Consider the following 57671-nt stretch of genomic DNA (forward strand, 5'->3'; position numbering starts at 1 on the left):
TGGCAGGAATAGCTACAAGCATCCCGTAAAATAAGGTGAGCCCCATATTGGCCTTAAACTGTACCACTAGAGCAGACGGCGATGGGTGCGGTGGTAAAAAGCCATGGGTAACGGATAGGGCTGCAAGCATAGGCAAGCCAATATACAGTGCTGGTAATTTATATCGGTAAACTACAGAAAAAATCAGTGGTACCATGAGTACAAACCCGATTCCATAGTACAGGGGGATCCCGATTACAAAACCAGTGATCACCATGGCCCATTGGATATGTTTAGTACCAAAAACATCCATCATTACTTTGGCAATTTTTTGCGCAGCACCACTTTCCGCAACCAATTTACCTAGCATTGCACCGGTGGTAATAATGATGACCAACGAACCTAGAACATCACCAATCCCTTTTTCAACAGCTCCGGCTATTTTTGGAAAAGGAATACCAAGCGTCACACCGGTAAGTACCGATATGATCAGAAAAGCCAGAAATGCATTGATCTTAAAAACAGAGATCATTACAATCAATAGCGTAATACAGAGTAAAACAATTAAGATGGTCATTAATTTTTTTGGTATTTCATGATTTGCATGATGCAAAATAGGAATTATTTTGTTTGCAGCTTCTATGTCACAAGCGCTTCTGTTTTGTTCAGATTGTTGAACACAAATCGTGATTTTAGGACAAATTTTAACTATTAGACCAGCAGATTGATGAAGATCCATCTTAATTGCAAAAAACCCCCTGTTGTAACAGTTTTGATAGCATTTTTACATAAAATTAATTTACCCTAATATATTTCCTTAAAAACCAGCACCTTAATACTTGTTTTAAAAGCAAAAAATCAGAAATATTGCAAAAAATTGCCATTATTAAAGATCTTGTACCTGCAATCGGCATCTTTTTTGTTAAAGGGAGCGCATGAAAAGGAAAGATATAATCAGTGCGCTCTTAGGTATATTGATTATGGCCATAACCTATTGGCTGCTATTTTACCAGCTCTCCCCAAATGAGCATCATAAGGTAAAAACATTTTCATCGTTACCCCATTCCAAGAGTTTAGAGTAAAACACCCACTTATTTTTTAAGATTTCAAACGGGCTGAGATTAAAATTTCGGCATGGAAACATCTTGCTATAAAAAAAAAGAATACTAAATCTATAGTCTTTGTAGTTAATATGATAAATATTTTTATATTTGTCAAATAATGTTAATTACATTAAAATAAAACTCATGCACCATTTACAATTTGTTTCCATGCGAATGTGCCTTTATTGTTGTTGCTAACCAAGCAACACCTATCATCCCTATTTTTCTTAAAAATAATTAATGGCCCAGGCCAACTGGAGCAGTATGACCTATAAAACAGAGCATTAAAAATGAAATAAAACCTATAAAAAAACAAAACCGACAGGGAAGCCCTGCCGGATATTATTCGATAACCAGCGTAACGCCAATCACTTCTGGTCATCAAGTTTTACTAACAATTCAAATCATTAAATAAAACTGTATAAATATATGGAAAAATCTATCCATAGAAAAAAAATAGCCTTTAGGCTGGTCGCATTTCTTGCACTTGCCGGCCTCACCAAAAACGTTAGGGCACAAAATGAAAGTACCCCCATTATCAATTCTACATTAATAGGTTCAGTAAAAGACTCATTAAGCAAACAGCCCATCGGCAATGTGGTTTTATCCATAAAAGGAACTACACATGCCGTTACCAGTGCGGCCGATGGCAGCTTTTCCTTTCGTACAGGCCAAAAGTTTCCATATACGCTTATCATCAGCTTTATTGGTTATCAAACCAAACAGATTGTAGTCGACGGTAGCCCGGTTACCATTTTATTATCAGAAAAAACAAGTAGCCTGAATGATGTGGTGGTAATGGGCTATGGCACGCAGAAAAAAAGCGATGTCACCGGATCAGTAGCTTCGGTATCTAAAAACCTGCTGGCGCAGCCCTCAGCAAGTTTCGATAACATGTTGCAGGGTGGTGCATCGGGTATCGGTGTAACACAGAACTCTGGTCAGCCGGGTGGTACCGCTACGGTTCGGATCAGGGGTGGAAATTCGATCTCCTTTGGCAATGCTCCGCTTTATGTGATTGACGGCTTTATCGTGTACAATAACAACGATAATGCAAATGTAGGTTCTATCGGAACAAGTTCAAATGCACTCTCTACCATCAATCCGAGTGATATCGAATCGGTTGAAGTTTTAAAAGATGCTTCTGCTACTGCCATTTATGGATCAAGAGGTGCAAACGGTGTCATTATCATTACCACAAAAAAAGGGAAAAAGGGTGTTAACAATGTGAATTACAATGCTTACTACGGCACACAAAGGGTAGCCAGAAAGCTGAATTTACTCAACGGCAGCCAATGGGCAGCACTGATAAACGACATCAACACGAGCGACGGGCTTGCCAAAACCTATACCGATACACAGGTAGCCTCATTTGGTGACGGCTCAGACTGGCAGGGTTCGGTCTTAAATAATGCCCCAATATTTAACCAGGAGCTCTCTGTTTCCGGTGGAGATGAGAAATCAAGATATTTAATCTCTGGTAATTACTTTAAGCAGGATGGCGTAATCACAAATTCGGGTTATAAAAGATATTCGGCGCGGATTAATTATGAGAAAGACATTTCAGAAAAATTTAAAGTAACCACCAATTTCTTCGGAAGCAGATCTATTGAGAACAAACTGCCGGGAAGTGCGTACAACAGTATAAATTTTAGCAACGCCTATGCTAATTTAATTCTTACAGCGCCTGTTGCCACCATCAAAAATGCAGATGGAAGTTACAACATCAATAATCCGCTAAATGCCACACCAACTAATCCCCTGCAGGATATCGAAACTACAACCAACCAAAATACCTTGAACAGAATATTGGGTAATGCTGCTGCCGAATATAAAATCACAAAAGACTTAACGTTAAAGGTTACCGCTGGGGTTGATATCCTGAACACCAACCAGCAATATTATGCCCCATCCACCACGGCCTCCCCGGCAGGCGGATCGACCGGATATGCAACCAAAGGTTATGCGGCCTTAGGGTCGGGAAACGCATTAAGCTGGCTCAATGAAAATACCTTAACCTATAACCACACTTTTGTAGACAAACACTTCTTCAATGCACTGGTAGGTTACAGTACGCAATACGAAAACGGGAAATCTTTTACTACTTCGGCACAGCAGTTTCCTAACGATTTAACCAGCTTTGATAATTTATCCTATGCCGGTATCGCGAATCTGCCAACATCGGCCGCACACAGCTCAAGCCTTAACTCGGTTCTGGCACGCATTAATTATTCTTATCTGCACAGGTATAATGTTACCCTTTCCGAAAGGGCGGATGGCTCATCTAAACTCGGTAAAGAAAACAAATGGGGATTCTTTTCTTCTGTGGGCGTTTCGTGGAATGTAAACGACGAAGAATTTTTCAAACCGCTTCAAAGTGTAATTAATAGTTTCAAACTCCGTTTAAGCGCCGGGCAAACAGGCAATTCGGAAATACCACCATACAGTTCTCTCGCTTCACTGTCCCCTACCAACTATTACCTTGGCGGCAAACTGGTTACCGGGATATCTCCTGTCCAGATTGCTAATCCAGATCTGAAATGGGAAACGACCACGCAGTATAATGCAGGTATAGATTTAGGTTTTTTAAATAACCGGATTACCCTTTCGTTCGACGCCTATTCTAAAAAAACCACCGACTTATTGCTTAATGTACCATTGCCATTATACACGGGTTATGCAAGTGCTTTAAAAAACATCGGAAGTGTATCCAACCGTGGTATTGAGTTTTCTTTGAATACAGAGAATATAAAATCATCCGATTTTAACTGGAAAAGCACATTGATTTTTAGTGTTAACCGGAACAAAGTACTCAGCCTGGGCAAGAATGTAAAAAGCTTCTTCCCTGTGGCACCAACCGGACAGGTATCACCGGTAATTGTACAGGTGGGCCTACCCGTGGGAACCTTCTGGGGCTACAGCACAAACGGACTTTTAAAAACCGCTGATCTTAGCAATGGCACCCCATTGCTTGCAGGTGTGCCGCAACAAACCGGCGACACCAAATTTGTGGATACCAATCAGGATGGGATCGTAACCACTACAGACAAACACAATCTGGGCAGTGCCCAGCCAAAATTTACAGGTAGTTTTAGCAACACTATTAATTATAAGGGAATTGATCTGTCTATATTCTTTCAGGGTTCTTATGGCAACAAAGTTTTTAATTTGTTGCAACAAAGTTTAGAGCGCCCAACGCTAACCCAGAACGCATCGGCCACACTTTTAGACCGGTGGACGCCTCAAAACCAAAATGCTACAGTGGCACGGGTAACCAACTCGCCTGTGCCGCAGGTAACCGACCGTTTAATTGAGGATGCATCCTACTTAAAACTCAAAAATGTATCGTTGGGCTACACCTTTAAATCAGAATGGATCAATAAAATCAAGCTTAAAAATTTAAGGGTGTATCTATCTGCCCAAAATTTATTTACGGTTACGAAATACACAGGGCTGGATCCTGAAGTAAATTTTTACGACAACGACAACACAAAACAGGGAATCGATTTTGGCACCTATCCAGCTACCAGAACTTTTCTGGTAGGACTTTCCATCACTTTATAGCATGAATATACAGATGAAAATAACAATCAACAAACCTATAATCTGGTTATTAACCATCATCATACTGACTTCAACGGCCTGCGAAAAACTCGAAGAAAATCCGAGTTCGGTTATTGTAAGTTCACAGTTTTTCAAAACACCATCGGATGCAATTTCTTCGGTTAACGCAGTATACAGTTCGTTAAATAGTGATCCTAACGGCGATTTTCCATTATATGGCCGTCAGTTAAACCTACTGGTAGAAAATGCAAGCGACAATCAGATTTTTAGTCCGAGCAATACCAACCCCGATGTAAGGGCTTTAGGCGTTTCAACTTATATTCCTTCGAACAGCAGGATACTAAAGGTATGGCAACAGCTCTATTATGGCATTAATAAGGCAAATATTGCGATTGACAATATACCCGGAGTAGCCGCAGATACTGTTTTAAAAAACAGGTTGGTGCGCGAAGCCAAATTTACAAGAGGCCTGCTTTACTTTAATCTGGTAAGGCTGTATGGCGATGTACCTTTGGTATTACATGAGCCTACAAGTGTCAACATTGAAGATTTACTCGTTAAAAGAAGTCCTGTTGCGGCAGTTTACCAACAGATCATTGCTGATTTACTGGATGCAACCAGTTTGCCAAAAAGCTACGGTGCGGCCGATTTAGGCAGGGCAACATCGGGTGCGGCACACGCACTTCTGGCAAAGGTATATGTTACACAGAAGTTATGGCCAAATGCCCTTACCGAACTTAACACGGTAATAAATGGCGGTTATGGCTATGCATTATTCCCAAATTACAAGGATGTTTTCCAAAAAGCGACAAAGAACGGCATTGAACATATCTTTTCGGTACAGTTTGAGAGTAACCTGGGGGCAAAAAACGTGGTGCAGAACCTTAGTCAAAGTTTCACCTCGTTTAATACCGGAACTTTCCCAATTGATGTGCCCGCCAATAAAAGTGTTTATGAATTGTTTTCCGCCGCGGACACCAGACGCGAAACTACCTTTTACGATTCTGTTTACAACGCTGCAACAGGCAAATATGTGGTCTTTAAAAATGCCTATACCCCATATTTTAACAAGTTTGTGGATTATACCTTAACCCCTTTAAATACCCAGGCGCAGAGTGGAGTCAATTATCCAGTGATCAGGTATGCAGATATACTGTTGCTTTATGCGGAAGTGGTGAACAACATCAGCGGACCAACTGCTGATGCCTACAGTGCCATTAACAAGGTAAGGGCGAGGGCCAAAATTGCAGATTTAACACCTGGGTTAACTGCCGACGCGTTTAGGGATTCCGTTTTTTTAGAGCGCAGGAAAGAATTTATCCAGGAAGGCCATCGATGGTTCGATCTGGTAAGGCAGGGTGGCACCGTTTACGTAGATGCGCTCAAAAAATTTCCGGAGAAATCGGCCGTTTCATCAAAAAACATCCTGTTCCCTATTCCACAGAGCGAAAGAGAACTCAATACCCTGTTAACACAAAACCCGGGTTATAATTAATTATTCACTTACATAAAACTAAAAAAAATGACAGTATCTGATTTTAGCATTCTAGGAAAAAAAATATTGGTCGGCATCATTATCACCCTGGTGCCCTTCATCATCATTTTTGGCGGCCTTTATTTAACCCAGCGTTTACTCGGCAATAAGCCCACAACCCACACTATTCACAAAAACTAAACCTCATAATCATGAAAATCGAAGAACAAACCAGACAAAAAATCATCAGGAACGTGATTTTGAGTCTATTTATCTACCTACTGCCAATCGTATTAATGTTTGCTACATTTTACGTTACCGGCGATAGACCCTGGATAAAACAACAGCAAAAAAGTGAAAAAACTAAATCCGTAAACCCTAAAAATTCATCAAGCAATGGAACCAGTGATTAATTTTATCAAAAACATAATCGAAAACCTAAATGGCTTCGGTTTTCCTTTTTTAGTATTCTTTATCGGGGTATTGGAATTTTCTTTTGGCCTTTATAAAGGCAAGTGGCCAAAAAACGAACGCTTTGTCGATATCGCCTGCTTTACTTTACCCAGGCTGATCATCAGGCCTGTTGTAGCCTATTATGGGCTAAAATTTTTACCAGCGGTATTGCCTGGTTTAAAAAATACATTTGAGTGGGTACCGTTTTTTTGGGGATGCATTATTATTGCCATTGCCGACGACCTTACCCAGTATTGGTACCACAGGCTGCACCACGAAATTCCATGGTTATGGCGTTTTCACCGCACCCACCACTCGGCATCCTATATGGGCATGGCCATGGCAAGCAGGCAGAATGCCATTTATACCTTATTCTTTTCGCAAACCTATCTAACCACAGCTTTGGTGTATTTAGGACTAGGCATTCCTGCAATTATTGTTCGAGGTATTAAAGGCACCATTACTACCCTGGCGCACTCAAGCATTCCATGGGATAAACCTTTTTATCAATACAAAATTCTGCACCCTTTGGCCTGGGTATTAGAAAGAACCATTTCTACCCCTGCAACCCACCATGCGCACCATGCCGCTACTACAGATGATGGCATTGGTTATTATAAAGGTAATTTCGGCAACATGTTTTTCTTATGGGATATCATTTTCGGTACGGCATTAATTACCAGAAAATATCCTAAAGCTTATGGCATTTCACACTACGAGGGCGACCAATGGTACGCACAACTCTTGTGGCCGATATTTAAATCGAAGGTTGCCGGTAGCGAACTGGCCAAAGATGGCCCGGTAGTAAGGATAGATGAACCCACACCTTCCATTACTATACAAAAACCAACTGAAGAAATTTCGGAAGAAGAGGAATTTTACTATCGTCCGAATCCAACTTTGGTTAAAAATTAACTTTAAAAGGCCGGGAAAGCAAATCCTGGCCTTTTACTGACCCTAGCCTACTTCAGGAAAATATATCGCCCATCAGATTTATTTCGACCTTAATAGTAGTACTATTTATTTTTCTAAACCCGATCGAAGCGGGATGCCCGATTTTTCGTCGGGCAGAAGCGGGAGTGCAATAGCCTAAAAGCTTCTGCAACTGCTTTCCTAATAATTTAGAATAACAATGAAAAAAATTTTTAAGGGACAGCCTGTTTTACAATACCATAATATATGGCGATCCTAATCACAACCAAAACTCTTGTAAATTACTTCATACCCTGCAAAAACAGATTCAAATCCTCATCCTTACCCAGGCCTAATTTTTGTTTAATGCGGTAACGGCTCATGCGTACGCTCTTGGGTTCTATACCCAACCGTATCGACACCTCCTTATTGGTTAAACCCATCAGCATATAGGAACAATATTTCAAATCTAGCCGGGTAAGTGTATAATTGGCTTTCTCCTGCAGGTGATCAAAAAAAACAGGGTTGGTATCGAAAAAGTCGGTCTTATATTCTTCAAACTCTTTATCCATCTTTTTCTGTTGGTTTACAATCCGCCTAATCTGTTCATCAACCGAAAGATGGCTGTCATGGCTTACCTTTCCTGATAGAAGCTCCAAAAGCTCATTTTTTTCTTCAATCTGCAAAGTACCGGCCAGTACCTCTTTCTGCAAGCGTTCTTCACGCTCTTTAAGCAAAGCCTGTTCGGTTTGTAGCTGAACAGCCTCTGCCTCCTTTAACTGCGCCTTTAATTCGGCAGCCCCCCTTTGCTGATCGATCAGTTCCTGTTTTCTTACCGACGCCTTCAGTTTATAATTATAAGATATGAGCAAAAGTAGTAATGCAGCTATTCCGGTTAGCCCTGAAATAATGTAAAAAATATTCAGCTTTTTAGTAAATGCGGTCTGTTGATGCAGATTGGCAATCTCCTGTTCCTTCTTTTCTGATTGATACTGTGCTTCTACTTTTAGTACAGTGTTTATTTTTTCTTCATCGAAGGCCTTTTTATAATTAAGAAAGTATTCTTTAAAATAATTCAGCGCAGCCCCCTTGTCGCCCTTTTTCTCTGCAATATTCGAGAGCCCCTGAAAAAGCCTGGCCCGTGTAAGTGGCATCTTTACCACACTGCCCTGTATTTTATTCAGACCTGTTAAGAGTATTTTTTCTGCTTCATCATAATTCCCGTCGCGCAGGGCATACTCACTTTTCAGGCCGTAGCAGTTTAGTAATACTTCCTGCAGATTGGTTTTTGTGGCGATTTCAATCGCGATGTCGACGTATTTTTCGGCACTATCGCAATAAGTTCTGGGAAAATACTGAAAATAGGTATTGGCGGTATTGAGGGCAACCGCAGCGGTGTTGCTGTGTATGATTAAACGGCCTTCCTGTTTTTTGGAGAGCTGTAGTGCCTTTTTGTAAATCAACAAAGTCGAATCAAGAAGATCACGTTTAGTGGTATCGAGCTTAAAACGATCAAAATAGGTTTGCCCGATGGTAAAATAAGCATTGTTCAACAGATCTACCTGCTTGCTTTTAACAGCCGACTGATAACACAATTGTGCATATTTCTGTTGTTTTGAGGGATTGTTTCCATATCCATAAAAGCTGGCCAGATAGTGGTATATCGTACTTTCGTAATCATTAGCCTCCTGCCCTTTAAAATAATCGAGTGCCTTCAAAAACTTACCGACAGCCTTATCGCTTTCATCGTTAATGAGATCGAGCCAGCCGTTACGAAACCACACAAAACCTAAAGCCAAAGGGTCTTTTGTCCTTTTTGAATAATAGAGGGCGCTATCCAGGCTTTCGTAAGCATGTTTTAAGTCTTTCTGCCAAACATATAAATGAACCAGTGTGGCATAAGTGATCGCCTTACTCTTTCCATCCTTTAAACCTTCGCTGGTTTGGAGCGCCGCTTTGGCCTGTTCAAAGGAAAGTGGCAGGTTCTTTTCAAAATTCGCTCTGGCCAGTTTACACAATAGCTGTACACGTAGTTCTTTAGTTATACCTTCCCTAGAAAGCAAACCTGTTAACGAATCGAGATATATCTGCTGTGCGTCAGCACTCTTTAAAAAAATAAGTACAAAAGTTACAGTAATCAATAAGGTTTTCAGTGGTAGCTGCATAATCAAAAATAGAAAAAAGAAACACTTTTGAAAAAGCAGAATTACAACAAATAACTGGAATATAGCCGTTTAAACGTTTTCTGTAGACTCCTTGTAGTCGCTATGATTAAAACAGGTAGTCGCATAGTAGTCCCGCTTTTCTTGGCTGGCCGTACTCAGTCCGGTAATTTTGTGTTATTCAGTTCACAAAAAAAGAAAATCCTATGAAACAGAAAACAATGGCAATCCTGGCCTACATCACCCTAATTGGTTGGATCATTTCTTACCTCGAGTTTAAAAAATCAACAGAAAAGAGCACATTGGTTAATTATCACCTGGGGCAATCGCTGGGGCTGATTATTACTTCCATCATCTTAAGTATTATAAGTGGTATTATCCTGGCCATCATTCCATCACTCGGCATTATTTTTTATCTCATCTTATTTATTCCTTTCGTATTGCTCTTGCTTGGCATTATTGCCGCCAATAATGAGGTAGAAAAACCTGTACCACTGATCGGAAAAATATTCGAAGGGAAATTCAATTTCGCTTCTTAACAATTACCTGCAAAAACTATGAAAACGAAATATTATTGCCAGGCCATACTGTTTTTATTGGTTTTATTTTGCTTTAGTGTGAAAGCCCAGGAGGAGCCACAAGTTCAACTGGAATTAAAGCTCACCGATAAAACCTCTAACACAAGCCATAATTATAAACTTTATGGCATGAATTATTCCTTAAGTAATCCATTTTACCTTCAGGATGAAAGCGAACTGATTAATAACGGCAGTTGCAGCCTCATGATGGAACTGGCTCAGGATGCGGACAGTTTTTTGCTGAAGTGGGTTGGCGGAAGTATTAAGAATGTATCAGGAGAAGTTTCGATTGTACCGATCAATGGTATAAAAAAACCGCGCAAAATTGTTTTTACAGATGGGCAGATCGCAGGATCGGCCGAAAGTTTTTATACTACCCTTAGTGCCAATTCGCCTATACAGTTAAATATTTACATAAAAACACTATCCGTTGATGGCACTACCATATTCACACAGAATAAATCCGCTAACCAATAATAAATCGCATTATGATTATCTTCTATAGCAAAATAGAGCAACCTATTTTTGAAGAAAAGCTTACCAATTTCTCCAATCCCGGCGTTTATTCGTCAGACAGCTTGGTTCTGGTAATTTATCAGATGCAACAATCAACTGCTTTTGCCTATACCGTATTTAACAAGGTAAAAAGTGTGTATTACGATGGGGAAAGCAAACAAATGATCGTGCGCAGGAAATGGACAGATGAAATGAAAATGTGAAACTGTTACAAGAAATAATGTTACTTACGAAGATTCCACAACTTATGTAATGACGAAAATGTAAAATTTTATTTGTATCAATACAATGGATATCGATGATTTGCAGCTAATTAAATAAATGGCAAAATCTTTGAGTTGGCATAACGAAATAACATCCTATAAACAATGATAAACCCGGAAAACTACAGACAACAATTTACAACGGAGGATACCCCTGGTTGGCAGGCCATAGATGATCAGTTAGAGAAAATATATGGAGACAACGAAGCACGCCATTATGGCCCCTTGTGCGGACTTCATTATGTGGCTGGCGGAACCGACCCTATAGATGGAGCCAATATTTACGATAGCAACCATCAATCCTTTCATCGCCACATTATCAGTTATGGCATGAGCGAACTATACTATAATGAGGAAAAAGCAGGCGGCGAATTCAGTAAATGGGGATTTGAATTTACTTTCAGGCTGGCACCTTTTAATGAGGATCAGAACGATCCCATTTGGGCCATACAAGTAATGAACAATTTGGCCCGATATGTATTTTCGAGTGGCAAATGGTTCGAAGAAAATCATTTTATTCCCGCTAACGGGCCAATAAGATTGGATACAGAGACCGAAATAACCGGCTTTGTTTTTGCACTGGATCCAGAACTGGGCAAAATAGATACCCCACATGGCGAAGTAAGTTTTTTACAGCTGGTAGGGATTACCAATACAGAAGTAGAACAGTTGAAAAAAAGCCCTACAATGGGTGCTGTACAGGAACTGATCGAAAAATTGAAAAAAGATAACCCGCTGTTGATTACAGATCTGAACCGGAAATAATTTAGAACTTCAGCATAAACCGCTATGATTCAAAGAAACTTTCTTTTAACCCTGCTGATTTTAATTCTGACCTCTTGCCAGTCTAAAAAAGCTGTTCATTTAAAAACAGTCCTAAAGCAAAAGGAACGGACTATCTTCAATATTATGGTTGGCAAAAACGGCCCCAGCGAGCGTAAACTGAAGTGCCTGATTGACGGCGATTTTAAATGCGCACTATTGGCAATAGATGAAGAGGAACGGGCATTCGATAAAATTATCGGTGAAATAAACGCCTTAGAAACAGGCGGTACTAAATATGGTAATGAGCTGAAAACGGCAACAGTTAGCTATTACAAAGCGGTAAAAGATCTCGAAGTTTTTGACCGCTTAGATATTGCCCAGCAACAGATCAGTCAAAATAAAACCAATACAGAAAAAGTACGCGATGCTGCAATGCACAAACAGCTGCAATTATCTAGAGACAAGTTGGAAGTACACAAAATAATCAATCAAAAAGAACAGAGATTGATTGAAGTGCAAAAACAGTTTAATTCAGCAAACCGCTTGGATTAATCTTGTTTTGACAATCAATCACCAATCAGAAGATCGAAAACCTCAAGCCATGTTTTGCAAGAACAGATTCAAATCTTCCTCTTTACCCAAACCTAATTTTTGTTTAATGCGGTAACGGCTCATGCGTACGCTTTTGGCTTCGATATGCATGATTTGGGCAATTTTTTTAGTGTCCATTTTTAGATGTAAATATGCACAGAGTTTCAGGTCGAGTGCGGTGAGTTTCTGTTGTGCCCTTTGGTTTAATAAGGAAAAAAATTCTGGATGCACCTGCTGGATCTCAAATTTCGCTTCTTCGAAATCATTATCCAGAAGCAATTCTTCATTCCAGATCTTATTGATATTGAGCTGGTGATTGCCGCTAAGCTTTTCTTTGATCTGGAAAAGCATTTCTTTTTTATGTTCCAGTTGCAACTGGTTGGCCATTACTTCTTTCTGCAATTGTTGCTGTTGACTCTCCAATAACAGTCGTTCTGCTTTTAACCTGGCCTGCTCCTCTTTTTCCAGCTTCATTTGCAGTTCCGCATCCTGTTTTTCCAGGTGTAACTGCTTTTCGCGCTGCAGTGAATACCGCAACCTGAAATGGTAAGAACGGAACATAAATATCAGTCCTAAAATTGAGGCGATGGCAATACCAATGTACAGATACTTCTGCTGTTGTGCGTATTGTTCGCGCTGCTTCAACAGCTTCACTTCATTGTTTTTTTTTTCAGCTTCGTATTGTACCTCTAGCTTTTGGGCATTTAGCGTGCGCTTTTCATCAAAATACTTGCTGTTATATTCTGTTGCCTTTTTTTGGAACTCAAGAGCCTTTCCGTAATTGCCGCGCTGCTCATAAAAGTTCGATAGGGCGGTTACCACATTGATCAAAGTATAATAATAAGGTACCTTTTTGCTGATCAATACACTATAGGCTTCCTGTAAATACCCTTCTGCCATGACAAAATTCTTGTCCCGCCTGGCATATTCACTTAAAATACCCAAACTGCTTGCCCTTACTTCTTCGCCATTAATGGCACCTTTCATTACCTCGTTGGCCATGCCCGCGTAACGGATGGCATTGGCCTTTGCAATTTGATCGATATCAGGGAAATACCTTAAATAATAATCGGCACTGTTGATACAGGAAATAGCATACGTTTTTTTAGCTACATAAGTAGGGTATTGTTGATAAAGACTTTGTACCTTATTTAAATAATAAATGATGCTATCGCGCAACACTTCCTTTTTAGTGCTTGTATAGTTATAATCGGCTGCCACCGATAAGGCAATATAACAATTGCTCAACAGGTTATAATCAGTAGTCTTTAGTGCATTTTCGGTAGCCGCCTGCGCGTAGGTATTCACATTTTTTACGTCATCCCTACGCGAACTCAGCATATACAACTGGTAATAGATTTTAGCACTGAGATAGGGATCATCTTTTTTTCCTAAGGATTTAAGCGCCAGCTGACAGTATTTGGTAATCTCCTCCGCATTGTCGATGGCATTATAAAATAAGGCCTGTGCGTAATACGCATAGGCTAATGCGATGGGCTGCCGCGACTGCTGGGCAATAGATAAACTGGTATCACTTGCTTTTTTCGACAATGCAAATTGTTTGGTGGTCGAATAAATACTCGTTATTGCAGCATAGGCCTTTGTGGCCTCAGTAGGGTTATTTAGCCTTAAAGCCAGATCTGCGCCCTTTTGCGCACTTGAAAGGGCTGCTTTATAATCGCCATTAATCCGGCTACGCTCCGCCAATTGTGTAAGTAGGGCTGGTTTATCCTTTTTACTGATTTTATCGAGCGCCGTACTATCCAGTAAGGTTTGCGCATTGGCGGCAAAGAAACATAAGCTTACGCCTATTAAGAATACTATCTTTTTAAAAACCTGATGCTTCATATCGTAAAATTAACATAAAGATTGGAGCTTGAATAAAATTGTAGACGAAAATAAAAACGATAAAAACACACAATTAACTAATTATCAATAACTTACATATAATTGTAGATGTATTGTAGACGCTTGATTAAAATGCTGTAGATGCTCTGTAGGTGGTAAAATCTTTTTAACCGATACGATTAACCCCAACTTTGAATAAATAATTTTTAAACCTAAAAACAAAAATCATGGACAACAAAACCCTTTCAATCATTTCTTACATCACCATTATTGGTTGGTTAGTCGCTTATTTCAGTGGAAAAGATAAAGCAGATGTTTTACTTAAATATCATTTACGACAATCGCTGGGTCTAGCCATAGTCAGTATTGTTTTCAATATCGCATTTACCATCATTGCCGGTATAGTGCCTAGTTTAGCGTTCTTAGGCTTTGTGGGCTATGCATTTATTATTCTTTGGATAATGGGCATCATCAATGCGGCTAATGGCGCATTAAAGCCTGTTCCACTAATTGGTAAAATGTTCGAAGACAAATCTTCATTCGCTGGAAAGTATTAAAAAAGAAGTTTATGCGCCTCAATATCAAAAATGGCATGTTAATGGTGATGGTTTTAACCATCACCGCATGCAACTTTACGGTAAATACACCTGAAGAATATTTCGACCAGGCAGCCTTAAACTCCAATGATATATCCCGTTTTGGCACCTACTATTTCGAAGGTTACCAAAAATATAGTAAAAGTACAGCTGGCCCCGGTAAAGTGACCAATTGTGAGGAATACCTGAAAAATTCCATTGCCAGTGCCGAAAAGAATCTGGAAAAAGTAAAGAAACTGCATCCAACACCAGAAACAAAACCGATGTTAGATGCTTCCATTGCCTTACATGAATATGTTTTAAAGCATTACAAAGCAGAACATCTTCAGGTAGCCCAAATGATCGATCAGCATCAGCAAGAGGAAAATATCAACGAAATTTTAACCAAACTGGATACGAAGCCCTACGATACATTTATTGAGCTATACAATAAGCTTTGGCAGCTTGCAGATGTATATGCCAGGGACAATAAAATTGAAGTGGGAAAGATGCCCTTTTAGCAGTATTCCATTCAATCATTCAAAATCCAATCATTCTATCATTCAGTCACTCTATTATTAAATTTTATGATAAACATAACAGATTTTAAAGAAAATCTAGGCCTAAGCCAAGTTCCCAGCGAACTGGAAAAACTGATTTATTTCCAAAACAATATCTCTTCGTTCGGAAATTATAGTGAAGGATTTGGCGTTTTGATCGACGAGAAATGGGGACTGAAAAGCTGGAGTGAAGATGAAGATTTTTTAAACCGTCTGCTACCTTTTGCCCAGGCCAATGATACCGGCTCATTTTACGCCATCTGGAACGATGGAACAAACAAGCCGCTAAACCAAATGCCGATCGTCGTTTTTGGCGATGAAGGCGGTGTACATCTTATTGCGGAAAATATTTTGCAATTGCTCCATTTACTCACCTACGATACCGAAATATGGGTCGATTTTGATCAGACCTATTTTTATAAGGATAAAAACAACTACGAAGAAAGTGAGGATTTGGGTGATTACTTAAAATGGATGAAAGGCGACTATGGCCTCGACCAGATTGAAGCACCAGATGAATTGATTAAAACTGCCCAGAAAAAACACAAGGAAAATTTCGATCAATGGCTCGGGCAATATTTTAAGGATGAATAAATACCCTATATTACTATGAAACAAGGCCTTTCGATATTCTGGATTATTTACATGCTGTTTTTCGCCATCCCCTTCCCTATGTTGATGTATTACAACACCAAGGAGGATATACCCAATCTGGTTGATAGCAATGCATGGTATCCGCTTACTGTACTTGTAATCTCAATTTTGTTCTGGGCCATATTGCTGATTGGTTATTACCGGAAATGGGTGATCCGTACCTTATTGATTAAACGGAATATAGAAAAATTGAAAACTACCGGCGAAGCGCGTGAAGCTAAAATATTGGCATCAGCGAAAGTTTCGAAAGCGGGCGCAGCTTATGATACTTACGAACTTACCCTGCAGTTTAAAAATCTGGTAGGCAGCACCGTTACGCAGAAAACAATGGTAAACGATACAAAACCATATGAACGCCGTTACGAAGTAGGTAAAACAGCGGGCATCCTGCTGGATAAAGAAGTAAATAAAACCCCATATTTTATTTTTGCCACTACAGAGGTCAGCCTGAATAAAACTATTATTTTCCTTACCAATCTAGCCTGGCTGGCCTTTGCCGCCCTGGTTGTAGGTTATTATATCTATTCCTACAATGTAGAAAGCAGAGGTACGGGCTGGCGTTTTATAGGGCTTGGCCATCCCTTAATCACCTGTTCGTTTATGTTGCTGCTTTACCGTGCATTTGCAACTTTTATCGTGAGCAAGTTTGTTGGCAAACCTGATCAATTGTTTCCGGTTAAATTTAAAGGCACGCAAACTACTGCCCGGTTGATTAAAGCCAGTCAGACCGGAACCTATATCAACGAACAGCCACAGATTAATTTTGAACTCGAATTTACAGATCTGTTTAACCAAAAACACAGGGCAAACATCAAAAAGATTGTAGATCTGCTCGATCTGGATAGCACAAGACAGGAACATGTATCTATTTTTTATCTCAAAGAGGATCCCAGTCAGATTGCTTTTGAGCGTGATCTAAACGAAATTAACGGAGAACTTTGATGAAAAACTTAAGCAACATTCCCCACCTGATCTTATTCTGTTGCTTCCTTTCCATGGCTTGCAAACAGATCACAAAAAGTGTAGATGAAACCTTTCATCCTAACGATTCTTTGGTAAAAAAATGCGAGAAGGAAAACCAGTTTGGTACCCATAGCGAACACACAGGAACAACCAAAATCACCACCACTACACAGTATCAGGATAAAACCATCATCATTAATGGCGACACTGTTAAAACAGACGAAATGCAGGATAAGACCAAAGCACTTTTTCGCGACATTGAATTATTGAAACAGAAGCAAACACCTGCTAATGGTAAGAAAATCCAAAAAAGAGTAAATGAATTTTTAAAGGAGATGAACCACGCTCAAACCGGAACGCAAAACGCCAATCTTGAAAAAACTGAGGTGAAACCAGGAAAAGCGGTCTTAAGTGTTGCCGAACTGGCGAAGGCTGAAGAGCAACTGAGAAAATTACCCCAATACCGCAACAAAGAAATTGTGGTTTACGAATCGGTCCGTTTTTATGGAGACGGATCGATCAAGCTATCATTACAACATCCCGAAAACCCTAAATATGTAAATGCTTACCAATATAAAAATGGTAAATGGTCTGAGCCAGAACCCGTGCTGGCCAGAAATATCGAACGCCGGACATTCCCTTTAAATAAAATGCATTTTGCAGACGCGCATAAAGTAATAAAAATCTACAATGACAAAGCAGCTGAGATCGAAGGGGCGGCGCCAACAACTTCGGCCTATATTTCTATATGGGATGAAGGTATGCGCTGGTTTCCTGGTAGCATGAACGGAACCCGTGAGCGTTACGATATCCAGTTTAATAATGATGGCACGCTAAAGCGTTTTAGGCAGGAATGAGATAGCTGGATATTATTTCTTAGAATCCGCTAAAAACATCATCAGATCAAGCTTTATCAGCTCCCAATGCTTTCCCTTTAAACAAATTGGATCAGGATCCTGGTCAGCAGATTCGAAATTATTCATGTTTCTAGAAATAAGCAAAGGATCGTGATGGTATGGATATCGCTGTTGATGAAATGCCAACATGTCTTGAAATGAGAAGGATTCCATCAACTCATGGAGATCCCAAAAATCTTTCTTCCTACCACCTCTTTGAATTACATCGATTTTCATTGCCAAAATTTCTTCAGCAGGCGCCATTCGAATGCCATCAGCAGTCAGTGGTTTAAATATAAACTCATCTGTATAGTAAAAATCAAGTTTAACAGCACTATACGCATCCTTTCCTACCCTGTAAGATTTACCCATCGCTACAGGCATATCATTTACACCAAAAACATATTGGAAATGATGGATTAAAAAAGTATCAATTGCTCTAAAATCTATTGATCCATAGGGTGCATCTGTAAATAGATCGATGTCGATAGATTCGATTCCCCAATTGCAAACTCAATGCAGTGCCACCAACCAATCTAAACCGCTCAAATAAGCTGTCATTCATTAAGAGCAGCCAGCAATCTTTCAGTTTATCGTTTACAGTATTCCAATAAACCATAACAGTTTAAATTATGCTAACTCCGTCGAGCGTAGTTGGCCAAACATTTAATGGTTTCGAGAGCAGCTTTTCTACCACATCCTTTCCATAAAAATCCAAAATTTCCTGTTTTTCTATTTCATTACCATATTCGAAAACACGATGTACAATAGATTTTTTATGAAGATTCCAGTCAATGTTTTCGAACTTGGTGTCCCAGAATAATGCTGGGCTAAAAATAGAAAGATTAGGTACTAACTTTTGCTTTTCTTTTTCTTTCTTGATATCGTAAAATGCCTGAAGTGTCATCAGAAACCCCTCCTCCAAGCCTAAAGCCCTCTCAATCCTTAATGAAAGACCAGTATTCATATCCCTGTTTCCCTTGGTGATCGCCCCAATAGTTTGCGGGTATTCCGACAGAGAAAGTGCAAAACGCCTCTTAGAAAGCTTTTTTTTCTTAAGCTCGTGCGCTAGAAAAAAGCCAGGATGAAGTCCTTTCAATATGGATAGCTTTTCGAACATAGAAAACAAATGTAAACAATATTGTTTACATTATACATACATTACTTACAACAGTAAATTTTACAAGACTATAACTATATCACTTTCAACCTGATATGCTCCCAAAACCTGTACCCTTCGCGCCTTTCTCTCTGCGGTTAAAAGCGAATGGAGTTTACAACAAATCCTTCAGTACCACCCAAACATTCTCCGCCAGAATTTTATCGCCCTCAGCAGTTGGATGTATCCCATCGGCCTGGTTTAATTTAGGAATACCGCCCACCTTATCCAATAAAAACGGGATCAATGCCATTTGATTTTTTTTGGCCAGATCAGGAAACATATTTTTAAAATCAGACGCATATTTCGCTCCCATATTTGGTGGCACCTGCATACCTGCCAGCACCATTTTGGCATTCGGGTATTTAGCCTTTACCCGATCAATAATGTCCTGCAGGTTTTTGATGGTTTGTAATACGGGCAAGCCACGCAAACCATCGTTTGCTCCGAGTTCGAGCACGAAAACATCTATCTTTTGTTTAAGCAACCAATCGATCCTGCCTTTTCCACCAGCAGAAGTTTCGCCGCTTAAACCACCGTTGATCACTTTGTAAGGCATTTTTAAGGAATCAATTCTATTCTGGATCAAAGCAGGGTAAGCTTCGGTTGGATCAAGACCATAACCTGCCGTTAAACTTGTACCAAAAAAGAGGATGGTTTTCTGTTCTTTGACTGTAGAGGTTGTTTTTTGGTCAGCCGAATCTAAAGTTTTATCGTTATTGCTTTTACTTTGCTGATTTCCACAGCTTAACAGGGCGAGGCTCAAAACAAATAAGCCCATTAATCGTTTTCGTAACATATCTTATCAATCTATATCTAATAATCGTTAACCCTTATCTTAACAGGCAATAAGCCGTTATGTTTGGTAAATATCGATACACAAACCCTAAAAAATCAACTATTGGAAAGCATATTGAACATCCGAAATGTAAGCAAAATTTACCAAAGTGCCGGACGCGAACTTACCGTTCTGGATCATATCAACTTTTCGATTGCCGCTGGTTCAACTGTGGCCATTACCGGTCCTTCGGGAAGCGGAAAAACGACCCTGTTGGGTTTATGTGCCGGTTTGGACAGGGCGAGCAGCGGAACCGTTGAACTGAATGGAATTGCATTAGAAAAGCTAAACGAAGACGAGCGTGCAGCAGTTAGAAACCAGTATGTAGGTTTCATCTTTCAGAATTTCCAGCTGTTGCCTACCTTAACCGCACTCGAAAATGTAATGGTTCCTTTAGAGTTAAGGGGAGCAAAAAATATCCGGGCAAATGCGCTGGAATTGTTGGATAAAGTTGGTCTTGCCGATCGCTCGCACCATTATCCTGTTCAATTATCGGGTGGAGAACAGCAGCGTGTATCATTGGCGAGGGCATTTTCCAATCAGCCAGCTATTCTTTTTGCTGATGAACCCACAGGAAACCTCGATGCGGAAACCAGTGAAAAGGTAATCAAATTGCTTTTCGATTTGAATAAAGATGCCGGAACTACGCTCGTCATCGTCACACACGATTTAGAACTGGCCGCAAAAACAGCAAGGAGCATTAAAATTAAAGGTGGTGTAATCATTTCAGACGAAAACCCAAGTTATGCCTAATACCCTCCCGAAACAAAACATTAAATTTTCGTGGCTGTTTAAAATGGCCTGGCGCGATAGCCGGAAAAACCGTGCACGTTTATTTCTTTTTATATCGTCTATTGTATTGGGTATTGCAGCACTTGTTGCCGTGTATTCGTTTAAAGATAACCTGCAAAGGGATATCGATGCGCAGGCAAAAGAACTTACAGGGGCCGATCTGGTTTTGGATAGCCGTAAAGGCGTGAGCAAAACCATGCAAAAAATGCTCGATACGCTTGGCGATGAACGTTCACAGGAGAAAACATTTGCCTCCATGATTTATTTCCAGAAAGGTGGTGGCAGCCGTTTGGTGCAGATGAAAGCGCTCGAAGGCGATTACCCTTATTATGGCACGATAGAAACCATTCCACTGGCCGCGGCGAAAAATTTTCAAACCGGCAGAAATGCATTGGTAGATCAAACCCTGATGCTGCAGTTTAATGCAAAGGTTGGCGATTCGGTAAAAATAGGCGACCTTAATTTTAAGATTCTGGGCACCTTAACCAAGGCTCCCGGCCAAACAGGGATCGGAGCCAGTATTGCACCAACGGTTTATATCCCCCTACCAACCCTGGATAAAACCAACCTCATCAAAACCGGAAGCCGGATCAACAATAAATTTTATTTTAAGTATAACGATCCATCAGGTATTGATGAATGGGTTAAAAAGCAAGATGCCAAACTGGAAAAAGAAGGTTTTGATGCCGATACGGTCGAATCGAGAAAAGAACAGACCGGAAGATCTTTTAAAGATGTAAACCGTTTTCTGGCCCTTTCGGGATTTATTGCCCTATTGCTGGGTTGCGTGGGCGTAGGCAGTGCCATCCATGTGTATATCCAGGAAAAACTAAGTGCGATAGCTACCTTAAGATGCATGGGTTTAAAATCGCGGCATGCTTTTATCATCTATCTCATTCAGGTCTTTTTTATCGGCTTAATTGCTTCGGTATTAGGGGCCGTTTTGGGTACAGGTATACAGTTCCTGCTCCCACTGGTACTAAAAGATTTTCTGCCGGTAGAAATTACCATGCAGGTTTCGTGGTTTGCTGTTGGCCAGGGCCTCTTACTCGGACTGATCATTTCCATCCTTTTTGCGCTTCCGTCGCTCTTATCCGTAAGACGGATTTCGCCTTTAAATGCCATCAGGTTATCATTCGAAAAAACAGGCGGTAAAAGAGATCCGTTGACCTGGCTGGTATACCTGCTCATGGGGGTATTTATTATGGGTTTTACCCACCTGCAGATGAAAACATGGGTACAAACCTTAGCCTTCACCTCCAGCATCGCTATTGCTTTTGTGCTGTTGATTGTTCTAAGTAAATTATTGATGTTCCTGGTGCGCAAGCTGCTGCCAAATTCATCCAGCTATTTATGGCGACAAGGTTTTGCCAATCTTTACCGTCCGAATAACCAAACCTTGATGTTAACGGTTTCCATTGGTTTATCTACCGCATTTATCTGCACCTTATTTTTTGTTCAGGGGATATTAATGAGCCGTGTTACGCTGTCATCGGGCGCCAATCAGCCCAATATGGTAATGTTTGATATCCAGAATACCCAAAAAGAAGGGCTAGACAGTTTAACCAAAGCTTTTAAATTGCCATTGATGAACCAGGTCCCCGTGATCACCATGCGCATCGAAGAAATTAATGGTAAAAAAGCCAGTGCCGACACCAACAACAGACGTGCCTATCGCAATGAAATCAGGGCGACCTATCAGGATACTTTAACCGCAGCCGAGAAAATTACCTCTGGAAAATGGATCGGAAAAATAAAACCCAACGAAACGGTCTATATTTCATTGGATCAGCGTTACGCCCAATCAATTAATGCGGGGTTAAACGATAAAATACTCTTTAATGTTCAGGGCATGATGATTCCAACGGTTGTTGGAAGCTTGAGAGAAGTGAACTGGAGCAGGATGCAAACCAATTTCAGGGTGGTTTTCCCTGCAGGAGTGCTGGAAGAAGCACCACAGTTCCATGTATTAATGACCAGGGTTCCATCGGGTGAAGTTTCTGCCCGTTTCCAGGGTGAAGTGGTGCAAAAATTCCCGAATGTTTCAGTAATCGATTTAGACCTCGTGCTAAAACTGCTTGATGAACTATTGAGTAAAATTGGCTTTGTAATTCAGTTTATGGCGGGCTTTAGTATGGTTACCGGGTGGATTGTTTTAATCTCATCGGTGCTCACCAGTAAAAATCAGCGGATCAAGGAAAGTATTTTATTACGCACCATGGGCGCCAGCAGAAAACAGATCTTAGCGATTAATGCCATCGAATATTTCTTTTTAGGTGCTTTTGCAGCGGGCGCGGGGCTAATTCTAGCCATTAGCGGAAGCTGGGCATTGGCTAAATTTACTTTTGATGCGGCCTTTATTCCTCCATTAGTACCAACCCTGCTGTTGTTTGGCTCGATTGTAATTTTGGTGGTGATTACAGGTGTACTGAGTACAAGAAGTATCCTCAACCAGCCACCACTGAAGATTTTGAGAACGGAGAGTTAGGCGGTAGGTGGGTTGCGTAAGGCGTTAACCCGTAGTAGAAACAGAGAAGGGTACGCTTAAACTAACTTTCTTTTTTAAAGCCCCGTTTTGTCAGTCCGAGCGTAGTCGAGGACCCATTTTAAATTAAACATCCATTGCTAACCATATCAGAAATATAAGTTCATGTAAGCCTGTATGTAACTTAAATGCCTAATATGGTAAATCTCCTTCGACTCTGCCAGGAATGATCAAGAGTGGTGGTATGCCAAGACTAAGCATACTTTGATGCCATGGTTCGTGTCTCCAAGAACCATCTTATAATATGTCCCCTAATGTCTGATATGACTTTGTTAGGCTGACGATACGCAAATACTTCCACCATCTCAATAATGCATTAAAACAATCATCCAGATTTTGTTAATAATCGATACTTTTACGATTATGATCAGATTAAACAACGATACCCCCAGCGATATTCTTCAGGACGTCAAAATCGGCGATATGGTAACCGATACCTTCAGCAAAACGGGACTGGTAGAAACCATAGAAATCAGTGATGATGGCCTGTACCGGATTTACGAGTTTAATCTCGTTACGGGGAGAACCATTACAATTAAAAAATAGACCAAGCTCCACCCTAACCAAATGAAGAATTAACCACAGTTAAAAGGTAGACAGATTACAATCTGTATTTATCTGTGGCAAAATTATATTGACTAAACCCTAACCAAATGTCATTACTCATCTTACTTTTCGGCATCCTGCTACTTTTCATTATGATTTTGAAAAAGATCAACCCGATGATTGCCTTAATTGCCGTGGCCATTACTACCGGTTTATTGTTGGGCATGCCGGCTACAAAAGTGATGAGTTCCATTAGCAACGGGATCGGCAGCACATTGGGTAGCATGGTCATGGTTCTGGCATTAGGCGCCATGATGGGCAAACTGATTGAAGATAGCGGATCGGCAAAAAAGATTGTTTTCATCCTGATCGGGCCCTTTGGTAAAAAAAACATCCAATGGGCGGTATTGCTAACAGGTTTACTCGTAGGTATTCCATTGTTTTACAATGCAGGTTTTGTGGTGCTCATCCCTTTGGTATTTGCCATTTCGGCGGCAACAGGTCTCTCTAAATTATACATTGGTCTACCCATGGCTACTGCCCTATCGGTAACACATGGTTTTTTACCACCACATCCTGGCCCGGTGGCTTTGGCCGGAATTTTCCATGCCGATATTGGCAAGACATTAATTTATGGTTTAACCTTAAGTGTACCTATTGCAATTATTGCCGGGATTTATTTCCCCAGGCTGATCATTAAACGCGGTCAATCGGCCAATATTCAGGATTTCAAGATCAGCGAAGAAGAAAACCTGCCTTCTGCTACCAGAAGTTTTATCACAGCCTTACTACCTGTATTTTTAATCATTGCCGGAACAATAGGGAGCAATTTTGAGATCGATTATACCGGTAAACCGCTGTTTGTATTTTTAGCCGATCCTACTGCAGCCTTATTAATTTCGGTGATTATTGCTTTGGCGGTTCAAAAAGCAAGCCTGGTAATGGCGATGGAATCTTGTGCGGAAGGCGTAAAAAGCATTGCGATGATTATCCTCATTATTGCCGCAGGCGGTGCCTTTAAACAGATTTTGATTGATAGCGGTATGGGCGAGACGGTAAAACAGCTTACCGGAGGTTTAAATTTATCGCCATTGCTACTCGCCTGGTTAATCACCGCATCACTCCGTGTAACTTTGGGTTCGGCAACGGTAGCGGCATTAACGGCCTCGGGTATGGTATTGCCTTTAATTGGCCCTGGTGTGCCACCCGAATTAATGGTGTTATCGGTTGGCGCGGGGAGTCTGATGTTCTCGCACGTAAACGATACCGGTTTCTGGATGTTTAAAGAATACTTTAACATCAGCCTCAAAGAAACTTTCCGCACCTGGACAGTAATGGAAAGTCTGGTTTCTGTTTTAGGACTGGTTGGAGTGCTCATCCTAAATCAGTTTGTATAGATGAAGTTGTCAACTTTAATAGCGGTATCGCCAATCAAGTTGACAACTCTGATCAAGCATCTGTAAATACTCCCAACATATTGCAAAACAAGCAGATCATGTACCGTTATAGCATCATTTTTTTGGAAAGCAATTGCAGCAGCTCTTAGGTTATAGCAGTCCCGCTCTCCGTTCTTTTCGATGAAGAATCGAACCCACTTCGATCGACCCGCCTGTAACGGACAGCGTTATCCCGTCCTTCACGGGATTAAGCAATGGGCGGGACTAGCGGAACCGAAGCACTGTAGGCCATGCTTTTCTAAAACAGGCAAGCCCATTCTGGAAATTAAATCTCTTTAAAACCGTGGTCATTACGGCAATCACCACCTCGCTAAAAAACTTAGGTACTCTAAGGTGTCTCGGATGGTTAAAACACCATAATCTACTTCTTCAGCATCAAATAACCATAAGCTTGCAAAGTAAAACTGCTTGTTAAATCAACAACATCACCTGTTAAGGCATTTTTCCAGGCTGTATTTTGCAAAGCAGTAGGCAAACCGTAATTCACCGACGTATTTCTTGCATTCACCAGCACCACTACATCGTCTGTACCAGATTTTTTTTCATAAGCCACTACATCCGGGTGGTTAAATACGGTAAGCACCCCTGTTTTTAAGGCAACGCTGCTTTTTCTAAAGGCAATGATCCTTTGATACTCCTCCAGCATATCCGGATTGGTTGTCCAGTCGATTGCGTCCCTGTTAAAAAAATCAATTTTCTTAGGGCAACCTACTTCCTGCCCGTTGTATAAAAGCGGAACTCCATCCATTGTTGCCGCCAGAACAAATGCGGCCAAAGCGCCTTGCTTGCCTTTGTAAATGCTGATGGCACTTCCATCCGATGAAGTGACATCGTGGTTGGTAATGTAACGCAGCTTGTAGGTTCTGCTGATCAGCGTATTGTTTTCATTGGTATTGGTGGTAAACAATGCACTCGGCGCCTGGGTATCGGCGAAAATGCCTTTTAGGGTATTGTAATAATCGAACGCATAGTTCAGCTGAAAACCAGCTGTAAGCTGTTCTTTTTTGCTTCCTTCGCCCAATAAGATCAATTTTCTGGCATCAAACTTCTTCAGGGTATCGAGGGCCTGTTTCCAAAAATCGGTGGGCACAAAATCTGCGGCATCAAAGCGGTAGCCATCAATATTTGCCGTAAGCACCCAAAATTTCATCGCCCTGATCATCGCTTTACGCAGATCCGCATTGTCGTAATTTAAGGCCGCTACATCTGCCCAGTTTGTTCCTGGCGGAATAATAGTATTTCCGTTAGCATCCTGTTTGTACCAGGATTTATTTGCAATCCAGGCATTATCCCAGGCGGTATGGTTGGCTACCCAGTCCAAAATCACCGACATATCCCGCTTGTGGGCTTCCTCCACCACGAGCCGCAGATCATCCAGGGTACCAAACTCCGGATTAACCGCATTATAATCCTTTACCGCATAAGGCGAGCCTAAGCCACCAGCAGATTTTAACTGTCCCACGGGATATATCGGCATCAGCCAGATCACGTTTACGCCAAGGCTCTTTAAATTATCCAGCCGGTCTTTCAAACCCTTTAAATTGGCCTGGGCGCTAAACGAACGTAGGTTGACTTCATAAATTACCGCATCGGTGGTATTTGGCACTTTAGAAAAAGGCGTTCCATAAGCCACAGGGTCTTTATAACCATCACCTGGGCTAACCACTACAGGCGGGGTAATTACCGGGCTATCAGAACCTGATTTTTTACATTCTGCGGCAGTAATGCCCACCAAAAGGAGCAGTGATACTATTTTCATGCTATTGTTTTTTAAACTGAGTTTCATGTGGTGCGGATTAATATTTTAATGTGATGGCAGCATCCTCATTTTTGATCAGGATGGATTTGATATTACAGCTTTCCGGAGCATCAGGATTGGCCTGTAAATCGGGATTGTTCGAAGCGCCCATCCACGCAAACTTAGCTTCGGAAAGATTTTTCTGCTGTTGATTCACCATAATGGAAGATGTAACACCAAAGCCATGTAAAGCGATTTTTACGAAACGAAAGTTGCTTTTATAAGTACCTTCTACCTGATGGAAAACAATCTCTTTTTTAAGCGGATCGAAACTGATCTGTCTTTTATAAAAAATACCTTTTTCGTAAGCATAACTTTTTCCATCATCCTCATAATACACAAAACTGTTGCCCACCTCTCCTTTATAAACATGAACAGTTAGGGTATCACCCGGCTTTTGACTGGTAGACTGGATCAGCGATTGCTGTGGGATAATGCTGCCGCCCTTTACAAAAACAGGCAGTTTATTTAGGGCCAACTGAATGATTTTCTCTTCACTTCCAGCCTGTAACCCATCGTTATACAGGTCGTACCAGGTACCTGCGGGAAAATATACCTTACCGAAGGTTTTTGTACTCTCAAAGGGAGCCACCATAAAAGCGTTTCCAAACTCATATTGATTTTGGAACTGGGTATCCAGAATCTTCGGGTCGTGGGTATAACTGATCGCCAGGGAGCGCATTATGGGAAGTCCGCTTTGTGCGGCCTCGTAAAAACCGGCATATATATAGGGCATCAGCTGGTAGCGGAGGCTGATGTAATTCCTGGCAATATCGAGCACATCTTCTCCAAAACTCCATGGTTCTGCAGCCTTTGTATTTAATGCGGTATGGTTCCTGAAGTAGGGGGTAAAGGCACCCAGTTCAATCCAACGGGTATATAAAGCCGTTGTTGGGTTTCCGGTAAAACCTCCAATGTCCATTCCGGCGAAAGCCACACCACTTAAACCCAGACTGTTAATTAAACGTACACCTGCAAGCATGTGGTCATCTTCACCACGGTTATCTCCCGTCCATAAGGCTGTATAACGCTGTAAACCTGCATATCCAGAGCGGGTTAAGATAAAAGGCCGTTCTTTAAACTGTTCTCTTGCACCTTCATAACTCGACCTGGCCATCTGTAAGCCATACACATTGTGTGCCTGTAAATGAGAGGTTGGTTTACCATCGTAATCAAAAAGCACATTATCGGGCATTTTTTGCCCCCAGGTGGCAATCTCGTTCATATCGTTCCAAATTCCGCTCACGCCTGATTCAGAAAAAAACTTCACCTCATTCCGCCACCAGGCCCTTCCCTTTATACTGGTAAAATCAGGGAAATTGCACCAGCCCGGCCAAACCTGCCCGGTATAAGGTTCCCCATCGGGATATTTGATATACACATTATCGCGTATGCCCCGTTCGTATGCACCCGCGCCTTTTTCTACCTTAATGCCGGGGTCTACAATCACCGTTGTTTTGAAACCCAGTTGATTCAGTTCGGTATTCATTTTTAAGGGATTGGGAAAACGGTCCTTGTTCCAGGTAAAAAGTTTATAGGCATCCATGTAATGAATGTCGAGCGTAATACCGTCGGCAGGAACCTTCTTTTCCCTTAAGGTGTTGGCAATGCGCATTACTTCTGTTTCGGGATAATAGCTGTACCTGTTCTGCTGGTATCCCAGCGACCACAATGGGGGCATCGGCATTCTTCCTGTAAGATCAGTGTATGAGCGGATAATATCTGCTACCTTTTTGTGGTAAATGAAATAATAGTTCAATATCCCGCCGCGTGCCCCGAACGAAGAAAAACGGTTGTTGCTTGCCCCAAAGTTGAAATCAGACTGGTAGGTATTGTCCAGAAAAATACCATAGTTTAAACCATGGTGCAGGCCCATATAAAAAGGAATGGTAGAATATAGTGGGTCGGCTGATACCGCATAACCATACACATCGCTGTTCCAGTTGGTGTAACCGCTTCCTTTACGGTCGAGGTTACCCGTTTTTTCACCAAGACCGATAAAATGCTCGTCATCCTGCATTTTTTTGTAACTGGTAACGGCATCTCCTGCCCATGAAGTGGAAAGCCCCTTATCATCTTCGTTGATCAGTTTTCCTTCAAGAGTATAAAAAGAAATGAGGAAAGGTTTTTTTCGGATGATTACCTTTAACGAATCGGTACTGATATTAATCGAGCTGTCGTTTTGGGTCACAATTGTTTTTACCTTTTGAGGCTTGCCCGTTACGGCATATGAAAAATCACCGCCAAGCTTTTTCCGGTCAACCCTCACCCGTATGATGTTGGCAGAATACACGATAATCTGTGCTTCTGCATTGTTCAGGCTTAAATTTATTTGCTGTCCGTCTATATTAACGGCAGTAACATTGCCAATTTGGTTTACCGGTGTTTGTGCAAGCACATCGTAGGAAAAAGTAGCACAAAGCAGTAAAATACCGCACAGGGTTTTAAATTTCATCGCTATAGAATATAATCGGAACGGCCATATAATGATCCGGCCGTTCCGGTAAGGAATTTAATTTTTTGTTACCGTATACAGATATTTAGTAGCCGTGGCTTGTTTGAAATCGATGGTAACGGTATAAGAACCATTTTGGGTAATGGTTACCGCATCATTGGTTTGAACCAGCGTTCCGCTTAAGGCATTTACATCTGCAGGACCGTAATTGATATCCCAACTGTTGTTCGCCCTGAATTTTAATGCCCCTGATACCAAAGTGGCCGTTACTTTCCATACCCCGTTTACAGGATCGTAAACCATAGGCGTAGAATTATCCCAACCGCCAGCCGTTGATGAACCGATCAATCCGAAAGATTGAATAGGCGAAACAGAATAACTGAGGTTTTTGATATCGGCGTTTAATTTGTAATAACCCGGAGTGTTAACGGTTAATCCACCTGCCAATCCGTTAGTGCTTAATTTTCCGGCGCCACCATCACCATAGGTAATGGTTGTACCTGCCGTAGAAACGAATTTGAAGTTGCCCCCCACATTCATATACACATAACCTTCATATTTACCATCGCCCAGAAAGCGGATGGCAGGTGCTGCATCTGTTAGCCAGCCCTGATAATCGCCGGGAACAAAAAGTTTCTCCGGTACAATTTCCTTGTAAGTAGTTACCGACAATTTGATTGGCAACGAGGTCACCTTGTTTTTTTCACTCAATACTGCCGTTACCCGGAACTCTACATCCGATTTTACATTTGCTGGCAGGCTGAGGTTGTTCAACAAAATATCGTTCAATTTACCGATGGTGATGGTTAAAGAATCGTTAGTGGTGCTGCCAATGCCGTAAGCGGTAGCAAAATTTTTACCTGCAGCATCGATCTGAACCGCATAATTCACCACTGCCTGGACTCCAAAATCGGCTTTGTTCCATTTGATGCGGTATGTTTTAGCGGTATCGGCAGGGGCCACCACCATCGCCGATGCGGCCATAGGTGAAGTTAATGTTGGTGCGTCAACATCACTTTTAATATTCGCCAGCATGTTGTTGTCTTTTTTACAGGCAGAAAACGCAGAGGCAAAAAGTATGATGATATAGATTAATCTTTTCATAATGCTATCGAATTAATATCCTGGATTTTGGGTGAGATTAGTATTGAGCAAAAGATCTGATGCCGGGATAGGGAAGATATTATACTTCGCATTGGTTGAGGTTCCGTTCATCACGTTCCCCTTCCAGTCCCACAATAAAGCGCCACCGGTAAACTTGCCAAAACGGATCAGATCGGTTCTGCGGTGTGCTTCCCAATACAGCTCCCGGCCACGCTCATCCAATAAAAAATTAAGGTTTAGCTGGGCGGTCGTAATGTTGCCCGAAGTATTTCCGTAGGCACGGGTACGCAGATCGTTAATCAGTTTTAATGCTTTTGCCGCATCGCCCCCACTTCCACCACGTACGGTTGCCTCGGCATAATTCAGATAAATTTCCCCCAACCGGATCAATGGAAAGTCGGTATCCACAAAGGTACTGTTCGAACCTACGGCGCCTGTTGAGGTGATGTTTTTAAATTTTGCAGAGAGATAACCTTCCGTAAAAATGGTGGGGTGTGTAATAGTTAATGTTTGCCCCTTGGTATAAAATATGGCCCTCTTATCGGTTCCCCCTGATGGATCTGCAAATTTCGAGGTGACAAAAGCGGTCGTCATCCTGTTTCCGGCCCATCCGCCAGATGCAATTCCAAATTCGTTGGCAGCATCCATTGCGCCACCTACGCCGGCATGGATCACAAAAGTCATGTCGCCATAACTCCTTGAGCTGTTCCCATCCGTTGCAATGGGCATAATAATTTCTTGTCTGTATTTATTGTTATCGGCCAGAAAAAGCTGTGGATAACTGGTATGCAAAGCAAATTTGCCCGAATTCAATATCTCGTTGGTATAAGTGAGGCATTCGGTATATTTTGGCTGACCAATGTATACTTCGGCATTCAGATATAAGCGGCTTAGCAATGCCCATGCTGCTGCACGGTCTGCCCTCGCATACTCATTGGCACCCGGATCGGCCAGGGCTGGAAGGATTGCTTTTAATTCGCCTTCTATATAAGTGAACAGTTCTGCCCTTTTAATCTGGCGCGGCAAATAGGCCCCAGGTTTATCTGCCTCGGTAACAAAAGGAACATTTGCATAAAGATCCATCGCGCACAGGTAATAATATGCCCTTAAAAAACGGGCTTCAGCCTGGTAACGGGTAACATCCGTTTTTAAATTACCGTCTAAACCTGGCAATTTATCATTTACCGATCTGATGTATTCATTACAGTAGCTGATATTGATAAAAAGCCTTTGGTACATTAATTTAACATAAGAGTTCTGGTCTGACCAGATATGGCCATGATATTCTACTAAACCTCCATCGCCCCAGGCATTAATACACTCGTCGGTGGTGGCCTCTTGTGCGGCCCAGTACTCTCTCAAAAATGCGGTTGTACCTTCATCTGGCGCCGATATTTCCGGCAACCCTGATTCTCCCCGCTGCCCGGTTAAAGAGAGGGTGGAATAAAGTTTCGCCAAAAACTGTTTATAGGATTCGGGACTGTCAAAAACGGTTGCCGATGAAATGATCTTTGGATCTTTAGGCGTAGCATCCAGATCTTTTTTACAGGAACTGATCAGCAGCATTACTGAGACCGTGGCCAGTGATAATATTTTATATAATTTCATGATTTTGCTTGCTAATGGTTAAAAATTACAGTTCAGGCCCAGTTGAAAAATCCTGGCCCTTGGGAAAAAGTTGTTATCAAGTCCGCCACTGATCTCCGGATCCAAACCTTTGTACTGTGTAATTACAAAAGCATTCTGAACGCCGGCATTTAAACGGATTTTTAACTTATTTTTAAGGTAAGCCGGCAGGGTATAACCTAAAGCAATGTTATCCATACGGAAATAAGATGCTTTTTGAATATAGTAATCTGATAAAACCGTCTGTTGGGCAGTAGTAAACTGTGTATCTTCTGCGGCTTTGGTCTGGTTCGACAGATAACCCAATGAAGAATACAAACCACGGTAAGTGCTGCCTGCGGCAACGTTATTGTAATTGTAATTGCCCAAACTTAAACGTCCGGAGAAACTGAAATCCCATTTTTTGTACGTTAATCTCGAATTAATCCCGATCTGAACTGTTGGGTCTGGCTTTTTATAGATGTACTGATCGGCACTGTTAATGATGTTATCGCCATTGCGGTCTACATAGCTATCTTCAACCGGTTTGCCATTGGCATCATAAATCTGCTGGTAAACAAAGAAAGAATTGATCGGCGAACCTACCTTCTGGGCCTGGATGGTTCCGGAAGTAGTGCCTGCAATACCCCCTAATTGGATTATATAGTTCGGATCGTCGTTCAAAGCCAAACGGGTGATCTTATTCTTATTATAACTGATGTTATAACCCACCTGCCAGTTGAGGTCTTTTTGATCCACAACTACTGCATTAAGGCTAAATTCTGCACCGCGGTTTTCCATACTGCCAATATTGGTCAAAACCGTTGCAGAGAAATTGGTACCTACCGGAACATTAACAATGCTTAAAAGATCTTTGGTTTTACGGTAATACACATCAAGCGATCCTGTTAAGCGGTTATTAAACAAGCCATAATCAAGGCCGATATTTGTGGTCGTGGTAGACTCCCATTTGATGTTCGCATCGTAACCATCCGGACGTAGGGTATAATAAAAATTATCACCAAACTGATATCTCGAGGTCTGATCACTGATGGTATATTTCGCGAGATAAGGATAGTTGTTGCCATTGTTCAGATCTTGCTGCCCGGTAACACCATAACCTATTCTCAGCTTCAGATCAGAAAGTGTATTGTTGCCTTTAAGAAATTCCTCTTCCTTTATTTTCCAGGTTAAGGCCCCTGCAGGGAACAATCCCCAGCGTTGCTCTGGTGAGAAACGCGATGTGGCATCATCACGTAGGGTAAAAGTTAACAGGTATTTGTTTTTGAAGGTATAGTTTAATCTTCCGAAGAACGATAAAAGATAATATTCGGTGATGTAATCGTTTGGTGGCTGGATGGAAGTCATGGCCTGATCGGAAGATAAACTTGTTCCCTCCCTGTAAAAGTGCGACCATGAATAACCACCTGTAACATTAATTACACTCTCGATAGACTTAATATCTTTATTATAGTTCAGATAAAAATCTACCAGTTGATTTTTCCTGTTTTCAGTGTAATTGTTCAATCGTCCACCGGCAACAACGGGCGTATAAACCCATTGGGTATTATCCAAAAGATTATTGTGCCCAACTGATTTTGCATAGTCGTAACCCAGGTTTAAATTGGCATGCAGATCAGGAAAGAAATGAAGCTTATAATCGAACTGTGCATTACCGATGCTTCTTTTTACAGTAGAAGTATTGTCGGTGAGATCCAGCATCGCCACCGGATTTGCGGTAGCCAGGGTTACCGGTGGACCGTTTGGTGTATGGTCGGTCGTCCAGGTGGTATAACCCCGCCATCTGGTATTTCCATTAAACACAGGTTGCGTCGGGTCGTAATTAACGGCACTGCCAATTGCACCCTGCTCGGCAAAATTATTGGTATTATATAAACCTTTTAAATTCAGGTGGATGTTCAGGTGATTCTGGAACAAACTTGGATCCAGTCCAAGGGCAAGCGTAGTGCGGCTAAAGTTATACGTTTTCAATACTCCATCGGCATTGTTATAGCCCAGTGACAAACGATAAGGCAGATTTTTCGCCGTACCCGAAACACTCAGGTTATGGTCCTGGGCAAATGCCTTCTGATAAATTTCATTTTGCCAGTCGGTATTGGCAGTACCCAGCAAAGAGGTGATGGCAGTTGTGCCGCCATAAACCTTATTCACCACAGCCCTAAACTCATCGCCATCGTAATTATCTACCTGTTTGGGCAGCACGGAAAGTGAGGTAGTTAAACCATAATTTACCTGAAACTGCTTGGTGCCCCGCTTGGTGGTGATCAACATGACGCCATTTGAGGCCCGTGCACCGTAAATAGCAGTAGCAGAGGCATCTTTTAACACGGTGATATTCTCTACATCGTTTGGATTGATTGTGGCCAGAATATTTGCCGAGCCACCCATCGCGGTATTATCAACCGGCACATTATCAATCACAATTAAAGGATCATTACTGGCATTTAAAGATGCACCGCCACGTACCCTGATGGTGGAAGTATTTCCCGGTGCCCCGCTGATTGACGTGATGACCACTCCGGGCAGTTTACCCAGCACGGCATCCTGAATAGAGTTTACAGCGCCCTTATTAAAATCTTTAGCGGTAATTACACTTAATGCACCTGTTGCATCGCTTTTTCTGATGGTCCCATAACCGATCACGGCCACATCATTTAAGTTCTGTGAGGAAGGTACCAGTTGTAAATTAACTGTACTGTTACCGTTCACTGCTTTTTCGAGGCTGTTATAGCCAATATAACTCACTACTAATGTTTGTGCCCCGGCCGGAACACCGGTTAATTTAAAATAACCATTAACATCTGTTGCGGTTTTTAAAGTAGTACCTTTCAGCATAACAATTGCCGAAGGCAGAGGGAGGTTTTTCTCGTCGTTTATTTGCCCTGTGATGACGTTTGTTTGGGCAGCGGCCACGTGATACAGCAGTACAAAAAACAGCAGAAACCTGTTCCTTAAGGAGTAAATCTTTTCCATTAGCTCAATATTTATAATTTGGTTTATAGTGATCAATGCCTTCGCTTAATCACTAATCAAAGAAAGGGGGCTTGAAAATAGAAAACAATCGATCAGACCCCTGATATAGAAAATATCAAGCCCATAAACCAATTAAAATATTGATTTTCAGATATTTAACAACAAAGTCAGGAAGCCTGAATATAGAACAAATACCAGTTCGAAAAGGCCCTAAACGGCTTCTATTTCCATAATCCTATCTTCAAATTCGTCGTTCTGAAGAATAGATTTGGTTTTAACGCGGTTTTTATACGAATAAATTGTGTTAACTGAATAGCCTAAAATTTTCGAGATCCTGTCGTTATCATGGATCCCCATTCTGATCAGGGCGAAGATGCGCAGTTCGGTACTGAGCAATTGCCCCCTGGGGATGAGGATCTGATCTTCTGCTTTAAAAAATGAATTGAATTTTGCTATAAATTCGGGGAAGAGGCGTAAGAAAACAGTATCAAAGGTATTGAAGAGTTCTAAGCGCTCATTTTCCAGATTGAGGTTATGAACGGTTTTTAAAGCATCATCATAACGTTTACTGCTGAGTTTTTTATCGATAGATGTTTTAAAGTTTTCCAGTTTATCGATGTAAATGGAATTGATATTGAAGTAATAGCTGATGTATTCGTTTTTGATGGTATTGGCAATGCTCAGTTTTTTATTTACCTCTTCCAGGGCTTCATTCGTTTGCTGAAGGTTACTGTTGGCTGCCTTGATGATCTCGTCGGCCAGCCTGATTTTTTTCAACTGCCTAAAAATAATCACTGCAAAAATAACAACGAATATCACCAGCAAAGTGATGATGGATGAATAAATGTAGAGCAGCTTCTTCTGGTGCTCGATCTGGTTGATCCATTGGGCTTCGATAATGGGCAAAATGCTGCTGATCTTAACCTGACGGTGTAACGCGCCATAAAAGGTCGCCTCATCCATGGCCTGCTTGATGTAAGCATAAGCATTTTTAATGTCGCCTTTTTTAAAAAGGATATCGGCAAGTTTGTAACTGGCCACGGTTTCCTTTGTGGCCGATTGAATATCAGAAATCGCAGCCTGGATTAACAGCTCAACCGATTTTTCCTGTGGACCGCGGATCTCGCAGATATAACTCAAACAACAGGCATTAACAGCATATTGATGCGGAGTTAAGCCTGGCATTTTTAACAAACTGGTATACACCCTACGCCCGTCGTCATAATTACCGGTTCTCAAATCGCGTAGTCCTTTAAGTTCCAGAAAATTTACCGTGCCCGCTTTGGCTAAAACCAAGGCAGAATCAATTGCCCGAATCCCCTGTGGATTATAAATTTCCGCATAATCTACATTACGGTTATAATCAGACAGGTCGAAGTAACTTCTGGCTTTTAAAAAATAGTATCCAATCTTTTCATCAGGCGATAAAACCCCTACATTGATACTGTTGAGGACTTCAAGGGTTTCCTTAAACAAACCCGAAGAAAGCAACGTAAATCCCATTTTCATCCGGGCAGAGGCAATTAATGCAGGATCTTTTAAAACAGTTGCCGTTTGACTTAACTTTTTCGCATAATTGTAAGACGAATCATAACTAAAGGTTTTGTATTCTTCGTACAGCGCCTGATACATTAAAAAACGTGCCCTTAAATTACCTGCAGATAAAGACTTTGCCCTTAAGGCTGCAATTCTCTCCTGCTTTTTTTCTATATAAACATCCTTTTTTTGAAGCACATTATTCAGTTCGTTTAAAAGACTATCGCTTTTAGACTGAGAAAATCCGCCGAAGGAAAAGCAAACAAGAAAAATTAGTAACAGATGAGGTTTGGCTAGTTTCATTAATCCTGAAGGGATGATTAAAAACTAAAGATATTAAATATTGGTTAAACGGTTAACGATTTGTTTTCTTTAAGGTAAAAATCTTTATCGAGGCTCAAAGCAAAGCGAGATAACATCCTATTATGGGTATTATTTTTTTGGAAAGCAGGTACAGCAGCTTTTGGGATAAAGCAGCCCCGCTCCCGCTTCTGCCAATTGAAAAAATTGGCATCCCGCTTTGATCGGGTTTAGGGCGCTTGAATAGTAGGCTATCCAGGGTAAAATAAACTCCTGTCCGTTACAGGCGGGCGACCGACAGCGTTATCCCGTCCTTCGCGGGATTAAGCAAAGGCCGGGACTAGCGGAACCGAAGCGCTCCGGCCCGTGCGTTCCAAAAAACAAAAAATGTATCTTTGGTTCGTGTTTAATGTGGTTCAAAAAACTTGACCCATGATTTAATTTTTCACCCTGTTCTTTTCTGCGTCGGCACCTGATGATTCGTGTTTGGCCGGCGAAGAAAATGCCTTACCAAAACGGTAGCTGTAGCTCAGTACAACTGCACGCGAATCCTGCTTATTTGTCCAGTTGGCTTCTGTGGCCGCGAGGTTATTAATGACGCCATTAAAAATCCGGTTTCTAAAAATATCGTTGGCGGTTAACTTCAATGTACTTTTTGGCGAAAGCTTTTTCTGCACCGCTGCACCAAACTCATGTACCGCTCCCAATAAAAACTGCACATTCGATAATTTACTTTGGTAACGTGCGTTTAGCTCGGCATTCCATGTCTCACTGATCTTGAACTGCAGATTAGGGTTTGCCCTGAAGTAAGTTCCATTGGTAACCAAAAAACCAGTATAGAAATCAGTTTTAGAAACGATTTTGCCAAATTCAGTATAAGCATTCAGTTTAACCCATTTTGTTAAGTCAATCTCTGCGTTAACCGAAACATTGGCTACCCTCGTTTTGCCCACATTTGCCGGCCGGCTGTAATAGGTGCCATCTACAATCTCGATGGTTTCGTTTACCTCATCCTTAACCCAGCTGTAACCAAAGGTGGTGGTAATCTTGTTTTTAAAAGTGTGCGACAGTTCTAAACTTTGCGTAAAAGAAGGCTTTAGAAAAGGGTTGCCTACATAATAGGTAAACTTATCCAGGGGCGAGAAAAAAGGATTAAGGTCCTGATAATACGGGCGGTCGATCCTTCTTCCATAATTTAAACCCAGTTGATTGTTCCCGGCCGTATCCAGTTTATAAGAAAAGTAAACCGTTGGGAACAAGCTGTTGTAGGTTCTTTTAAAACTCGAATCGGGTTTGATCAGATTGCCCAGCTGATGACCGTTAGAAACTGTGTTTTCATACCTCAATCCTACCTGAAGCGAGAAACGTTTGCCTTCTCTGCTCATATTCAGGTAAAGGGCATTGATATTTTCTTCATACAAAAAGTGATTGCTCTTTTCATAATCGGCATTGGTTTTCCCGTTTGCAGTATTAAAGTAACCGGCAATATTATCTGTTTTGGTATAGGCGGTTTTAGCACCCGCATCCAGTTTCCATTTGTTTTCAAGCGGATGCGAGTAATCCACCTTTGCCGTATAGATATCAATATCCGAAGGCAGGTTCCCTGTTAAAATATCCTGATACTTTAATGTTCCACCGGGCAGATAACTAAAATTGTAATAGGTTTGATTGGTATTGTTGCGGTACAACAGATAATCTGCATCAAAGGTTAGCTCCCGTCCTGCCTGGTTAAATTTATGTCTGTAATTTAAGTTTATCCCGGCATTTTGATATTTAATCTGGTCGATGTTTTCAGCCCTGATCACCGAATCCAATTGCATCGAGGCATTGGATAAATTACTGGTATTGTTGTTTACCTGTTTAGAAATCCGGTTCATCCCGGTAAGTACAACACCCCAGGTCGTTTTATCAGAAGCATAATAATCAAGTCCGGTTTTTAAATTAAAAGTATTGCCATGCCTGCGGAAATAAGAATTCTGATTGAAATAGGATCTGGCACTACCATCGTCATTTTTATATTTCCGGTTCAGGTCGAGATCGGTAAAACTGTTGTTCAGATTGTAACTCAGGTTTCCAAAAACATTGATCTTATCCTTGCGGTAGTTAAAATTAACACTGTTGTTCGATCGGCTCAACTCTCCCTGGTTCAAACTCAGGTTAATCCCACCATTAAAGCCAGCGGTTTTGGTTTTCTTGGTTTTGATATTGATTACCCCTCCATTCCCCGCAGCATCATACCTGGCAGGCGGGTTGGTCATCAGCTCAATCTGGTCAAGCGAAGAAGAAGGGAGCGAACGCAGGTAATTTTCCAGGTCCGATCCCGATAAATAGGTTGGTTTGTCATCAATAAAAATAGCCACGCCGTTTTTGCCTTTGAGCGAGATTGCCCCATTCTGATCTACATTTACCCCTGGCGATTTGCTTAGCACATCCAAAGCAGTTGTTCCTGCATTGGAAATCAAGGCATCAACATTAACCACTGTACGATCGATCTTTCGTTCAACAAAAGCCTTTTGCCCCGAAATATTTATTTCTTTTAAATTGGTTGCGCTGGCTTTGATCCTGATATCGGTCAAATCGATCACAGCACGATCGGCGGTTAAAACCAGGGTATCGGTCTGATATATAGGCGAACCTACCACCGATACCTTGATAAGATATTTTCCAAAACTGAGCTTATCGAAACTAAACAAGCCATCCTTTTCGGTAAAGGTGGTTTTTATCAATACCGAATCTTTAATCAGGGCGGCTGTTGCATACTCGATATTTTTTCCTTCGGCGTCCACTACACGGCCATGAATTCTGGATAGAGGTTGTTGGGCTTGAGCAAAAGTAAGGGCAATATTTATCCAAACAGCTAAAAAAGCTATGATTTTAAATTTCATGGTGTGCGTGGGATTAGCGCTTTTAGAACTTAGTTTTTGTTGTTTTCGATCAGGAAGTTGTACATCAGCGAATGCTTATCGTTTTTCAAAAACTTTTGTTTGTACTTTTTCTGAACCTCGGCATTTTGTTTAACGCCATTTACAATCAGTTCATCTTTGTTGAGCTTGTACGATAATTTATTGGTACTGCTGATGATGCCATCTTTCATCAACTGATTATTGATTTCGTTGGTATAATCATGGCCATCACCATTGGTAACAGTCTTTGAGGTAACGGTACGTTGTGTGCCTGTTTTGGTGCTTGTTTTTTCGTTATATACCGGTGGTGGTGGTGGCGTTGGCGGAGTTACCTGGGTTGGCGGCACTGATGGTACCGGTGGTACTGGCGGAACGGCAACAGGTGCCCTTGGTGCTCTTGGGGCTCTCGGCGCTCTCGGTGGGCGCGGCGGACGGGGTGTTCTAGGTACGCGGGGGCCATCACCACCTTTATCCTCCTGGGCCCATTTAGCATCTTCCTTCGCCCACTTTGCATCTTCCTTGGCCCACTTTGCATCCTCAATAGCTAACTTTGCATCTTCCTGAGTAAATTTTTCATCTGCTTTCCTCATTTTTTCGTCTGCTATTCTTGCTTTGACGTCTTCTTTTCGCACTCTTGCATCTTCCCGTAGCTTAATGATATCGCCTTCCATAGCTTTTTTATCCGCAGCCCTGGCTTTTACATCTTCATCTGTTTCACCTTTTTTACGCTTTTCATCAAACTGCTTTAATTGGCTGTCCATTTTTGCATTGATCTCCTTTTCCAGTTGATCTGCAGATTTGCCTTCCGGGGTTTTAGTTTTTTTGGTGCTGTCCTGTTTAGTCTGTACTAAACTGGATAACTCTTTTTTGGTAACCGTTTTTGCATTGCCCACGCTTTTAAAGGCGGCAGTACAAACCACTACCGATACCAGGGCGATGGTTAATATTGTTTTTTCCATTTTGTTTAAAGTTGAATTGGTGTTGAATAACATCCTGCTCGCTCTGTGCAGCAGGCTACCTTTCTGACCCGTAATCGCCATGACATAAGCAGGTGCACGCTGCTTAAATTCCTGACATACAATAAGGGCCTGAACATAGTTTTTGCGATCGTTTACACATTCGATGGCCAAATCATCGCAGCAATTCTCGCGTTCTGTTTTTATTAATTGTGATACCCAAAGTACCGCTGGGTTAAAGAAAAAAACGATTTCTATAAAACTCTGTAAGAGGTTTACCAGATAATCTTTACGTTTGATGTGTGCAAGTTCATGGGAGAGAATCGCCTCAACTTCGGCATTAGAAAGCCCGTTCAACAATCCTAACGGGATCAGGATCAGCGGTTTTAAATGCCCCGCTACCATAGGTGCCTGTGCAATACCCGACTGCATCATTCTAACAGGCTGATCTAAACCCATCTTTGTGGCAAGTTCAGCTAACTTTTCATCCCATTTTCTGCCGGCAGCATAGGTTTTCTGATTGCGCAAATGATATACACCGTTTAAGCCCACCACCAGCCGGATGCTTTTCGCACAGATGATCAGAAACCAGATCAGTACAATCTGATAAGCATAGGCATTCCATAATCCAAGGACTTTATACAATCCTGAATACATATCATTTTGAACAGTTGAAATTGCGGGCTTATCCGCATCTCCGCTGGGGAGATTAATGACGATCTCATTTAAGGTTGAACCGATAGGCTTTTGAAGTTCTTTGAAAAAAGTAGCACCTATAGCCACAACAAACAAGGTTAAGCAGATGGTAAGTAAGTTATAGCGCGTGTTAGCACTGGCTTTGCGTGTAGTAAACATGACCAAACCGGCAAGCAGAGACAAGATTACCCCCAACCACAAAGAATGGAACAGGGTAGCACCCAGAGCATGGAGCCAGTTTTCGGGTAAAAGCTTAATTAATTTAAATTCCATTGTTGTGGTTCTGTTAGGAGCTGTTGTTACGAATTAGTCCATGCTATCCAATAGCCGCTTAATCTCTTCGATTTCCTTTTTAGATGTTTTCTCATTACCCAATAGCTGCATCATTAACTGCGAGGCCGATCCCTTATATAATGTATTCACGAAACGGTCAAGCAACTGCACCTTGGTTTTCTCTTCTGCCTCAACCGGAATATAAATGTGTTTCATTTGGCTTTCATCACGCTTTAATATTCCCTTTTCGGTCAAAATTTGCATCTGCTTTAAAGTTGAGGTATAATTCACCTCCTTCTGGCTATTCAATTTATCGTTTACAAACCGAACGGTAGATGGACCGAATTCCCAAAGCACCTGAAGGATTTCCAATTCAGCTTTAGTAGGTTCGGGTAGCATATTTCCAGTTTGATTACTTTTCATAACCTAAAGGTACGATATTTATCGTACGTTACAAATATTAGGTTAATTATTTTTAATATTTTATTTTAATCATCTGATATTAAGCATATTAAATGCTTTAAAAGTCATAAGCGGTTTTTTTGAAACTATATCAATAAGTAATTTATAAATCTAAGCGTATCAGAATTTTCATTAAATGATGCAAATTGATAACAATCATCAGTCAACTTAATTTTTGTCAATGGAAATAAGATAACACTTAATCAAATTTGAAAATAAAATCTATCTCATGTCGCCTATTTCTCTTTTAAGGTTACATTTTATCGCTCATAGAAATTAAGATGACAGATAAATTGAATACCGTTTATGGATTGTTTATCAAATATCTGATATTAACAATAATATACCTCGTGCTGCTGGTCATCTTTGGCGAATATTACTTTTTTTCCAGGTTTAATATTGAAATCTTAAACTTTAATGGTTTTGCCGACCTCATATTATCGCAACGAGGACTTTCACATTGGGGAAAATCGGCTTTTTTAGTCTTTGTGCCCTCTGTTATTACCATAGGTTTCATGATTCATTTTTGGATTTACGATACCTCAACACTACAACTTACCAGAAATTTTGCTTTTGTAATTGGCCTGCTCCCTTTTGCTTTTCTGCCCTTACTCGTTAACTTCCAAAATTTGAGCTTTTCGTTCGTGCTGTTAACCATTTCCCTTATACTTTTACTTTCCTTCTGGATTATTCTTTTTCATGTCAGGATGTTTCAGTTCAGCTACCTGTCATTCCACTTATTCGTTGCCTGTTGCGTGATATTAACATTTACATTTGTTTCACGAATTGATCTCGAGGTTCAGAATTGTTTAAACAGTTCAAAAAATATTGGCACGATCAAAGACTTAAATGTTACACCGATAGATGGGGACGCTATTTTTATCGGTAATACAACCTCTTTTGAACTTTATTACTCTCCCGGCCAGCAAAAAAGCATCATCCTTCCTAAAACAAATTAAATAATGGTTTATTGAGCTAATTATCAACATAGAACTGGTCTTACAACCAGTTGTTTCGACATATTGACTAAAATCAAATGTATCCTTGACAATTATCAATCTGTTTATTCGTCATAATGACGATTTTTATTTGATATTTGTCTGTTGATCCCTATAAAATCCTTAAAAAATGTCTTTTCTAAAAAAGCTTATTAAAAAAATACATCATTTTTTTAATAAGGCCAGCGGTTCTGTTTTCATTTCTGTGAAGACAGTTTTTCTATCCCGATATCTTTCGGCAAACAACTGTACCCCAGATCGTGTTTTTACACTGGAATAAATGAAGATTTATGCTTCACTACAAAACAATGCAACCGCACGCAGAAAATTTCTTTAAATTTATAGGATAAATGGTGAGTCTAATTTAGGCACCTTGCGCCCGAAGTTCATTGTGTCCATATAATTTGTAATTGTCTATCTTCTTTCCAGAGGTCTTAGGTTAGTCTGCTGAGAAGCTTAATTAAAGTAACAAAAAGGTCCGGGAATCAGGTTCGACACCTGTTTTACCAATCCCAAAGGAAACTACTGCCTTCAGGATTAAACATAAAATTTAAATGGAGGGATCTAAAATCTTGGTTATACTTGAGGATTTTGATTTAAGGATAAAAATCACCGAAATACTTACCATCGGAAAATACAATGTCAAATCTACGCATAGCGGTAAGGAAGCGATCGACATGATCAGGGCGAACCCTGTGGATATCATTATTTCCGGGTTAAATCTAGCCGAGATTGATGGCCTGGGCGTTTTGCGTGTGGTTAATAAATTTATGGAAACGGCAAGTATCAGTTTTATAATGGTATTGAAGAATGACGAATATGATCTTGCCCGGAGAGCGATGGAACTGGGCGCGGACGGCTACCTCATGATTCCCTTTGATGATGGCGAACTGCTTAATCATGTAGAGGTACGGCTTAGAAAAAGAAGATTTCAACAGGAATTATTTTTAAAACAACATGTTAAATTAAGAAATATCCACAACAGCAACGACGAATTATCCTGGTTGAGAGCAAGGTTTGAAGGTATGCTACCCAGGGCTTTTAAAAAAAACCAGGTACTTTATTATAGAGGAGAAAAAAGGTCGCTGGGCTTACATTACATTTTATCAGGAAAAATTAAAACTTATATAGCCGACGCCTCGGGCCATGTATTGATTACAGGTATTTATGGTCCGCACGAATATTTTGGGCTCCAAGGGGTATTGTTAGGCACCGAAAACAAGGAGATTGCAGAGGCCATTGATAACACCGAAATACTTACGATCCCCTACGCCGATGTACAGAATTTAATTTCAGACTACCCAGAGCTGTTCGGTGTTTTCGCGAAGGGTCTTGCCCTTAAATTGAGCGGCCGGGATGAAAAGCTGATGGATATCGCTTATTACTCTGTACGCAAAAGAATAGCAAAAGCAATTATCGAATTAACCAGGCTTAACCCAGAGTCGAATGAAAATTATCGTTTTATACTGCCCAGATATGATCTGGCCTGTTTCATTGGCATCGCAACCGAGACATTGAGCAGGGTACTGGGCGATTTTACTAAAGAGGGATTAATAGAAAAAGAGGGCAATAATATTATTGTGCTGGATATAGACGCGCTGAAAATGATGAAAAATTAGCGCTGAAATTGCCTTATGGCAATAGCTATCAATGACGGCATCTCTCCTCAACTTATCCATGAGAAAGATCAAGATAAGTGTTGATCAAAATCAGATGAAAATTAATTTAAAATGTGGAATTTAGTCATTGTCTATCTTAAGGAACTGGTAAAATGCTGGAAATGATTGCCGCAAATCAGATTAAAAATCGATTTAACAGCAAGGTGAAAAAATTTTAAAGCAAATATTTCGAAAAAACAGGTCGAATTCACTTGAGAAGATTTAATACTTTGAACGTAATGTGTTTACAAATACTATACACAACTAAAACAATTCAATATATTCTTATCACTTTAATAAGACCAACATGGAAGTACGTTACATCAAATATTTTTTAAAAATTTTTCTTCCGCTTCTAGACCGGAAAAATGATAGGGCAGCTATCCGGTTTATGTTCAGACATACTGCGTTTTTTAGCATCAGTAAGGGGAAGAGACTTTTTGGGCCGACCTGCCGGTGTACAGAAGACAACCTCATCATCGTTGGGGATGGTCTCGTAAATGGTTATTTAAGAAATAATGAAGAAGAAGAGACCAATATATGGCTTGGCACGAAAGGCAGTGTATATATCTGTAATCATCACAAAGAGGACTATACCTTTAACCTCTTCGCAATAGAAGACGCAATTGTTTTTTTGATAGATCAATCCGAATTGAAAGAGGGTTGCGCATGGTATCCTGTACTTGATGCTTTATTCAACACCCATCTGCTCCAAAAAGCATTTTCTGATGTGAATAATAGGAATATATTGTTCAGGCTTCAGCATACAGAAAACAGAATATCTTTATTTAGGCGGATGTATCCAGGACTGTTTGACAGGATGCCTACCGATCTACTGCTCTCCTATCTTGATCTCGACTTAGATTTAACTTCGGGACAAAAGCTTGAGATTGATGGCGTATTCAATAAAAATATACCCAACGACCTTCAAAACCAAAACTAAAACATCTAGCCGTTGAATAATGTAATTATCGTCCACATTATTCAACATAAAAAGCTGACGGACTGCTACTACTTATTGATCAATGAAATATCATCCACAATAATTTCTCCTGAGGGTGTTTTATCAAATATAAAACGGATCTCTTTGAGATTATTCAGCTCAAAACCGCTATGATCCCCCAAAGCCTTAGCCACATCAAAATAGAAAAAATCGGGCACCGCCTCGGAGTTTGGATAGTCATTGAGAAAATCAAACTTACTCAGATGCTTCGCTATTTGTGGCTGGAGAAGACTACAGCTACTTAAGGAAAAAGAGAAATGGTGATTTTTACGGTCTGTAACCTCGATGGTGAAATCGATAGGCTTGGAACTGCCTGAAGTATTTTCCTTCCCTGCCGCTAATGAAAAGCCCAACATCTTGCCCGACAAAGCAAGTGGGGAAGATAAACCAACCGAAAAGAAACCCGCCTGATGTTTGGGTTTTAACGAATCCCAACCAAGGTAAAGGGCCTTGGAAATCTGCATGCCCCACAAAAATTTATTTTGTTGCTCTTTCCACTCACGAAGACCACTAGTGGTAATTTTGCCTCCATTTACAGATGTTGTAGCAACATCTACATCCTCATCAAAATCTGCCAACAAAGTTTTTTGTGCAGGTTCAAACTGGTTCATGTATATTTTTTTGGGCAGCCAGTTTCTGCCAAATCTTGCATCCATAAAAAGCGGTTTGTACCCCGTCTTACGGTTTAGTGTTGCTTCCAGAAACCCACCGATGTATACACTCAGTATTTTTTGCTGTTCCTGCTCATCCATCAACTGCTTAAGGTTAAACCTATTGATACCCGGGCCAGCCCCATCTTTTCTGCCCCATACCGAATTAAACTGACCATGATTGGCCCCACCTAAATAGAGGCCAGCCTTAAATCCGGTAAAATCAGGAGAAAACTGGATCCTTTTCATCGTAGCAAGTCCACCGTAGGTCTGCATATCCATATCCAACGCGCCCTGAATTACAAAATAATTAATATCCTTTGCAACAGTTAAGGTTCCTCCAGGTTTATACTGGCCATCAACAGGCGCTATGGCAATAACGGCGCCAATATTGAAATTAAAGTTGAATACCTCTCTTGCATCATCGGGATAATGGCTAAGCTTGTTAAATACGGCAGCATGCGTTACTGCCTCCCCGCCCCTCGAATGGCCGATGATGGCAATCCTATCCATGTCAATTCTCTTATAAAAGTTATTGCCCCGTGTACGGTTCCAACCGCGTAAAAGTTCGAGATGTTTTAAAAGCAACCAAGCCCTTGCCGCATTCTCATTTTTTAATCCACCGCCAAACACATCCAGGTCGGTCAACGAAAGGTTAAGGAAGTTCTCATCTATTGAAACCACCATATATCCGCGACTGGCCAATAACTCACCCAAAAAAGTATAACCCGGATCCGACGCCTGCTGGGCAAGATGGTTTCCATGAACGATCACCACAAGTGGCAAAGGCCCTTTCTTATCCCCAGGATACCAAACCAGTCCATTCAATGGAAGCGACTTCTGATCGAACCCAAAATACATGGTCCTGAGTTTACCCGAAACCCCGGCCCAGGAAGTGAGCAAGCGAGAACCATCAATACTTGCGGTTTTGATCTTTACCCCATCACCAAATTCTTTCCGCCACTTATCCTTCCCACTGCCGTAACTTAGCGTATAAGATTTGTATGGTCCTTTAAGTGATGGATCTGGTAGGGCAATTGCATCTGGAAGCTTACCCTTCAATTTATAATTTACAACCGGCACGGCGCTACTACCTTGCCCGAAGAAAATACCCAGCCCTAAAATAAAAGCAACGGCTGAAAGAACCAGTACCAAAAACCAAAAAATCCTTTTCAAATTCTTTAACGGAAACAGTACACCCTTTTTCCATTGATAAATACCGGCCAATATCAATATGGGCAATACAATTATTCCGGCAATCAGTACCCAGCCATACGTAGCAGGAAGATGAAAAAAATAAAAAACTGCCAGATAACAAAAAATAATAGCAACCTGATAGGCTGCAGGAATGCGTGGCAATAATTTCAATAGCCACATCAGTACAACCGAGATGACAATACCACAGCCTATATAGAACAACACATAGCTTAAAAGGTATAAGATTGGTATATGCCGATAGAAATAAAGCACATGCATTACCGATAAAAACAGCACCACAAAGGCAACAATAATTTTACCTGCCCTGCCTGGCAGTTTTTCTGTTGGGGAAAGAAATTCGCAAATACGTTTAAAAAAGGATTTGATTTTAGCGATGATAATCATAGTCTTAATCGTATTAAAACAATATAACAGATACAAAATTCACTTATAAACTGATTTTCAACAGACACGGGAGAATCTGCCCATTTAGCAAATTAATAAAACTCGGTAATTAATTAAAAAATTGTTGACCTGTTATGCCAGTGCAAAATGATATTGGCAAGACACAAAACATCTGACGTTTAAATAAAACATCGTATGTTTGTATTACTAATTAAAAACAATGAAACAGGAAATTAAACTTTTTGAACAGGTATCAACCAAAATCAGGACTGATATCAAAGAGGGAAGATTTAAAGTGGGAGAAAAAATCCCTTCCGAGCCTGTATTAATGGAATTGTACAGTGTTGGTCGTTCTACCATTAGAGAAGCAATAAAGTCGCTTACTTTATCTGGAATCCTCACCGTGCAGCAAGGTTTTGGCACAAAGGTGAATGCCATTCCTGCTGAACCCATTGAGCAGCGTTTGCGGAATTCTGATTTTGAAGAGATCAACCAGGTAAGGGCTTTGCTCGAGCAGGAAATTGTACGTCTGGCTACACAAAACCGAACTGAATCAGATCTTGTGAAGATTAAAGAAGCACTTGAGAGCAGGAAACGGGCCATCGAGCAGGAGTTAAGAACCGAATGTACAAATGCCGATATCGAATTTCACCTGGCTATTGCGCGTGCCTCCGGTAACCGCGTACTGACCGATCTTTACGAAAGCTTTACGTTTATCATCCGTGATTTCTTTGCCAAAAGAGCACCATCAGGCATTATGCACTTTGCCCTGAGCCATCATTTGCACCAGGCATTGTTTGACGCGATAAGGGAAGGCAACATGGAAAGCGCCAGCGCAATAACCACAACCATATTGAACAATAATCACTAAATATCATGTCAATTTTAACTTTTACCCTGATCCTAATCCTCGGTGCTTATCTTGCCGGATTGGTTGGGTCATTAACCGGCCTGGGTGGCGGAGTAGTGGTTATTCCATTGCTTACTCTTGTTTTCCATGTCGATATCCGTTATGCGATCGGCGCAGCTTTGCTCGCTTCTATCGCCAATTCATCAGGTGCAGCCAGTGCGTATATTAAAGAAGGGATTACGAATATCCGATTGGGTATGTTTTTAGAGATCGCCACCACCGTAGGCGCGGTGATCGGGGCTTTAATTGCCGTATATACCCCAACCAATACCATTGCCATTTTATTCGGCAGTGTTTTGCTTTTCTCGGCAGCCATGACTTTAAGAAAAAAGAATCAGGACGCTTTAACAGAAGGCAGTAAACTTTCGGCAATATTGAAACTGAACAGCAGTTACCCCACCCAAACAGGTACAGTTGATTATAAACTCAAAAATGTTGGTGCAGGCTTTTCCATCATGACGGTAGCGGGCGTCATGTCGGGTTTATTGGGTATCGGTTCGGGTGCATTAAAGGTATTGGCGATGGATACGGCAATGAAAATTCCTTTTAAGGTAAGTACCACCACAAGCAATTTTATGATCGGTGTTACCGCAGCGGCCAGCGCCGTAGTTTATCTGCAACGTGGTTATATGGATCCTGGAATCGCTTTTCCAGTAGTGCTTGGTGTACTGGGCGGGGCCTTTACCGGTGCCAAATTATTAACCCGTATCAATCCAGCTACCTTAAGGATTATTTTCTGCATTGCCATCACCTTTGTGGCTTTCGAAATGATCTACAATGGCTATCAACATAAATTCTAAATAAAAAACCATGAAAAATATCACCTCTACGCAACTGATACAAGACCGCGACGTAGAAAAAATAGTTGGCAAACTGTTAAGGTTTGGTGTAATCACCGCCAGTTTAGTTGTTTTATCGGGCGGCATACTTTTTTTGATCCAAAATGGTGCGCAAGGCCGGCCAGACTATCACCTTTTTAAAGGTGAGGAAAATAACTACATCACCTTTAAAGGTATTTTCATTGGCCTTTTCACTTTTAAACCAATGGCGATTATCCAGTTCGGCGTATTGCTACTGATTATTACGCCTATTATGCGGATCGTGTTTTCGTTATTCGCCTTTATACTGGAAAAGGATCGACTTTATGTGGTGATTACTCTGATGGTACTCGCGATAATATTGGGAAGCACTTTTGGCGGACTTAAGGTATAAAATGTCGTCATCTCGATCCGCTCGAAATGACGAAGTTTGAGGGTAGTTGTCTATCCTTTCACCTGTTTAATTACTGCAATAATATCCTCTTCTCCGTATTCTGCAGAGGCAGCCTCGAAAGTCTCTAAGGCAGTTTTGGCCAGTGGTGAAGAAATCCCCTCAGCTTTAGCCAGCTTTAAATCTTTAACAATATGTTTAAGGGCAAAAGCAGCTTTGTAATTATTGGCAATTATGGCATCACCCTTAATTTTGGTAAAGGTATTTCCGATAGCGGCATTGTTAATCAATGCTAATAAATCTTCCGTTTTAATCCCCTGCTGATTGGCAAACATTACCGTTTCGGCCAAGCCCTGAGCATACAAAGCCAGCAAGGAGTTGATGGCCAGCTTTGCACTGTTACCTGCACCGCTTTCTCCAACACGCATGGCAAGTTTACCCATTTTTTCGAGGACAGGTTTTACCTGGTTAAAAACCGTTTCTTCACCACCTGCCATAATCACCAACTGTGCGGTTTCGGCCTGTTTCACACTTCCCGAAACCGGTGCATCTAAATACATACTTCCTTTTTCCTTGCAAAATGCGGCCATTTCCTTTGAAATTGAGGGTGAAACCGTACTCATATTGATAATGATTTTACCTGAAGTTTCGGCAGTAAAAAGACCATCTTCCCCTTTAAAAATCTGTTCGATTGCCGAATCATCAGAAACCATCACAATAACCACATCGGTAGCCGCAATCAGATCCTTTGGTGTTTCAGCAACTGATGCTCCCATTGCTTTCAATGCAGTTTCCTTTTCTTTGCTCCTATTATAAACCGTTACCGCATAGTCAGCTTTGATCAATTGTTCTGCCATTGGGATGCCCATATTACCCAGCCCGATCCAACCTATTTTTTGTGTATTCATTTCTTAGTTTTTATGATAAACAAAAGTGCCAAAGAAAAAGCTTAAATTATTTAATGCTAAGTAAAAATGATATTGATCAAGCAAAAGAAATTTTATTTGGGTTAACTTTGAGAGCAAGATTTACCGCATATGGCCAGCCCACTTAAAGATTTATATTCTCCTGCCTTTTACGATAGATTAAGCAATGCCCTGGCAGTTACTGTTCCAAATTTTGACAAAGAAAAATTCGTCAAAAAGATTTTCACTCCCGAATTTGAAACCAAAGAACTCAAGGAACGGATGAAACATACTTCGAGGGTATTACACGATTTCTTACCTAAAGATTATCCCCAAACTGTTGAGCTGATCAAAAAAACGATAGGCCAGTTAAGAATTCAGGGCACTGGAGAAGATGGTCTGGCTTACATGTTTCTGCCTGATTATCTCGAAACCTATGGCCTTGATAATTTTGAAACTTCTGTAGAAGCCCTGGAATTTGTGACCCAGTTTGTAAGCTGCGAATTTGCCGTTCGTCCCTTCATTTTAAAATACGAAAATAAGATGATCTTGATAATGCAGCAATGGTCACTGCACGAAAGCCACAAAGTAAGAAGGCTTGCCAGCGAAGGTAGCCGTCCGCGATTGCCCTGGGCGATGGGTATTCCTTTTCTGAAAAAAGACCCGACATCCATTTTACCCATACTCGAAAACCTCAAAACAGATCCTTCTGAATATGTAAGGCGAAGCGTGGCCAATAGTTTAAACGATATTGCAAAAGATCATCCTCAAGTAGTTTTAAATGTTGCCAAAAACTGGTCGGGCCTCGGTATTGAAACAGATGCTATTATTAAACACGGCAGCCGGACTTTGCTTAAACAGGGACATCAGGAGATCCTGAAGCATTATGGCTTAGATGATAAAGGCATTTTGTTGACAGATTTCAAAATCTTAACACCTGACATCAAAATTGGCGAAAGTCTGGAATTCTCTTTTTCTATTTTGAATGAAAATCCTACCGGGCAAAAAGTTAGATTGGAATATGCCATTTACTATAAAAAGCAAAATGGACAGAACACCAAAAAGGTGTATAAAATTTCCGAACGGATTTATCCGGCAGGTGCGGCAGTAAATATCGTCCGTAAACAAAAATTCGTCCTGATCACTACACGAAAATTTCATTTAGGCGATCACCAGCTTTCGGTGATCATTAATGGCGCTGAAAAAGAAATCTCACATTTCTTTTTAACTGCCTAGTTTTGATATCAGTTCGTCGAGCAGGGCAACCTGTTTTTCGTTGATGTGTTTAATCGCATCGTTATAGGTAAACCATCCGGCTTTATCCACTTCGGCAAAATTTTGCCTTTTGCCTGATCTTGGTGGCCATTCGATTTCGAAAGTGTTACTAACAATTGTTGACGGATCGAGATCTCCTTCTATGGCCCAGCACAAAACCTTTTTACCTCCTTTTTGCACAATTGGAGATAATTCGATAAAATCTCCGGATAGGATTTCACCTGTTTCTTCTGCAAATTCTCTTATAGCCGCTGTTAAAGGTTCTTCATTGTCATTCAGCTCTCCTTTGGGTACAGTCCAAAAGCCAAGGTCTTTTTTGGCGAAGAAAGGCCCACCAGGATGTACAAGAAAGAATTCGAGCTGCTGATCTTTTTTTCTAAAGAGTAAAATCCCTGCACTTTGTTTCATCGTGGAAAGATAGGGTTTTGTAAATAAATGACGTCCTGATTAACTTATTTCAGCATCTTTCAACATCAGATCCTGAAACGAGTTCAGGATGATGATAGTATTCGGAAATAACAGCGCATTACGTCTTGCTTAACAAAAAAGCAGTTAAGCTTTTACACTTAACTGCTTTGATATAATCTGGTATGATATGATTTTATTGGAGGTGTTTTACAACAAGCCGTACAAACCATGGGCATAGTTCCTTAATGAAGCGGATACCGTCTTCATCTTATCAGGAGATGGGCCTTTTACTTTATAAGCTTCCGGGTGAAGTTCTAAAGGTTGGTCGTTAGCTTGTTCTAATGTGTTTCTATTGCTTAATGTAGCATGCTGCTCTTCGCTTAATTTTAAAGGTGCCATGATCTTGAAATTTATACTAGAACAACAGGATTTACCAGAATAAGTTTTCCGTTTTTTATTAAATTTTTAAAATTATTTTTCAAGACTCGAAATCCAGTTCTCAGTATCCGAAATTTTAACCGGAACAGCCGAAGCTACAATTTTAAGAACCCCTCCTGCATTAATATCGTTTTGCGTGATGTAATTCTTTTTAAAAGGTTTTTCATTGAGAAAAACAGCCTTGATGTATTTGTTTTTTAAACTGAAATTTTCCGTTTCGATGGTAAAAGTTTTTCCTTTTGGGAGCTTATAACTGAGTGAAGGGAATAAAGGTACATTTAGGTAATATACCGGCCAGCCAACACATGCAGGAGAAAAGCCACTTGCTGCAAAAACATACCAGGCGCTCATCGCCCCGGCATCGTCATCCATAGTGCGAAGGTAAGCATGGGGTTGATTTCTATAAATCTTCCCGATATAACTGCCAATCCCCCGACTATTGTCGTTAAAATAATTTTGGATAACCGTATCAGCAGCCAATTGGTGCATCCAATATTGTGATTTATATCCTGAGGTGGTTACATTGTACATTAACGGCACCTGGAGATCGGGCTCGTTTGCATGGTTATATAAATCGCGTGCAAAAAATTCGTCGAGTTTCGCCAGATAAGACTCTTCTCCCCCATCCAGTTCAACCAGTCCCTTAAAATCATAAGGTACAAACCAGCGATATTGCCAAATAGTACCCTGATACAAACCTCGGGCCTGCATGCGGTCTACATCATTTTTGCTCATGTCTTTAAAGTCCTTGTTCCAGTATTTTTTGTACTCCAGGGCTTTATTGAGATAAAAATCTGATTTTTCCTTATTATCTAAAATTTTGAAGATTTCGGCCAATGCCCAGTTGTCGTAACTCGATTCCAGTGCTTTATCTGGCGATTTATAATCCAGACCATTAACTTCTTTCACCAGTGAATCAGCAATCTTATTGAAATCGACAGGATACCCCTTTCGGTAAGCATCTAACAACACCACAATGGCATGTTCAGAACGTACCGTGTTTGATGGTTCATTTTGCCCGGCATAATCTTTTTTACCTGAGTTATACAGATCGGCAATAGAACTCACCATCCCGGCATAGCGGTCTTGCTCAATTAAGGATAGCAAAGGTAACTGTGTGCGGTAATTATCCCAGATGGCCCAGCCATTGTAACGGATTTCTTTATCTTTTTGCGTTTCACCTTTCGTATTGCGGTAGGCTCCATCGGCTTCAGAAATTACATAAGGCGACTGCATAGTACGGTATAAAAGCGAATAAAACAGTTTTGCACTTTCCAGATCACCATTTACCGCAATTTTGGAAAGATTTGCATTCCAATCGGCCTTACTTTGTTCTTTTACTACATTAAATGGATTTTTATTGATCGATGCTTTAGCCGCTTCCACACTAACCGAAGAAAGTGCGATATTGATACCTGTAGAAATTACTTCTCCCTTTAACATGGCGATCAATTTGTGATCATCGACCACTTTCCAGAATACGTTGTCGCCGATTTCCATATAATAGAACAGTTTATACTTACCTGCGCCACAGGTTGTTTTTGAGGTAATCCATCCACTTACCGAATTTCCATTTACTTCGTGCTCTTCGGCAACAAAAGCACCATTAAAGGCATAACCTAAATCGAGGTAAAAGCCTTTGGCACCCTTGGGGAATTGATAGGCATGTTTCCCAGCCTTACCCAAGACCGTAAAACTGGCTTTAATTTTATTTTCAAAACCCACTTCATAGTATCCGGGACCTGCTTTTTCTGAAGCTTTGATCAATTCTGACTGTGCCGGATCGTTGCCTAAAAATGGTTTGATGAAGATATTCCCACCAGAACCCTGGCAGCCTACTCCTTCGAAACGGTTATGGGTAAAACCTTCAAATTTCTTGGCCAGGTATTCGTAACCGGTATGGGTTTTTGGGTAAGTTTGCGGACCGATACTCAACATACTAAAAGGTGCGGATGCCGCTGGCGACATCTGTCCGTGATCGGCAGAAGAACCTAAAAAAACATTCACCTGATCTACAGGTTTTGCTATTTTGACAGAGAAAAAATGTGGTTTTTGTTGTGCTAAAACGTTTAACGATAGGAACGGCAACAAGGCCAATAGTTTAATGGAAAACTTCATTTTGGGGTTTGTTTGTAAATCGGCCTAAAATAACATTTTAACATGAAGTAGATATTATGTGTTAGGTTCTTTACAAAAGTTGTTGGTCTGGATTTGTAATCCAGAACTTCGTGCCCGGGTTCTACTGGTGTTAACCGTTTGTTAGGATTATAAATCCTAGATTCTTAAGAGGGGATTGCACAACCCGAAGAACATGAAATTGTTGTCCTTCTACAGGCTTCGGATGACAAATAAATATGAGCATAAAAAAGCCGTCCACATATAAAATCCGGACGGCTGTAAATCATTTTATTGTATTACTTGATGGAAACCGGAACTGAAATTTTATCCCAGTCTAATGAGAAACCGCTTTTGGTAATGTTATAAACCAAACGTTCTTGTGTAGCTTTTAAAGCTTTGGTTTTAACGTCAACACGCAAAGCATCTTTAGCTTCTTCGTATTTGTAGGCACCCCATTGTTTTGGTTCTTTGTTAAAGATGGCGGTCCATGTTCCGCTTTCTTTAGGAATTAAAAAGAAGCTGTATTTTCCTGCTGCCAAAGCTTTACCTTCTACCACAATATCTTTATCCGTTTCGAAAGTAGTGGCCTCGTTTGCACCTGCGCGCCATACTTTGTCATAAGCTTCAAGGCCGCCCCAGATTTTACGTCCTTTTACTGCAGGACTGCTGTAATTGATGGTAATGGTTGCACCCTTTACTTTTCCTGTTGCGGTAGCTGCAGGACTTGGCTTAGGCTGCGCATCTTGTGCCATTGCGCTTACAGAAATGGTAATTGCTGTAAATAGCAACGCGATTGATTTAATCATCGTTTTCATAGTATTATATTTATCTGTTTTTGTTGTTTTTTTGAATTTACGAATTTATAGCTTTAGGTTGATAAAAACTATAATCCCGGTGTCCAAAAAACGTAAGAATGGCTTTATTATTTTGTGAGTGGTTTTTCTATTTTTTCTTGCCTATAAATCTGATCACCGAACCTTGCCCGTTATGAAACAAGCCTTCATTCAGTTCAATTTCTGTTTCTTCCAAAGTTATTATTTCGAAATCAGGGAAATCGGATTTGAGCTCATCTGAAGAAAACAGCATATCAATTTCCTTTGGCCCGCCTACTTTTCCGTTCTTAGCCAGATAATCGAGGTGATTCTTGCTGAAAGCTTCAAAAATAACCAATCCGCCTTTCCGCAAATATTTGCTCAGTGTTTTATGATAGGATGATTTAATAGCAGCCGGAAAGTGTGCATAAATTAATGCAATGGCATCAAATTGTTCGTCTTCATAATCGAGCGCTTCTAGTTCCCCAACCTGGTAATCAATGCCTACCTTATTATTTTTGGCAAGTTGAAGTGCTTTATTTTTTCCTTCAATACTGATATCAAAGGCAGAAACCTCCCAACCAAGTTTTGCTGCAAAAACAGCATTACGCCCTTCACCTTCAGCTGGAAAAAGTATTGATCCGCGATCTAGCCTGGTTAACTGTTCTTTTAAATAATTGTTTGGTTCTTCTCCGTAAGCAAACTCCTCAGTACTATAGCGATCGTTCCATCTATCAACCCAAGCTTCGTTCATATTTTAACGTAATTTATTTTAAAACTAAGGTATTAAATTTTAGGTTCGTGATGAGAAAGCAAATATCTGTTTCGGGTAAAATTAAGATGCGCTGTTGTTGCTAACTTTTGGATTATAAAACCACATTCCGATTACCGAAAATATGATTACCGCAGCAGCACCAATTACGTTGAGCCATAGAAAGGAAACAATATCAAACTCGTATACCGCAATCACAGCAATTTCAGAAAGAATCGCGGCAATAAATACCAGAGGGCCATTTATTTTTTTAAAATAAAACGCGACCAGGAAAATACCCAATATCGGGCCATAAAACAGGGAGCCTAAAACATTCACCGCTTCTATTAAGGAGCCCATCTGCGTGGCAAACATGGCGACGGCAATAGAAAAAATACCCCAGGCCAAAGTATGTAAGCGGCTATATTTTAATTCGGTTTTGTCGTCTACTTCCCTTTTTCCAAAAATGAGGTGTACATCTTTTAACGAACAGGCGGCCAACGAATTTAACGCTGCTGAAATAGAACCCCAACTGGCTAAAAATATCACAGCAAAGAGTAATCCGATCATCCCAACAGGAAGGGTGTTTTTTACAAAGTATAAAAAGATATAATTGGTATCGGTTTTTTCCGCGTTATAGTTTGCCTTATTGATGGCCG

At 40.8% G+C, this 57671-nt stretch carries 48 protein-coding genes (2 of these 48 running past the window's edge); 25 read left to right on the forward strand and 23 right to left on the reverse strand.

Annotated elements, in window-relative coordinates:
* On the reverse strand, positions 1-556 hold the beginning of the coding sequence (locus AC04Q1_RS05265) for a gluconate:H+ symporter (RefSeq protein ID WP_478362500.1). 761 nt of this gene lie to the left of the window's left edge; the window shows 556 of its 1317 coding nt (coding positions 1-556); its start codon is at positions 554-556; the stop codon falls past the left edge of the window.
* Positions 557-1511: 955 nt separating this feature from the next.
* On the opposite strand from AC04Q1_RS05265, the gene AC04Q1_RS05270 reads away from it, so the two are divergent.
* From AC04Q1_RS05270 to AC04Q1_RS05285, 4 genes are all read left to right on the forward strand, one after another.
* Complete coding sequence (locus AC04Q1_RS05270) at positions 1512-4646, forward strand: SusC/RagA family TonB-linked outer membrane protein (RefSeq protein WP_478362502.1); 3135 nt, start codon at positions 1512-1514, stop codon at positions 4644-4646.
* Between the two features lie 13 nt (positions 4647-4659).
* Positions 4660-6141, forward strand: a complete 1482-nt coding sequence (locus AC04Q1_RS05275) for a RagB/SusD family nutrient uptake outer membrane protein (protein ID WP_478362504.1) — start codon at positions 4660-4662, stop codon at positions 6139-6141.
* Between the two features lie 191 nt (positions 6142-6332).
* On the forward strand, positions 6333-6533 hold the full coding sequence (locus AC04Q1_RS05280) for a hypothetical protein (protein ID WP_478362505.1): 201 nt from the start codon (positions 6333-6335) through the stop codon (positions 6531-6533).
* Positions 6517-7488: a sterol desaturase family protein gene (locus AC04Q1_RS05285; RefSeq protein ID WP_478362507.1), complete on the forward strand. Its 972-nt coding sequence runs from the start codon at positions 6517-6519 to the stop codon at positions 7486-7488. The genes AC04Q1_RS05280 and AC04Q1_RS05285 overlap by 17 nt, the downstream gene beginning before the upstream one ends.
* A 299-nt stretch (positions 7489-7787) precedes the next feature.
* Here the strand turns inward: AC04Q1_RS05285 and AC04Q1_RS05290 are convergent, their stop codons facing one another.
* A complete protein-coding gene (locus AC04Q1_RS05290) occupies positions 7788-9650 on the reverse strand; it encodes a tetratricopeptide repeat protein (protein ID WP_478362509.1) in 1863 nt (620 codons plus the stop codon).
* A 203-nt stretch (positions 9651-9853) separates the two neighbouring features.
* On the opposite strand from AC04Q1_RS05290, the gene AC04Q1_RS05295 reads away from it, so the two are divergent.
* The 5 genes from AC04Q1_RS05295 to AC04Q1_RS05315 all read left to right on the forward strand — a co-directional run bounded on the left by AC04Q1_RS05295 (position 9854) and on the right by AC04Q1_RS05315 (position 12321).
* A complete protein-coding gene (locus AC04Q1_RS05295) occupies positions 9854-10186 on the forward strand; it encodes a magnetosome magnetite crystal formation protein family (protein WP_478362511.1) in 333 nt (110 codons plus the stop codon).
* 18 nt (positions 10187-10204) lie between these two features.
* Positions 10205-10702, forward strand: coding sequence for a type VI secretion system tube protein TssD (gene tssD / locus AC04Q1_RS05300; RefSeq protein ID WP_478362513.1), 498 nt, complete (start codon positions 10205-10207; stop codon positions 10700-10702).
* Positions 10703-10713: 11 nt separating this feature from the next.
* On the forward strand, positions 10714-10944 hold the full coding sequence (locus AC04Q1_RS05305; RefSeq protein WP_478362515.1) for a hypothetical protein: 231 nt from the start codon (positions 10714-10716) through the stop codon (positions 10942-10944).
* Positions 10945-11109: 165 nt separating this feature from the next.
* The gene (locus AC04Q1_RS05310) at positions 11110-11769 is read left to right on the forward strand and encodes a suppressor of fused domain protein (protein ID WP_478362517.1); all 660 of its coding nucleotides are present in this window, start codon (positions 11110-11112) and stop codon (positions 11767-11769) included.
* 24 nt (positions 11770-11793) lie between these two features.
* On the forward strand, positions 11794-12321 hold the full coding sequence (locus AC04Q1_RS05315; RefSeq protein WP_478362519.1) for a hypothetical protein: 528 nt from the start codon (positions 11794-11796) through the stop codon (positions 12319-12321).
* 42 nt (positions 12322-12363) lie between these two features.
* Here the strand turns inward: AC04Q1_RS05315 and AC04Q1_RS05320 are convergent, their stop codons facing one another.
* Positions 12364-14208, reverse strand: a complete 1845-nt coding sequence (locus tag AC04Q1_RS05320; protein ID WP_478362521.1) for a helix-turn-helix transcriptional regulator — start codon at positions 14206-14208, stop codon at positions 12364-12366.
* A 227-nt stretch (positions 14209-14435) separates the two neighbouring features.
* On the opposite strand from AC04Q1_RS05320, the gene AC04Q1_RS05325 reads away from it, so the two are divergent.
* The 5 genes from AC04Q1_RS05325 (at position 14436) to AC04Q1_RS05345 (ending at position 17817) form a co-directional block, all read left to right on the forward strand.
* Positions 14436-14765 (forward strand): magnetosome magnetite crystal formation protein family, encoded by a 330-nt coding sequence (locus AC04Q1_RS05325; RefSeq protein ID WP_478362523.1) that lies wholly within the window; start codon positions 14436-14438, stop codon positions 14763-14765.
* An 11-nt stretch (positions 14766-14776) separates the two neighbouring features.
* Positions 14777-15304 carry a hypothetical protein gene (locus AC04Q1_RS05330; protein WP_478362525.1) on the forward strand — a complete coding sequence of 176 codons (528 nt, stop codon included), beginning with the start codon at positions 14777-14779 and terminating at the stop codon, positions 15302-15304.
* A 66-nt stretch (positions 15305-15370) separates the two neighbouring features.
* The gene (locus AC04Q1_RS05335) at positions 15371-15937 is read left to right on the forward strand and encodes a hypothetical protein (RefSeq protein ID WP_478362527.1); all 567 of its coding nucleotides are present in this window, start codon (positions 15371-15373) and stop codon (positions 15935-15937) included.
* 15 nt (positions 15938-15952) lie between these two features.
* A complete protein-coding gene (locus AC04Q1_RS05340) occupies positions 15953-16939 on the forward strand; it encodes a hypothetical protein (protein ID WP_478362529.1) in 987 nt (328 codons plus the stop codon).
* Positions 16939-17817 (forward strand): hypothetical protein, encoded by an 879-nt coding sequence (locus tag AC04Q1_RS05345; RefSeq protein WP_478362531.1) that lies wholly within the window; start codon positions 16939-16941, stop codon positions 17815-17817. Before AC04Q1_RS05340 ends, AC04Q1_RS05345 begins: the two co-directional genes overlap by 1 nt.
* A gap of 12 nt (positions 17818-17829) precedes the next feature.
* On the opposite strand, the gene AC04Q1_RS05350 is transcribed toward AC04Q1_RS05345, so the two are convergent.
* From AC04Q1_RS05350 to AC04Q1_RS05360, 3 genes are all read right to left on the reverse strand, one after another.
* Positions 17830-18354 carry a nucleotidyl transferase AbiEii/AbiGii toxin family protein gene (locus AC04Q1_RS05350; RefSeq protein WP_478362837.1) on the reverse strand — a complete coding sequence of 175 codons (525 nt, stop codon included), beginning with the start codon at positions 18352-18354 and terminating at the stop codon, positions 17830-17832.
* A 127-nt stretch (positions 18355-18481) separates the two neighbouring features.
* Entirely contained in the window at positions 18482-18976 is a 495-nt protein-coding gene (locus AC04Q1_RS05355; RefSeq protein ID WP_478362533.1) for a helix-turn-helix transcriptional regulator, read from the reverse strand.
* Positions 18977-19130: 154 nt separating this feature from the next.
* Positions 19131-19814 carry an arylesterase gene (locus tag AC04Q1_RS05360; RefSeq protein WP_478362535.1) on the reverse strand — a complete coding sequence of 228 codons (684 nt, stop codon included), beginning with the start codon at positions 19812-19814 and terminating at the stop codon, positions 19131-19133.
* Positions 19815-19916: 102 nt separating this feature from the next.
* Between AC04Q1_RS05360 and AC04Q1_RS05365 the strand changes: the two genes are divergently transcribed.
* The 4 genes from AC04Q1_RS05365 (at position 19917) to AC04Q1_RS05380 (ending at position 25133) form a co-directional block, all read left to right on the forward strand.
* Positions 19917-20606 carry an ABC transporter ATP-binding protein gene (locus AC04Q1_RS05365; protein ID WP_478362537.1) on the forward strand — a complete coding sequence of 230 codons (690 nt, stop codon included), beginning with the start codon at positions 19917-19919 and terminating at the stop codon, positions 20604-20606.
* Positions 20599-23133 carry an ABC transporter permease gene (locus AC04Q1_RS05370; protein WP_478362539.1) on the forward strand — a complete coding sequence of 845 codons (2535 nt, stop codon included), beginning with the start codon at positions 20599-20601 and terminating at the stop codon, positions 23131-23133. The genes AC04Q1_RS05365 and AC04Q1_RS05370 overlap by 8 nt, the downstream gene beginning before the upstream one ends.
* A 420-nt stretch (positions 23134-23553) precedes the next feature.
* Entirely contained in the window at positions 23554-23736 is a 183-nt protein-coding gene (locus AC04Q1_RS05375; RefSeq protein WP_478362541.1) for a hypothetical protein, read from the forward strand.
* Positions 23737-23843: 107 nt separating this feature from the next.
* Complete coding sequence (locus AC04Q1_RS05380) at positions 23844-25133, forward strand: gluconate:H+ symporter (RefSeq protein WP_478362543.1); 1290 nt, start codon at positions 23844-23846, stop codon at positions 25131-25133.
* Positions 25134-25554: 421 nt separating this feature from the next.
* On the opposite strand, the gene AC04Q1_RS05385 is transcribed toward AC04Q1_RS05380, so the two are convergent.
* From AC04Q1_RS05385 to AC04Q1_RS05425, 9 genes are all read right to left on the reverse strand, one after another.
* On the reverse strand, positions 25555-26952 hold the full coding sequence (locus AC04Q1_RS05385; RefSeq protein WP_478362545.1) for an alpha-amylase family glycosyl hydrolase: 1398 nt from the start codon (positions 26950-26952) through the stop codon (positions 25555-25557).
* Positions 26953-26989: 37 nt separating this feature from the next.
* Complete coding sequence (locus AC04Q1_RS05390; protein WP_478362547.1) at positions 26990-29446, reverse strand: glycoside hydrolase family 31 protein; 2457 nt, start codon at positions 29444-29446, stop codon at positions 26990-26992.
* Between the two features lie 57 nt (positions 29447-29503).
* Complete coding sequence (locus tag AC04Q1_RS05395; protein ID WP_478362549.1) at positions 29504-30550, reverse strand: SusE domain-containing protein; 1047 nt, start codon at positions 30548-30550, stop codon at positions 29504-29506.
* A gap of 12 nt (positions 30551-30562) precedes the next feature.
* Positions 30563-32158, reverse strand: a complete 1596-nt coding sequence (locus AC04Q1_RS05400) for a RagB/SusD family nutrient uptake outer membrane protein (protein WP_478362551.1) — start codon at positions 32156-32158, stop codon at positions 30563-30565.
* Between the two features lie 18 nt (positions 32159-32176).
* Positions 32177-35149: a SusC/RagA family TonB-linked outer membrane protein gene (locus tag AC04Q1_RS05405; RefSeq protein ID WP_478362553.1), complete on the reverse strand. Its 2973-nt coding sequence runs from the start codon at positions 35147-35149 to the stop codon at positions 32177-32179.
* 210 nt (positions 35150-35359) lie between these two features.
* Entirely contained in the window at positions 35360-36988 is a 1629-nt protein-coding gene (locus AC04Q1_RS05410; RefSeq protein ID WP_478362555.1) for a DUF6377 domain-containing protein, read from the reverse strand.
* A gap of 434 nt (positions 36989-37422) precedes the next feature.
* On the reverse strand, positions 37423-39870 hold the full coding sequence (locus tag AC04Q1_RS05415) for a TonB-dependent receptor domain-containing protein (RefSeq protein WP_478362557.1): 2448 nt from the start codon (positions 39868-39870) through the stop codon (positions 37423-37425).
* A 29-nt stretch (positions 39871-39899) separates the two neighbouring features.
* Positions 39900-41813, reverse strand: coding sequence for a M56 family metallopeptidase (locus AC04Q1_RS05420; RefSeq protein WP_478362559.1), 1914 nt, complete (start codon positions 41811-41813; stop codon positions 39900-39902).
* Between the two features lie 33 nt (positions 41814-41846).
* On the reverse strand, positions 41847-42236 hold the full coding sequence (locus AC04Q1_RS05425; RefSeq protein WP_478362561.1) for a BlaI/MecI/CopY family transcriptional regulator: 390 nt from the start codon (positions 42234-42236) through the stop codon (positions 41847-41849).
* A 320-nt stretch (positions 42237-42556) separates the two neighbouring features.
* On the opposite strand from AC04Q1_RS05425, the gene AC04Q1_RS05430 reads away from it, so the two are divergent.
* The 3 genes from AC04Q1_RS05430 (at position 42557) to AC04Q1_RS05440 (ending at position 45874) form a co-directional block, all read left to right on the forward strand.
* Complete coding sequence (locus AC04Q1_RS05430) at positions 42557-43234, forward strand: hypothetical protein (protein ID WP_478362563.1); 678 nt, start codon at positions 42557-42559, stop codon at positions 43232-43234.
* 593 nt (positions 43235-43827) lie between these two features.
* Entirely contained in the window at positions 43828-44892 is a 1065-nt protein-coding gene (locus tag AC04Q1_RS05435) for a response regulator (protein ID WP_478362565.1), read from the forward strand.
* Between the two features lie 346 nt (positions 44893-45238).
* Entirely contained in the window at positions 45239-45874 is a 636-nt protein-coding gene (locus AC04Q1_RS05440) for a hypothetical protein (protein ID WP_478362567.1), read from the forward strand.
* Positions 45875-45942: 68 nt separating this feature from the next.
* Here the strand turns inward: AC04Q1_RS05440 and AC04Q1_RS05445 are convergent, their stop codons facing one another.
* The gene (locus tag AC04Q1_RS05445) at positions 45943-48186 is read right to left on the reverse strand and encodes a poly(ethylene terephthalate) hydrolase family protein (RefSeq protein WP_478362569.1); all 2244 of its coding nucleotides are present in this window, start codon (positions 48184-48186) and stop codon (positions 45943-45945) included.
* 220 nt (positions 48187-48406) lie between these two features.
* Here AC04Q1_RS05445 and AC04Q1_RS05450 point away from each other — a divergent pair, with 220 nt between their 5' ends.
* Genes AC04Q1_RS05450 through AC04Q1_RS05460 form a run of 3 tightly spaced genes read left to right on the forward strand, consistent with a single transcriptional unit; the run spans position 48407 to position 50308 of the window.
* Positions 48407-49057, forward strand: a complete 651-nt coding sequence (locus tag AC04Q1_RS05450; protein ID WP_478362571.1) for a FadR/GntR family transcriptional regulator — start codon at positions 48407-48409, stop codon at positions 49055-49057.
* A 5-nt stretch (positions 49058-49062) separates the two neighbouring features.
* Positions 49063-49896 carry a sulfite exporter TauE/SafE family protein gene (locus tag AC04Q1_RS05455; protein WP_478362573.1) on the forward strand — a complete coding sequence of 278 codons (834 nt, stop codon included), beginning with the start codon at positions 49063-49065 and terminating at the stop codon, positions 49894-49896.
* Between the two features lie 10 nt (positions 49897-49906).
* Positions 49907-50308: a DUF1634 domain-containing protein gene (locus tag AC04Q1_RS05460; protein ID WP_478362575.1), complete on the forward strand. Its 402-nt coding sequence runs from the start codon at positions 49907-49909 to the stop codon at positions 50306-50308.
* Positions 50309-50358: 50 nt separating this feature from the next.
* Here the strand turns inward: AC04Q1_RS05460 and AC04Q1_RS05465 are convergent, their stop codons facing one another.
* Positions 50359-51213 carry an NAD(P)-dependent oxidoreductase gene (locus tag AC04Q1_RS05465; protein WP_478362577.1) on the reverse strand — a complete coding sequence of 285 codons (855 nt, stop codon included), beginning with the start codon at positions 51211-51213 and terminating at the stop codon, positions 50359-50361.
* Between the two features lie 129 nt (positions 51214-51342).
* Between AC04Q1_RS05465 and AC04Q1_RS05470 the strand changes: the two genes are divergently transcribed.
* On the forward strand, positions 51343-52446 hold the full coding sequence (locus AC04Q1_RS05470; RefSeq protein ID WP_478362579.1) for a DNA alkylation repair protein: 1104 nt from the start codon (positions 51343-51345) through the stop codon (positions 52444-52446).
* Here AC04Q1_RS05470 and AC04Q1_RS05475 read toward each other — a convergent pair.
* The 6 genes from AC04Q1_RS05475 to AC04Q1_RS05500 form a co-directional block, all read right to left on the reverse strand.
* Positions 52435-52893, reverse strand: a complete 459-nt coding sequence (locus tag AC04Q1_RS05475; protein WP_478362582.1) for an NUDIX hydrolase — start codon at positions 52891-52893, stop codon at positions 52435-52437. The two genes, AC04Q1_RS05470 and AC04Q1_RS05475, sit on opposite strands and share 12 nt — an antisense overlap.
* 207 nt (positions 52894-53100) lie before the next feature.
* Positions 53101-53292, reverse strand: coding sequence for a hypothetical protein (locus tag AC04Q1_RS05480; protein ID WP_478362584.1), 192 nt, complete (start codon positions 53290-53292; stop codon positions 53101-53103).
* Positions 53293-53364: 72 nt separating this feature from the next.
* The gene (locus tag AC04Q1_RS05485; protein ID WP_478362586.1) at positions 53365-55449 is read right to left on the reverse strand and encodes a glycoside hydrolase domain-containing protein; all 2085 of its coding nucleotides are present in this window, start codon (positions 55447-55449) and stop codon (positions 53365-53367) included.
* 296 nt (positions 55450-55745) lie between these two features.
* Complete coding sequence (locus AC04Q1_RS05490; RefSeq protein WP_478362588.1) at positions 55746-56264, reverse strand: DUF2911 domain-containing protein; 519 nt, start codon at positions 56262-56264, stop codon at positions 55746-55748.
* 127 nt (positions 56265-56391) lie between these two features.
* Positions 56392-57015 (reverse strand): class I SAM-dependent methyltransferase, encoded by a 624-nt coding sequence (locus AC04Q1_RS05495; RefSeq protein WP_478362590.1) that lies wholly within the window; start codon positions 57013-57015, stop codon positions 56392-56394.
* 81 nt (positions 57016-57096) lie between these two features.
* A protein-coding gene (locus tag AC04Q1_RS05500; protein ID WP_478362592.1) for a sodium:solute symporter family protein crosses the window boundary here: on the reverse strand, positions 57097-57671 show its end. It continues 1126 nt past the right edge of the window; only the last 575 of its 1701 coding nucleotides appear in the window; its start codon lies beyond the right edge, outside the window; it ends in the stop codon at positions 57097-57099.

The sequence above is a fragment of the Pedobacter humicola genome, assembly GCF_056490705.1.

What these genes read in the sequence shown, in the direction of transcription:
- AC04Q1_RS05270 (WP_478362502.1), top strand. Translation starts at nt 1,512, where the DNA reads ATGGAAAAATCTATCCATAGAAAAAAAATAGCCTTTAGGCTGGTCGCA.
- AC04Q1_RS05275 (WP_478362504.1), top strand. Translation starts at nt 4,660, where the DNA reads ATGAAAATAACAATCAACAAACCTATAATCTGGTTATTAACCATCATC.
- AC04Q1_RS05280 (WP_478362505.1), top strand. Translation starts at nt 6,333, where the DNA reads ATGAAAATCGAAGAACAAACCAGACAAAAAATCATCAGGAACGTGATT.
- AC04Q1_RS05285 (WP_478362507.1), top strand. Translation starts at nt 6,517, where the DNA reads ATGGAACCAGTGATTAATTTTATCAAAAACATAATCGAAAACCTAAAT.
- AC04Q1_RS05290 (WP_478362509.1), bottom strand. Translation starts at nt 9,650, where the DNA reads ATGCAGCTACCACTGAAAACCTTATTGATTACTGTAACTTTTGTACTT.
- AC04Q1_RS05295 (WP_478362511.1), top strand. Translation starts at nt 9,854, where the DNA reads ATGAAACAGAAAACAATGGCAATCCTGGCCTACATCACCCTAATTGGT.
- tssD (WP_478362513.1), top strand. Translation starts at nt 10,205, where the DNA reads ATGAAAACGAAATATTATTGCCAGGCCATACTGTTTTTATTGGTTTTA.
- AC04Q1_RS05305 (WP_478362515.1), top strand. Translation starts at nt 10,714, where the DNA reads ATGATTATCTTCTATAGCAAAATAGAGCAACCTATTTTTGAAGAAAAG.
- AC04Q1_RS05310 (WP_478362517.1), top strand. Translation starts at nt 11,110, where the DNA reads ATGATAAACCCGGAAAACTACAGACAACAATTTACAACGGAGGATACC.
- AC04Q1_RS05315 (WP_478362519.1), top strand. Translation starts at nt 11,794, where the DNA reads ATGATTCAAAGAAACTTTCTTTTAACCCTGCTGATTTTAATTCTGACC.
- AC04Q1_RS05320 (WP_478362521.1), bottom strand. Translation starts at nt 14,208, where the DNA reads ATGAAGCATCAGGTTTTTAAAAAGATAGTATTCTTAATAGGCGTAAGC.
- AC04Q1_RS05325 (WP_478362523.1), top strand. Translation starts at nt 14,436, where the DNA reads ATGGACAACAAAACCCTTTCAATCATTTCTTACATCACCATTATTGGT.
- AC04Q1_RS05330 (WP_478362525.1), top strand. Translation starts at nt 14,777, where the DNA reads ATGCGCCTCAATATCAAAAATGGCATGTTAATGGTGATGGTTTTAACC.
- AC04Q1_RS05335 (WP_478362527.1), top strand. Translation starts at nt 15,371, where the DNA reads ATGATAAACATAACAGATTTTAAAGAAAATCTAGGCCTAAGCCAAGTT.
- AC04Q1_RS05340 (WP_478362529.1), top strand. Translation starts at nt 15,953, where the DNA reads ATGAAACAAGGCCTTTCGATATTCTGGATTATTTACATGCTGTTTTTC.
- AC04Q1_RS05345 (WP_478362531.1), top strand. Translation starts at nt 16,939, where the DNA reads ATGAAAAACTTAAGCAACATTCCCCACCTGATCTTATTCTGTTGCTTC.
- AC04Q1_RS05355 (WP_478362533.1), bottom strand. Translation starts at nt 18,976, where the DNA reads ATGTTCGAAAAGCTATCCATATTGAAAGGACTTCATCCTGGCTTTTTT.
- AC04Q1_RS05360 (WP_478362535.1), bottom strand. Translation starts at nt 19,814, where the DNA reads ATGTTACGAAAACGATTAATGGGCTTATTTGTTTTGAGCCTCGCCCTG.
- AC04Q1_RS05370 (WP_478362539.1), top strand. Translation starts at nt 20,599, where the DNA reads ATGCCTAATACCCTCCCGAAACAAAACATTAAATTTTCGTGGCTGTTT.
- AC04Q1_RS05375 (WP_478362541.1), top strand. Translation starts at nt 23,554, where the DNA reads ATGATCAGATTAAACAACGATACCCCCAGCGATATTCTTCAGGACGTC.
- AC04Q1_RS05380 (WP_478362543.1), top strand. Translation starts at nt 23,844, where the DNA reads ATGTCATTACTCATCTTACTTTTCGGCATCCTGCTACTTTTCATTATG.
- AC04Q1_RS05385 (WP_478362545.1), bottom strand. Translation starts at nt 26,952, where the DNA reads ATGAAAATAGTATCACTGCTCCTTTTGGTGGGCATTACTGCCGCAGAA.
- AC04Q1_RS05390 (WP_478362547.1), bottom strand. Translation starts at nt 29,446, where the DNA reads ATGAAATTTAAAACCCTGTGCGGTATTTTACTGCTTTGTGCTACTTTT.
- AC04Q1_RS05395 (WP_478362549.1), bottom strand. Translation starts at nt 30,550, where the DNA reads ATGAAAAGATTAATCTATATCATCATACTTTTTGCCTCTGCGTTTTCT.
- AC04Q1_RS05400 (WP_478362551.1), bottom strand. Translation starts at nt 32,158, where the DNA reads ATGAAATTATATAAAATATTATCACTGGCCACGGTCTCAGTAATGCTG.
- AC04Q1_RS05405 (WP_478362553.1), bottom strand. Translation starts at nt 35,149, where the DNA reads ATGGAAAAGATTTACTCCTTAAGGAACAGGTTTCTGCTGTTTTTTGTA.
- AC04Q1_RS05410 (WP_478362555.1), bottom strand. Translation starts at nt 36,988, where the DNA reads ATGAAACTAGCCAAACCTCATCTGTTACTAATTTTTCTTGTTTGCTTT.
- AC04Q1_RS05415 (WP_478362557.1), bottom strand. Translation starts at nt 39,870, where the DNA reads ATGAAATTTAAAATCATAGCTTTTTTAGCTGTTTGGATAAATATTGCC.
- AC04Q1_RS05420 (WP_478362559.1), bottom strand. Translation starts at nt 41,813, where the DNA reads ATGGAATTTAAATTAATTAAGCTTTTACCCGAAAACTGGCTCCATGCT.
- AC04Q1_RS05425 (WP_478362561.1), bottom strand. Translation starts at nt 42,236, where the DNA reads ATGAAAAGTAATCAAACTGGAAATATGCTACCCGAACCTACTAAAGCT.
- AC04Q1_RS05430 (WP_478362563.1), top strand. Translation starts at nt 42,557, where the DNA reads ATGACAGATAAATTGAATACCGTTTATGGATTGTTTATCAAATATCTG.
- AC04Q1_RS05435 (WP_478362565.1), top strand. Translation starts at nt 43,828, where the DNA reads ATGGAGGGATCTAAAATCTTGGTTATACTTGAGGATTTTGATTTAAGG.
- AC04Q1_RS05440 (WP_478362567.1), top strand. Translation starts at nt 45,239, where the DNA reads ATGGAAGTACGTTACATCAAATATTTTTTAAAAATTTTTCTTCCGCTT.
- AC04Q1_RS05445 (WP_478362569.1), bottom strand. Translation starts at nt 48,186, where the DNA reads ATGATTATCATCGCTAAAATCAAATCCTTTTTTAAACGTATTTGCGAA.
- AC04Q1_RS05450 (WP_478362571.1), top strand. Translation starts at nt 48,407, where the DNA reads ATGAAACAGGAAATTAAACTTTTTGAACAGGTATCAACCAAAATCAGG.
- AC04Q1_RS05455 (WP_478362573.1), top strand. Translation starts at nt 49,063, where the DNA reads ATGTCAATTTTAACTTTTACCCTGATCCTAATCCTCGGTGCTTATCTT.
- AC04Q1_RS05460 (WP_478362575.1), top strand. Translation starts at nt 49,907, where the DNA reads ATGAAAAATATCACCTCTACGCAACTGATACAAGACCGCGACGTAGAA.
- AC04Q1_RS05465 (WP_478362577.1), bottom strand. Translation starts at nt 51,213, where the DNA reads ATGAATACACAAAAAATAGGTTGGATCGGGCTGGGTAATATGGGCATC.
- AC04Q1_RS05470 (WP_478362579.1), top strand. Translation starts at nt 51,343, where the DNA reads ATGGCCAGCCCACTTAAAGATTTATATTCTCCTGCCTTTTACGATAGA.
- AC04Q1_RS05475 (WP_478362582.1), bottom strand. Translation starts at nt 52,893, where the DNA reads ATGAAACAAAGTGCAGGGATTTTACTCTTTAGAAAAAAAGATCAGCAG.
- AC04Q1_RS05480 (WP_478362584.1), bottom strand. Translation starts at nt 53,292, where the DNA reads ATGGCACCTTTAAAATTAAGCGAAGAGCAGCATGCTACATTAAGCAAT.
- AC04Q1_RS05485 (WP_478362586.1), bottom strand. Translation starts at nt 55,449, where the DNA reads ATGAAGTTTTCCATTAAACTATTGGCCTTGTTGCCGTTCCTATCGTTA.
- AC04Q1_RS05490 (WP_478362588.1), bottom strand. Translation starts at nt 56,264, where the DNA reads ATGAAAACGATGATTAAATCAATCGCGTTGCTATTTACAGCAATTACC.
- AC04Q1_RS05495 (WP_478362590.1), bottom strand. Translation starts at nt 57,015, where the DNA reads ATGAACGAAGCTTGGGTTGATAGATGGAACGATCGCTATAGTACTGAG.